The following is a 57671-nucleotide window of genomic DNA, read 5'->3' as shown; positions in this document are numbered from 1 at the left end:
ATCTCGGTGCGAGTGGGCAAGAAGCGGTTTGGGAGATGGCTGCAAGACGCAAAACACATCCATGGCAAGAGCTATGGCGAGGCTTTGCGGGCACCGCAGGCGACCCAAATCCGCGCTCTTGCCCGCGGTGAAGACATTCTGAACAGGCTCTCAGGCTCCTGTGCGTGCGGGCAATGCGGGGCTGCGGCAAATGGTGGCTTGCGTGGCCACGGCCGGTTTGCGTTGCACCAATGACACTACTGGGGCGCGACGAGGCCTGTGCTGATGGCGCATGGCGCCATTGCAGTGAGAAAAGCGCCGGGCGTGGAGAGCGTAGGCGGCCCGCTCTTCAAAGAAAGCAAGCCGCCACAGCAGGTGCAAGACTGCTGCCCGGGCAGGTCAGGGATCAGGAGCCGCCGCTGTGCGCGCGCTTGCCCGGGTTCTTCTTGCTGCGAGTGTGCACGCCGCGCTCCTTGCTCACGCGCTGGCCGCCGCCATGCTTGGGCATGGCGTAGCCTTTGGGGGCGGGCAGTGGCGGGGTGAATTTGCGATCGGCTTCGGTAACGATTTTGTTGCCCATGACGGCTCCTGCGGAAGGGTAGGGCGGCGCGAATCGGGCAATGCGCGCCGACCTGATGGGTCAAGCGCATTGCCCGTTGGCGCCCCAGCCTGGGGGCCAATGGCCGCGGGAAAACGCGCGATTCTAATGCATGGCGCGCAGGCCCTAGTAACTGCGCCCGGCGCGGTACATGGCGTGCTGGCGGCGTTGCAAGGTGGTGGTTTTCTGCAAGGCGCTGTGGGTGCGCTGGGCATGGGCGTGGGTGATGGCCAGGCCCAGGGCGTCGGCAGCGTCGGTGCCGGGCAGGCCGGGAAGTTGCAGCAGGCGGCGCGCCATCTCCTGGATTTGCGATTTGGCTGCACGGCCGTGGCCGGTGACGGCTTTTTTCATCTGTAGCGCGGTGTACTCGGCCACCGGCAGTCCCTGGGCTACCAGCGCCGTGACGCAGGCGCCGCGCGCTTGGCCCAGCAGCAGTGTGGATTGCGGATTGACGTTGACGAAGACGATTTCCACGCAGGCCTGGTCGGGCTGGTACTGGCGGCTGAGCTGGGCGATGCCGTCGAACAGGATTTTCAGGCGCGCGGGCAGGTCGCCACGCGCCACGGCGTTGGTCTTGATGGTGCCGCTGGCCACGTAGTGCAGCTGCGTGCCGTGTACGTCGATCACGCCAAAGCCGGTGGTTTGCAGGCCGGGGTCGATGCCAAGAATGCGCATGGAAAGATGAGGCTCAAGGGGCTGGCGATGGTAGCGCAATGGCCGGCATGCGCTGCACGATGACCTGGGTGCGGCGGTTCATGTAAGGGCTGTGCGGCGCCAGGCCCAGGCGCCTTGGCTGCGGCAGCATGACAGCCAGGCGGGCGCTTTGCGCGGCATTGAGCTGGCTTGCGCTGGTGCCAAAGTAATGCTTCGCTGCCGCTTCGATGCCGTAGATGCCAGTGCCCCATTCGACTTGGTTGAGGTAGAGGTCGAGGATGCGCTGCTTGGGCAGCGCCGCTTCGAGCATCCAGCTCAGCAGCAGCTCCTGACCTTTGCGCAGCAGGCTGCGCTGGCCCGAGAGGTGTAGGTTTTTGGCCAGTTGCTGGGTAATGGTCGAGCCGCCCAGCAGCCGCGCCTGGCCCTGGGCATTGCGCCGCCAGGCTTGTTCGATGGCGCGCCAGTCAGCGCCGCTGTGCTGGAAGAATAGATTGTCCTCGGCTGCGATGACGGCTTTGCGCGCATGGTCGTTGATGGCCCCGCTGGGCACGGGCTGGTGCAGCCAATGGCGGCCCTGGGTGTTCTGCCTGCCTTGCAGGATGTGCCACAGCGCGCTGCGCTGGAAGGCGGTGGAGCCTGGCTCCAGCCAACGCAATGCCAGGCTGTGCGCCATAAAGTAAAGCTGCAGGCACAGCCCGGCCAACAGCAGCATGCCCAGCCAGCGTTTGCAGACCAGAATCAGACGCCGTACCAAGCCTGGGCGCGCGTTGGCTGCGGGCACTGGTTGGGCCGGGGGCATCAGGGCGCGCTGATCTGCTGGCGCAGCGCCGCCAGCACAGGCGCGCTGGGCGGGCGCAAGCCGCGCCACAGCGCAAAGGATTCGGCGGCCTGCTCCACCAGCATGCCCAGGCCATCGCGCGTACGGACGTTCTGCCCCTGGCTGCTGACCCACTGCAGAAAGGGCTGGGCGGCAGCGCCGTACATCATGTCGTAGGCCAGCGCGCCGGGCGCCAGCAGGCGCGCCAGGTTCTGGATGGGCAGTGCAGCGCCTTGCAGGCTGCTGGCCGTGGCGTTGATGAGCAATTGCATGGCCGGCAGCGGCGTGTGGTCGATCTCGTCCAGCGCCAGGGCCTGCAGCTGCACGCCGTGCTCGGCGGCCAGGGCGGCGTGGCGCTGTGCAAGGGCCTGGGCGCGCTCGGCGCTGCGGTTGGCGATGTGCAGGCTGGCGGGGCCGACCTGCAGCAGCGGCGCCAGCGCGCCTGCGGCCGCGCCGCCTGCGCCCAGCAGCAGGATGTGCGCGCCGGCCAGGCACAGCCTGGCGTTGTCGCACAGGTCGCGCACCAGACCTAGACCATCGGTGTTGAAGGCCTGCACCGGGCCTTGCGGGCCGTTGAGCACCAAGGTGTTGGCGGCCTGGGCCAGCTGCACGCGCGCATCGCACTGGCTGGCCAGTTGCGCGGCCTGGTGCTTGAAGGGGACGGTGATGTTGCAGCCTTTGATGCCGTGCTGGCGCAGGCTGTCCAGAGTCTGGGCAAAGCCCTCCAGGGGGCTTAGGCAGCGGGCGTAGACCAGGCGCTGCCCGGTAAGTTGGGCGAAGTGCTGGTGGATGGCGGGCGAGCGGCTGTGGGCGATGGGGTTGCCGATGACCACGTAGGCGTCTTGCCCTTGGGCAATCAGTTCTACCAGTTCAGCCTGTGTTGCAATGTCTGCAGGCATGGGCTGTGCGGCGGCGGGTGTGGGGGCGTTAGGCATAGGCTGCGCGAGCCTGTGGCGCTTACTCACTGTTGGGCAGGCCTGCTTTGCAGCTGTGTGGCCAGTGTGGCGTCGCGGCGGAATTCGAAGGTGGAGGTAAAGCCGATCTGGTCGGCCGTTCGGCGGATTTCCGGCGAGAAGGGGCCGAACGGCCCGGCGGCGTGCACGATGGATTGGGCGCGCACGTCCAGCGCCAGATTGCCCGAGCTGGTATCGACCTCGGCCGAGAGCACGCTGCCGTCGTGGTCGATCATGACGGTCAGGATCAGCTTGCCGTAGAGCTTGCGGCCGTTTTGCGTCGGGAAGTTGCTGGTGCCGCGCTCCTCAATGCTGCGGCGCACGTGGTCCAGGTAAAGGGCTGTGACCGAGTCTTGCGTGGCCGGGCTGATGTAGCGCTTCTTGGGGCGCTCGTTTTCTTCCTTGACGAGCCGCTCGATCTCGGCGAGCTGCTCGACCAGCAGCAGGCGCTTTTCCTCCTGTGCAACTTCTTCCGGGGTGCGATCGGTGCGGCGCGGGTCGGGCACGGGCAGTTGCGCGACCTGCTCGCGCAGCTCGGCCAACAGGCGGTTTTGGCGCTCGCGCGGGGTCTCCTGGCGCTGCTGGGCGTCCTCGGTGTCGCTGCCAATGCGCGTGAGCGCGGCGTAGGGCGTGGGGCTGGTGGCGCGGCCGCTGTCGGCATCGCCGCCGCCGGCCAGCGCCACCTGGGCCACGGCTTTGCTTTCTTCGGGGCGCTCGTCGTCACTTCGGGCGTTGACGAGGATGACCTCCAGCGGCTGGGCGCTGAGCGTACGCTCAAAGGCCTCTGGGCTGACGAAGCGGATCGTCAGCAGCACGGCATGCACGACCAACGAAGCGATCAGTGCGATCGAGAAGGCCGAGAGGTTTCTGAAGTGGGCGAGCAGCTTGTTCACGGCGGCCGATTATGCGTGCATATGGGTGGGGACTTCAGGCCGCAGGCGCGCCGATGGCTGCGCTGTCGTCCTCTGGCGACACTTCCAGCGCGATGTGCAGGGCCTGGGAGAGATCGGCGTCCTCTTGCTCGGCATCGTCGCCGCCGATGTCCTCGGCGCTGGCGGGGCCGTCCAGGCGGGCGATGACGCTGGCGCCGATGTCCAGCGCCAGCAAATCGGCCTGGCCCAGGCGCAGACGCACGCGCGTGCCGCGCACCAGCTCGCTGCCGCCCGGCACGCGCAGCACCAGCGGAAGGATGTCGGCGCGCGCCAGCGCGGGCTCGCCGTTGATGGCGTCGCGGATGATGGCGGCATCCAGCTCGGTGATCTGGTTTTGCTGCAGGTAGCGCAGCGTCCAGTAGCGCTCCATGTCGGATTGGTAGCGGTTGTAGGCGGTGTAGGCGGCGTCGAAGGCGCTGATGATGGAGAACAACTCCGCGTCCTTGGGCTTGAAGGGTGCGCTCAGCGCGGCCGTTTGCCCGCCTTGCACGGCGGCGATGATTTGCCACTGGTTGACCAGATCCACATAGCGGCGCAGCGGCGAGGTGCTCCAGGCGTAGCTGGGCACGCCGATGCCTGCATGGGGCAGCGCCTTGGTGCCCATGCGCACCTTGACGCCCGGCGCCAGGCTGTGCTGGCTGCGGTAGATGGCCGGCACGCCATAGTGCGCCAGCCAGCCGCCCCAGTGGCTGTTGGCCACGATCATGGCCTCGGCAACGATCAAATCCAGCGGCGCGCCGCGCTGGCGCGTGGTGATCTGCACGGTTTCATCGCCTGTGGGCAGATCGCCCTGCTGCCCCAACAGGCGGAAGTTGTAGTCTGGGCGGCTGAAGTTCTCGGGCTTGCCGCGCACGTCTTCGCGGCGCTGCTTGAGCGTCTGGGCCAGCCGGTAGAGAAAGGCCAGCTGGGGCCGAAGCGCCAGCAGCTCGGCGCTGGCGTGGGCATCGGCTGCTTCGGCGGCCGGCTGCTGGGCATCGGCCAGCCAAGCCTCGGTGACGATGTGGTCGATCTGGTCGTGGCGCAGGTTGTGGCTGGTCTGTACGCGCTCGATGCGGGTTTCGTAGGCCGTGGGCGTGAGGCTGGCCTCATCGATGCGCACGTACAGCGATACGGCCGGGTTGGCGCGCCCAGCATCCAGCGTGTATTGCTGCACCACGGCATCGGGCAGCATGGTCAACTTGGCGCCTGGCATGTAAACGGTGGACAGACGCGCGCGCGCCAGCTGGTCCAGCGCATCGCCGGGGCGGATGGCCAGGCCCGGCGCGGCGATGTGGATGCCCAGCGTGACTTCGCCGCTGCCCAGGCCTTGCACGGACAGAGCGTCGTCGATTTCCGAAGTGCTGGAGTCGTCGATGGAAAAGGCCTCTACAGCCGCCAACGGCAACTGGGCATCGGGCTCGGGCGCAGCGACGGGGGCAAAGGCATAGCCCTTGGGGAATTGTTCGAACAGAAAGCGCTGCCAGTGAAATTCGTAGCACGAGGCAATGGCGCCAGCGTTTTGCAGCAGCGTCAGCGGCGGCAGCTGGGTCTGGCGCGCAGCCTCGACCACGGCCTTGTACTCAGGGGCGTTCTTGTCGGGCTTGAAGAGGATTTTGTAGAGCTGCTGACGCACTGGCTCGGGCGTCTGGCCGCTGGCCAGCTCGGCGGCCCAGGCATCGATTTGCAGCTGCTGCTGGCGCTTTTTCTCGATCGCCGCCAGGGCCTGCTTGAGCACGTCCTCCGGCGCTTTCTTGAAACGCCCCTTGCCGGCGCGGCGAAAGTAGTGCGGCGCCTCGTGCAGGCGCAGCAGCGCGGCTACCTGGTGGGCCAGGCTGGCGTCGGCGCTGAAGTATTCACGTGCGAAATCGACAAAGCCGAATTCGTCTTCAGGGGCAAATTCCCAGGCCAAATCCAGATCGATCTCGGGTGCCAGGGCCTGTGCGCGGGCCAAAAGCTCCTGCGGGCTGGGTTGGGCAAAGCTCAACAGGGCGTTGGCTTTCTTGACCTTGACGCGCTTGCCGCTGTCAAGCTCGACCTGTGCAGAGGCATCGGCCTCGGAAAGGATGCGGCCGGCCTGGAATTTGCCAGCTTCTTCAAACAACAAATACATCGGCGTATTCTCGCACGCCCGGTTTGTCGCTTGGCGGCGGTGGCGGGGTTCTCAAAGCCGTTCGAAATCTATGCACGGTGTGCAATCAAGCGGATTTGGGCGGTCTGCGGTCTGCGGCGCTCGCAAAGCCTTGCAGCCCATCGCAAACCACTTCTTGCCCACTCGCGCCGAGATTTTGAACAGGTTCTCAGGCTTGCAGGTGGCGCAGCACCAGCTCGCGCAACAGTGGTAGCTTGCCGGTGAACAAGTGGCTGGCGCCGGGCACGACCAGCACCGGGTGGCTGCGCGGGCGCGCCCAGTCCAGCACCAGCGGCAGTGGCACGCTGGTGTCGTGCTCGCCGTGGATGACCAGCGGCGCGCCGATGGCATCGGGGGTGGCGTAGTGGCGCTGGGCATTAACTTGACCGCAAGGCATAGCCGCCAGCACCAGCCGCGCGGCGGGCTGGCCCTGTTGCTGCAGGCGCTCAGCCAGCAAGGCTTGCACAAAGGCGCCAAAAGAAATGCCCAACAGGGCAATGGGTAGATCCGGCTGCGCGCTGCGCACGGCCTGGTACAGGGCGTACAAGTCCTGGGCTTCGCCCTGGCCGTGGTCGTACTGTCCGGCGCTGCCGCCCACGCCGCGGAAGTTGGGGCGCAGGGTGCTCCAGCCAGCCTGGCACAGGGCTTGGGCCAGAAACTGCGGCAGCTTGTGCCGAGCGCTGCCGCCCAGCAGTGGTTGAGGGTGGGCGATCAAGGCAATGCCGCGCGGCGGCTGGGCGCCGGCGGCATCGATCAGCACCTCCATGGGGCCGTGGGGCAGGGCGAAGTGCTGCACGCCGCTGTGGCGAAGATCAAGCATGGCAAAGGCCGGCAGGATGGAAGTGGTAATCGGGTAGGCGCTTTGAACAGGCCCTGGTTACGGCGCAGCAACGTGGTCGTGGTCGTTGGCTGCGGTGCTGGCAGCGGTGCTCAAGTCGATGCGCGTCCAGTGCAACCCCTGGTCGCTGCGCAGGCGCAGGGCCTGCAGGCGCGGCGGCTGGGCATCGGCATCCCAGTCGGAGAGCACGATGCGTGCCAGGCCCTGGCCCAGGGTGTGCTCGCCAGGGCAGTGGGTATGGCCGTGGATCAGGGTGGCGCAGCCGCTGTGCTGCAGCCACTGGCAGGTGGCGGCGGGATTCAAGTCCACATAGCTGCTGCTGTCCTGCCCTTGCTTGCGTTGCTCGCTTTCGCTGCGGATGTGGCTGGCCAGTGTGCGCCGCGCCGCCAGTGGCTGCGCGAGAAAGTGCTGTTGCCACTGGGGCTGGCGGCTCATGGCGCGGAACTGCTGGTAGGGCAGGTCGTCGGTGCACAGCACATCGCCGTGCGAGAGCAGCCAGCGCGGCGCATCGGGGCCGCTGCCCAGTTGCAGCACACAGGGGTCTGGCAGCAACTGCACGCCCGTGTCCTGGGCAAAGCCCTGGCCGATCATGAAATCGCGGTTGCCGTGCATGAGGTACAAGGCCTTGCCCGCCTGCGTGCAGGCGCGCAGCAGCTGGGCGGCCTCGGCCTCGAAACTGCCGGGCTCGCGCAGGGCGTCGTCGCCCACCCAGACCTCGAACACATCGCCCAGCAGCAGCACGTGCTGCGCCGGGGTGTGGCGCAGGTAGTGCGCAAACGCTGCCCAGGTGCCGGGCTGGCTGCGCTGCAAGTGCATGTCGGCCACGCAGTCGATCACCAGCGGCGCGGCGCCCTGCGGCGGCAGGGGCAGGCGCAGCTGACCAATCTGCGGGGGCAGCGCTGGCACTGTCGCTGGCGGGCTGGCGGGCGCCATGGGGCTGCTGTTACAGCGCCACAGCCTTGGTGATGACCACGTCGTCCTTGGGCACGTCGTCATGGAAGCCGCGGCGGCCGGTGGCCACGGCCTTGATCTTGTCCACCACTTCCGTGCCGTCAACGACCTTGCCGAACACGGCATAGCCCCAGCCATCCTGGCCAGGGTAGTTCAAAAAGTCGTTGTTGTTCACGTTGATGAAGAACTGCGCCGTGGCCGAGTGCGGCGCGCTGGTGCGGGCCATGGCGATGGTGTATTGGTCGTTCTTCAGGCCGTTCTTGGCCTCGTTCTCGATCTCCGCGCCGGTGGGCTTTTGCTTCATGCCCGGCTCGAAGCCGCCGCCCTGGATCATGAAGTTGCCGATGACGCGGTGAAAGATGGTGTTGTCGTAGTGCCCACTGTTGACGTAGGAAAGGAAGTTGGCGGTGGACTTGGGGGCTTTTTCCGCGTCCAGCTCGACGGTGATGACGCCGTGGGTGGTGTGCAGTTGAACCTTGGGGTTGCTCATGGTGTGCTTTCAGTGAAGGGATGAAAATCAATCGACCTTGGTGGCCGAGAGGATGGTGATGGTCTCGGCCGGCACGTTCTGGTGCGGGCCTTTGCTGGTGGTGGATACGGCCTTGATTTTGTCCACCACGTCCATGCCTTCGACGACCTTGCCGAACACGGCATAGCCGGGGTTGCCGGGGGTGGCGTTGAGTGGCACGTTGTTGTTGACGTTGATGAAGAACTGGCTGGTGGCCGAGTTGGGCACCATGGTGCGCGCCATGGCGATGGTGCCGCGCTCGTTCTTCAGGCCGTTGTCGGCTTCCAGCACGATGGGCGCGCGCGTGGGCTTTTGCACCATGTCGGCGCTGAAGCCGCCGCCCTGGATCATGAAGCCGTCGATGACGCGGTGAAAAATCGTGCCGTCGTAGTGCTTGTCCTGCACGTACTGCAGGAAGTTTTCCACCGTCTTGGGGGCTTTTTGCGGCTCAAGCGCGACAACGATGTCGCCCATCGAGGTGCTGAGCTTGACGCGCGGCTGGCTGGCGGCGGGCTGCTTGTCCTTGCCTTGGGCGGCTGCCGGGCTGGTCAGCAGCATGGCGGCGCAGGCGCTGAGGCTGGCAGCGGCCAGCAGGCGGCGCAGGGTCAGGCGTTTGGCTGGGCGGGTGTGCATGAAACGGGTTCCTTGTGTGTGAGATGGATGGAGGGGGGCGGCAGGGCCGGCAGTGCAGTGCGGGCCGCGTGGCGCTGGCCATAGGGCATAGTGTGAACAGGCCCTATCGGCAAAGTTCCCCGGTGGGGTGCCTCATGGCTTGGCCGGGGCGGCAGCGGGCGGCGGCGCGCTGCTGCCAGTGGTGGCTTGCAAGGCCTGTTGCAAGGCCTGCAGCCGCTGTGCAGTGCTGGCCTGCGGGGCCAGCTGCTGGGCGCTGTGCAGGTGCTGCACAGCCTGCTGCACCAGCACATCGGCCAGGTTGGCGTGGGCCTGGGCGTAGTCGGGGTTGTTGCGCAGGGCCTCTTGCAGCAGGCGCTGGGCCTCGTCGAGCCGACCTTGCCCGGCGCGGATCACGGCCAGGTTGTTCCAGGGCTCGGGCAGCTCTGGGTAGGTTTGGGTCAGCTGCGTGAGGCTGGCATCTGCGGCCTGGGTCTGCCCCAGGGCCAGCTCGGCATTGGCTTTAAGGAATTGCAATTGAGGGTCGCGCGGCGCGGCTTCGATGGCGCGCTGGGCCAAGCTCAGCGCCTGTGCGGCTTGGCCGCCTTGCAGCAGGCGGGCGATCTCCGTGTGCTCGACCGTCTGGGCCAGTGCCTGGCCTGCCAGCAGCGCAGCGGCCAGCAAGGCGGCACTGGCCTGCAGCCAGGGCATGGTGGGCAGCACACGGAGCCGGCGCAGACGCGCGGCGGGCTGGAGGGGCGAGGCAATCGTCCGAAATGAAAACATGGGCGCGTAGTATAGAGACACCAGCCACGCTGGCACGCCGATGCCGCAGCGCCGCCCCAGCCCATGGGGCCTGCGGCAAAACCCCGGATAATCGCGCCTTTTGCCATTGACGAGGGCAGTGCCTGCCGGGCCGGTTGCGGCGCGCCAGGTGCCCTGGTTCGACAGGATGGTTTCTGCCATGGGTCTTCGCATTTACAACACGCTCACGCGCGCCGTGGGCGACTTCACGCCGCTGGAGCCCGGCCATGTGCGCATGTACGTTTGCGGCATGACGGTGTACGACTACAGCCACCTGGGCCATGCGCGCTCCATGGTGGCGTTTGACGTGGTGCAGCGCTGGCTCAAGGCCAGCGGTTATCGCGTCACCTATGTGCGCAACATCACCGACATCGACGACAAAATCATCCGCCGCGCCGCCGAAAACGGCGAAACCATCCGCAGCCTGACCGACCGCATGATCGCCGCGCTCAATGAGGATGCCGATGCCCTGGGCATCGAGCGCCCCACGCACGAGCCGCGCGCCACCGACTACGTGCCACAAATGCTCTCGCTCATCGGCACGCTGGAGGCCAAGGGCCTGGCCTACCGCAGCGGCAGTGGCGATGTGAACTACTCCGTGCGCAAATTCCCCGGCTACGGCAAGCTCTCGGGCAAATCGATTGAGGAGTTGCGCGCGGGCGAGCGCGTGGCCGTGCTCGATGGCAAGCAAGACCCGCTGGACTTCGTGCTCTGGAAAAGCGCCAAGCCCGAGGAACCCGAGCAGGCCAAGTGGGACAGCCCCTTCGGCCCGGGCCGCCCTGGCTGGCACATCGAATGCTCGGCCATGGGCTGCGCGCTGCTGGGCGAGCATTTCGACATTCACGGCGGCGGGGCTGACCTGGCCTTCCCCCACCACGAGAACGAGATCGCGCAAAGCGAAGGCGCACACGGCAAGCCGCTGGCCAACGTCTGGATGCACAACGGCTTCATCAATGTGGACAACGAGAAAATGTCCAAAAGTCTGGGCAACTTCTTCACCATCCGCGACGTGCTCAAGGCCTTCGACGCCGAAACCATCCGCTTCTTCATCCTGCGCAGCCACTACCGCAGCCCGCTGAACTACAGCGACGCACACCTGAAGGACGCGCGCGCCGCGCTCAAGCGCCTGTACACCGCGCTGGATGCCGTGCCGCCAGCAGCGGTGGAAATCGACTGGGCGCAGCCGCTGGCTGCACGTTTCAAGGCGGCGATGGACGAGGACTTTGGCACGCCCGAGGCGGTGGCCGTGTTGTTCGAGCTGGCCGGCGAAGTCAATCGCAGCCAGGATGCGCAGCTGGCCGGTCTGCTGCAGGCCCTGGGCGGCGTGCTGGGCATTTTGCAGCGGCCGCCACAGCAGTTTCTGCAAGGCGGCGTCGATGACGTGGACGCGGCCGCCATCGAGGCCTTGATCGCCGAGCGCGCCGCTGCCAAGGCTGCGCGCGATTTTGCCCGCGCCGACGCGCTGCGCGATCAGCTGCTGGCCCAGGGCATCGTGCTCAAAGACTCGGCCCAAGGCACGACCTGGGAAAAAGCCGCGCCGTGATGCGTGCGCCCTACAATTGAACGCCTTTGCCGGTGCGCGCCACAGCGCTGCGCGCCGGCCTTGCCTGGCCGGGCTGTTGCCCTACGGCTGGCATTGCCCGCACTCGCCTTTTCTCGACCATGGCCAAGAAGAACTACCTCGACTTCGAACAACCCATTGCCGATCTGGAGCAGCGCATCGACGAGCTGCGCCTACTGCACGAAGGCAATGAATCGGTCAACCTCAGCAGCGAAATCGAGCAGCTGACCCGCAAGAGCCAGCAGCTCACGCGCGACATCTTCAAGAACCTCTCGCCCTGGCAGACCACCAAGGTCGCGCGCCACCCCGACCGGCCCTACACGCTGGACTACGTGCGCGAGATCTTCACCGACTTCACCGAGCTGCACGGCGACCGCCACTTTGCAGAGGATGCCTCCATCGTCGGCGGTCTGGCGCGCCTGGATGAGCAGCCCTGCGTGGTGCTGGGCCACCAAAAGGGCCGCGACACCAAGGAGCGCGCGCGCCGCAACTTCGGCATGACCAAGCCCGAGGGCTACCGCAAGGCGTTGCGGCTGATGCAGCTGGCCGAGAAATTCCGCCTGCCCGTCTTCACCTTCGTTGACACCCCTGGCGCCTACCCTGGCATTGACGCCGAGGAGCGCAACCAGTCCGAGGCCATCGGCCGCAACATCTTCGAGATGGCCCAGCTGCAAACGCCCATCATCAGCACCATCATTGGCGAGGGTGGCTCTGGCGGCGCGCTGGCCATCAGCGTGGCCGATCGCGTCATCATGCTGCAGTACTCGGTCTACTCGGTCATCAGCCCCGAGGGTTGCGCCTCCATTCTGTGGAAAACCGGCGAGAAAGCCGAAGAAGCCGCGCAGGCGCTGGGCATCACCGCGTCGCGCCTGCAGGGCCTGGGGCTGATCGACACCGTAGTCGACGAGCCGGCCGGCGGCGCGCACCGCGATCACAAGCACATGGCCTATCAGCTCAAGCGCGAGCTGTTGGCAGCTTTGGGCACGCTGCGTGAGTTGCCGCTCAAGGAACTGCTGGAGCGCCGCTACCAGCGCATCATGCACTACGGCAAGTTCAACGAAACAGCTGCCCCAACCCGGCGCTAACGCCCCGGCACGGGGGCTTCGGTGAGGAGTTGGATGGGGCGCAGTGCCAAGCCATTGCCGGGCGGGGCAGGCCCGGCGCTTGATGCCATGCCCATGCAGCGGGCCGATGGCGGCGGCGCAGCAGCGTTTGTGACTACACAAGCCACACAGGCGGCATTAGAGCAGGCTCTGGCGCGCTTTGCCCCCAGGCTGCCGCTGGCTGTGGCCTTCAGCGGCGGCGCTGATTCCACCGCATTGCTGCTGGCCTGCTGGCGGCGCTGGCCCCAGCAAGTGGCGGCCATCCACGTGCACCACGGCCTGCAACAGGCCGCTGACGACTTTGCCGGCTTCTGCCGCGATTTCTGCGCGCAGCACGGCATCGCCTTGCAGATCGAGCATTGCGACGCACGCCCTGGCAGCGGCCAAAGCCCCGAAGACGCCGCGCGCCAAGCGCGCTATGCCGCATTGGCGCGTGGTGCGGCGGCGCTGCGCCTGCAGCAAGGCTGGCCCCAACAGCCGGACATCGCACTGGCGCACCACGCCGACGACCAGGTCGAAACCCTGCTGCTGGCCCTGAGCCGTGGTGCCGGCCTGCCCGGCCTGGCGGCCATGCCCGCCAGCTGGCAGCGCCAGGGCCTGCACTGGCACCGGCCGCTGCTGGCCGTGCCTGGCGCGCAGCTGCGCCAATGGCTGCAGGCTCAGGGGCAGGGCTGGGTCGAGGATCCCAGCAACACCGATGTGCGCTACACCCGCAACCGCATCCGCCAGCAACTGCTGCCCGTGCTGGAGCTGGCCTTCCCGGGCTTTCGCCAGACCTTTGCGCGCAGCAGCGCCCACGCGGCGCAGGCCCAGCAAATCCTGCAGGAGCTGGCCGAACAAGACCTGTGGCACATGGGCGCGCCGCCGGCCATCGGCGCCCTGCAGCAACTGAGCCCCGGGCGCCAGGCCAATGCGCTGCGCCACTGGCTGTGGCACAGCCACGCCACCGTGGCCAGCGCCGCGCAGCTGCAAGAGCTGCAGCGCCAGATCATGGCCTGCACCACGCGCGGCCATGCCATCGACCTGCGGCTGGGGCGCGGCCGCGTGCTGCGCCAGGGCGAGCACCTGCTGTGGATAGAATAGCCGGCTTTGCGCGGCGCCCGCTGCAGGGTGGCGCGCCATGGTGCAGCAGCGCTGCGGCACCGCATTTCATTCATGTACGAAGATGGCACTGATTGTTCATAAATACGGCGGCACCTCGATGGGGACCACCGAGCGCATCCGCAACGTGGCCAAGCGCATCGTCAAATGGGTGAGGGCCGGCCACCAGGTGGTGGTGGTTCCCAGCGCCATGAGCGGAGAGACCAACCGCCTGCTGGCCCTGGCCGCCGAGCTCGAACCGGCCGAGCGCAGCGCGCAGACCTGCCGCGAGCTCGACGCGCTGGCCGCCACGGGCGAGCAGGCATCCTCCGCGCTGCTGGCCATCGCCCTGCAGGCTGAAGGCCAGCCAGCCATCAGCTTCACCGGCTGGCAAGTGCCGGTGCGCACCAACAGCGCCTACATGAAGGCGCGCATCGAGTCCATCGAAAGCACGCGCATCCGTAAGGAGCTCGATGCCGGCCGTGTGGTCATCGTCACGGGTTTTCAGGGCATGGACGAGCAAGGCCACATCACCACTCTGGGGCGGGGCGGCTCGGACACTTCCGCCGTGGCCATTGCCGCCGCCATCAAGGCCGATGAATGCCTGATCTACACCGACGTCGATGGCGTCTACACCACCGACCCGCGCGTCGTGCCCAACGCCCAGCGCCTGAAGACCATCAGTTTCGAGGAAATGCTCGAACTGGCCAGCCTGGGCTCCAAGGTGCTGCAAATCCGCTCCGTGGAATTCGCCGGCAAATACCGCGTGCCGCTGCGCGTGCTCTCGAGCTTCACCCCCTGGGACATCGACCTGGCAGAGGAAGCCGCCTCGGGCACACTGATCACTTTCGAAGAGGACGAAAAAATGGAAAAAGCAGTCGTTTCAGGCATTGCCTTCACCCGCGACGAAGCCAAGATCTCGGTGCTGGGCGTGCCCGACACGCCCGGCATTGCCTATGCCATCCTCGGGGCCGTGGCTGAGGCCGGCATCGAGGTCGATGTCATCATCCAGAACCTCAGCAAGGACGGCAAGACCGACTTCAGCTTCACCGTCAGCCGCGCCGATTACGACCGCGCAGTCAAGGTGCTCAACGAGAAAGTGCTGCCCAACCTGGATCAGGGCGCCAGCCTCGACGGCAACAAGCAAATCAGCAAGGTCAGCATCGTCGGCATCGGCATGAAAAGCCACGCCGGCGTGGCCAGCACCATGTTCCGCGCCCTCAGCCAGGAAGGCATCAACATCCAGATGATCTCGACATCGGAAATCAAGACCTCGGTGGTCATCGACGAGAAATACGTCGAGCTGGCCGTGCGCAGCCTGCACACCGCCTTCGGCTTGGACGGCGAGGTCAGCATCGAAGTGCCCAAGCGCAATGACGAAAAGTAAGACGAAAACTGCACAACTTGCCAAAGCGGGCGAAAAAATCAGGCATAATCGCATGCTTTGCGGAGACGTGACCGAGAGGCCGAAGGTGCTCCCCTGCTAAGGGAGTATGCGGTGATGAGCTGCATCGAGGGTTCGAATCCCTCCGTCTCCGCCAAATACAAAGCCAAGTGATTGCTCACTTGGCTTTTTTTGTGCGCATCTCTGGCGCTGCAGGATTCGAAATTTGTGCCCAGTTGTGTAGCTCGCGATGAGGGGAAATTGCGCAGGAATACGACCAAGTCGTCGAGCTGCTCGGTGTTTGCCCAATCTCGTACTGCGTGCCAAGCAGCCGGTCGTGATGATTTGCTTGTTCAAAGCTGCTGCTGCAGCCGCTAACTTGCGCAAGTGCAGTTTGGGCAACCTTTCCAAATCCCGACTTCAGATAACGCTACCTGGATTTTGGCGGCACCGATCAGCGCCTTGGCATCAAACAGGCACAGTAGCCACAGAAAGCGGCGGCGCAGCGTGAAATCGATCTGCTCGATGAGTGGCCGATCAGCTTCATGGCGCCGATTACACACAGATCGTCCAGGGTGCGCATGTGGGCGCCATGCAGCGCGGGCAATGATGCGATCAAGCCTCATGCAGCGAGGCCTGCTCACCCTGAAGATGACGGCTTGGCGATTGCGCTGGCTTTTCCGGCGGCGCTTCGATTTTGGCCAGGGTTTTTTCCAAGCCTCTTAATGAGGCATCAAGCCCGAGTTTGCCCATGCTGGTGCCGATGCCGTCCATGATCGGCATGACTTCGGCCAAGCTGACAACGTCCGGCGGACGGCTGCTTTGGTTGATGCGGCAAAAGTATTGGATGATCCTGCCGTTTTCGATGGGCTTGACCCAGCCATAACGCCTTTCATCGGTCCGCAAGGTGTGGATGCCTTCGCCCCCCTCGGGAATGATGAGCACCCAACGGGCGCCAAAATGGCGGCCAAGCCGCGCCAAAGTCAGGCGAAAGTCATCCTGCTTGCCGATATTGCTCACTACAAAATGGGTCTGCGGTGAGGATAAGTGAAGGGTGAGCACTTTCACGCCGTAGCGGCGGCGCTCCAAGAACGCCCGCAGCAGGCGGGCTTGCCGCTGCGGTTCGGCGGTTTGGTCTTCCAGGATGCCGATGATGGCGACATCGTGCTGTTGGGCGCTTGCCAGGATCTTGTCCAGAATACGGCGGGAAAAATCGTTGATTTCTTGAGTCATGACACGCTCCTTGTTGAATGTGACCGGCTGGGCAAAGGGCGATGGCGTCAACGTACAAGATTTTGTCACTGGCATCACGGGTGTGCGGCTTGTTCGCCAATCAATATGCGGGCAATCTCAAACCCGAAGTGCGACATGCCAAAACGGGCCAGTTGCTCAGAAGGCAGCACGATACAAGCAAATGCAGTCAGAGGCGCGCATTACACGGGCAGGGCTTGAGCAACAGGACCGTGGCTGTCTTGATGGGGTATGCAATTCCCTGCGCCATCAGCCGTGAGTGGTGCCACAACTGCCGCGAGCAAATCTCACGCACACTCAGACGCATGCACCCCGATGATCGCGCTTAGCAGTCAGTCAACTCTCGCATGGTGATCAAGCCATCATCTTTTTGATGCGAAATTTCAGATCTTTTATATCTGCATTGACGTTCATTTGGATTCTTGTATGCTAACTGTCAAGCAACCGAGCCAGTACAACTGTGTCCAGTGACCGACTCCCGGAGATGACCCAGGCGCAACGCGACCGGCTCGCGTTCGTCGAGTTGCGCCTGCGGTTCATTGGCGAGATTCGCCGGAGGGACTTAGTGACGCGCTTTGGCATCCAGACTGCTGCGGCCACGCGGGACATCGCCCAGTACAAGGAGATGGCGCCGCGCAACATGGAGTACGACGCCAAGGGCAAGGTGTACGTCCGTTGCTCTTGGTTCCGGCCTCTATTCGATTTTCCTGTCGAGCGTGTCCTGACCTGGCTGTCTCAGGGCTACGGCGACGGCGAGCCGATCCGCTGGAAGAGCGCGGTGGCGCAGGAAGGCAGCAGCCTGCCGGGCAAGATCGACTTGGAGATCCTGTCCGTCCTCACTCGCGCCATCCATCAAGGCGCGGCCGTTGAGGTTGCCTACCGCACGCTGTCCAGTGGGCTGACAACCCGCGAGATCGTGCCGTTCGCGCTGGCCGACAGCGGCCAACGGTGGCATGCCCGCGCCTTCGACCGACGCAGCGGCGAGTTCCGCGACTTCGTACTGGGCCGTCTCGACGACGCCCGCATCGTCGCCGGCGAGGTGCTCGACCACGAAAAGCCCGATCAGGACATCCAATGGAATCGGATCACCGAGCTCGAGCTCGTGCCGCATCCGGCCAACGTGCAGCACCCAGACACCATCGAGGCCGAGTACGGCATGGAAGGCGGCGTGCTCATGGTCCGAGCCCGCGCGGCAATGGCCGGGTACCTGCTGCGCCGCTGGAACGTCGATTGCACCGAAGACCACAGCCTCAAAGGTGGCGAGCATCACCTGTGGCTGCGCAATTGCCAGGCGCTGTACGGCGTCACGAACCTGGTGCTCGCCCCGGGCTATGGCGAACCGAGCAAGGAGTGGTGACCGCCATGCCGATTACCCTCATCTGTGATCTCTCCGACCGTTACGACCGAAAGGATCCCACTATGGCCAAGCCCCCAGCCAACCACGGCAAGCAATGGAAGCCTGCCGACGTTCAGCAGCTCAAACAGCTCGCTCAGGGAAACACGCCGACTGGCCTGATTGCTCACAAGATGGGGCGAACTGAAGAATCGATCCGCTCCAAGGCGAGTGAAACCGGCGTTTCTCTCAAGCCCACCAACCAGTCGCCGTACAACCGGCGCAAGCCCTGAAGGCGGATTAGCGACGAGAAGAACAAGGGGTGGCACTGTGCTCAAACTCGAACAGATCCAGAAGAACGCGGCCATCTCCGGGCTCGAGCCCGGGCAGGTGGTGCGCATCGTCACGACCGAGCCGGTCGGTGACAACGCCCTGACCGTCTACTACAAGACTGCCGACGGCAAGCTACTGGAGCGGATGCTGTTCCGCACCGACGAGGCCCAGCTGTCGCTGGCCGAGGCGGGACGCCCCTGGGCCTTTGATGCGCCGGGCGAGGAGTTCAAGCTCGCCGCCGAGGCCTACCGCATCAACCTGGCCCACCTGTTCGATCCGATGATGGCGGTGCACACGTCGAACGTGGAGCCCCTGCCGCACCAGATCACGGCGGTCTACGAGTCGATGCTGCCGCGCCAGCCACTGCGCTATGTGCTGGCCGACGACCCCGGTGCGGGCAAGACCATCATGGCTGGTCTGTTCATCCGCGAGTTGCTGATGCGCGCCGATGCCAAGCGCGTGCTGATCGTCGCGCCTGGCAGCCTGGTTGAGCAGTGGCAGGACGAAATGTTCGAGAAGTTCGGCCTGTCGTTCTCGCTGTTCTCGCGTGAGCAAGTCGAGCAGTCCCGCAGCGGCAACCCCTTCGACGACATCGACTTGCTGGTCTCCCGCGTCGACCAACTGGCCCGCGCCGAAGACCTGCAGGAGAAGCTGCGCCTGTCGCACTGGGACCTGGTGGTCGTCGACGAAGCGCACAAGCTCTCAGCCAACTACTTCGGCAACAAGGTCAACAAGACCAAGCGCTTCCAGCTCGGTGAGCTGCTGGGCTCGATCACGCGGCACTTCCTGCTGATGACGGCCACGCCACACAACGGCAAGGAAGAGGACTTCCAGCTCTTCATGTCGCTGCTGGATGCCGACCGCTTCTACGGCAAGTTCCGCGATGGCGCGCACAAGGTTGACGTCACCGATCTGATGCGTCGCATGGTCAAGGAGGACCTGCTCAAGTTCGACGGCACCCCGCTGTTCCCCGAGCGCCGGGCCTACACCGTCAACTACAGGCTGTCCGACCTCGAAGCCGCGCTCTACGCCGCTGTAACCGACTACGTGAAGACCGAGTTCGCCAAGGCCGACCAGCTGGCCGACGGCGGACGCAAGGGCACGGTCGGCTTCGCATTGACGTCGCTGCAGCGCCGGCTCGCATCCAGCCCCGAGGCAATCTACCAATCCCTCAAGCGCCGCAGCAACAAGCTCAAGCGCCGGGTCGAGGAAGAGAAGCTGGGCCAGCGCGGCAAGGCGCTGGCCGAGATACTCGCTGGTCCCGGCGCCAACGGCGTGCCCGATGACATTTGGGAATCGGCCGACGCCATGTCGCCGGACGACTACGAGAACTTCGAAGAAGCCGTCGTCGACCAGGCCACGGCCGCCCAAACCATCCAGGAGCTCGAGGCCGAGATCATCATCCTCGAAGCCCTGGAGAAGCAGGCCCGCCAAGTCGTCCACTCCGGCCAGGACCGCAAGTGGGACGAGCTGTCACGCCTGTTGCAAGACACGCCCGAGATGCACGACTCGATGGGCCGCCAGCGCAAGCTGATCCTCTTCACGGAACACCGCGACACGCTCAACTACCTGGCCACCAAGATCCGCGGGCTGATCGGCAGCGAAGAAGCCGTGGTGATGATTCACGGCGGCGTCAAGCGCGAAGAGCGTCGCAAGGTGCAAGAGCTGTTTCGCAACGACCCCTCAGTGCGCGTGCTCGTCGCCACCGACGCGGCCGGCGAGGGCGTGAACCTGCAGAACGCCAACCTGATGGTCAACTACGACCTGCCGTGGAACCCGAACCGGCTGGAGCAGCGCTTCGGCCGCATCCACCGCATCGGCCAGACCGAGGTCTGCCACCTGTGGAACATGGTGGCCGCCGAGACGCGCGAGGGCGACGTCTTCCAACGCCTGTTCGAGAAGCTGGAGATCGAGCGCGAGGCCCTGGGCGGCCGCGTGTTCGACATCCTGGGCGAGGTGTTCGAAGACCGCAGCCTCAAGGATCTGCTGATCGAGGCCATCCGCTACGGCTCCGACCCCGAGGTCCGCGCCCGCCTGCTGCGCAAGGTCGAAGGCGCGCTGGACACTCGCCATCTCGAAGACATCATCAAGCGCAACGCGCTGTGCGAAGAGGTGATGGATGAAAAGCGCCTGTTCGCCGTCAAGGAGGAGATGGAGAAGGCCGAAGCCCGCAAACTGCAGCCCTTTTTCATCCGCTCGTTCTTCAGCCAGGCCTTTCAACAGCTGGGCGGCGAGCTGCGCCCGCGCGAACCCGGGCGCTACGAGATCACCAACGTCCCAGCCATCATCCGCGAGCGCGACCGTCAGATCACTGGCCGCGATCGCCGCAATGCAGACCCTGTGCTGCGCCGCTACGAGCGCGTCTGCTTCGAGAAGCAGTTCGTCCGCCTGACGGATCGCGTCGGCGCGCCAATGGCCAGCCTGCTGCACCCCGGCCACCCGCTGATGCAGTCGGTGACCGACCTGGTGCTCGAGGCCCACCGCAACAAGCTCAAGCAGGGCGCCGTGCTGGTGGACCCTGCCGACATGGGACTGACGCCGAAGGTCATGTTCATCATCGACCACTCCGTGAAGGAAGGCGCTGACCCGGTACATCTCGTCTCGCGCCGCATGCAGTTCGTCGAGATCGACCCCAAAGGCAACGCCATCAACGCTGGCTGGGCGCCGCACCTGGACCTGGAGCCACTGGCACCTGCCGACATGGCGCTGATTGAGGACGTGCTCGCCTCACCCTGGATCGCCAAGGATCTGGAGCAGGTAGCGCTGGCCCACGCATCTACGCACCTGGTGCCCGAGCACTTCGACGAGGTGCGCGCCCGCCGCGAGAAGACCGTCGACAAGACGCTGGCTGCGGTGCATGAGCGTCTGGTCAAGGAGATCAATTTCTGGTCCGACCGCTACATCAAGCTGCAGGACGACATCGCTGCAGGAAAGGACGTGCGCCTGACGCTGGAGAACGTCCGCCGCACCATCGATGACCTGACCGCCCGCCGCGAGACCCGCGAGAAGGAACTGCTGGCCATGCGCCACGTCATCTCCGCCACGCCGGTGATCATTGGCGGCTCACTCGTCATCCCTGTCGGCCTGCTGCTGCAGCGCAAGGGCCAGCCGGGCTGGACGGCTGACGCCGCCGCACGGGCCCGGGTCGAGCAAATCGCCATGCGCGCCGTGATGGATGCCGAACGCGCGCTGGGGCACGATGTCATCGACGTGTCGGCCGACAAGTGCGGCTGGGACGTCACCAGTCTGCCCAAGGCGCTGGACGGCAAGCTGCCGCCCTCGCGCCACATCGAAGTCAAAGGCCGCGCCAAGGGTCAGACGACGATCACCGTCACGCGCAATGAGATCCTGTACGGTCTCAACCAGGCCGACAAGTTCATCCTGGCCATCGTGATGGTAGACGGCGAACAGCACGAGGGGCCGTACTATGTGCGGCAGCCCTTCACCCAAGAGCCCGACTGGGCTGTGACCAGCATCAACCTCGATCTCGATCAACTCCTGGATCGCGCGGTGCCACCGAGAGCAACGGTATGAGCGAGAAGAGCGATAAACCTGAATGCCTTTGGTCGCACTGCAACGAGTGTGGTAGGGAAACCAAGCACGACGTTGTGCATCGGGCCAATCGCTGTCGGACCTATGACGATGACCAGTACTCCGTCGAGGTAGGGTCGGTGTGGAAGGTGCTCCAGTGTCGCGGTTGCGAGGAAGTCAGCCTACAGCTGACCAATTGGTGTTCCGAAGATGACCCGATGGATGGCCCAGGTCCTGCCACCTACTTCCCACCGCGTGTGTCTAGGCGCAAGCCCACATGGGCAAGTCACTACGACTTGCCATCGGAGTACCTATCGCTCCTCGAGGAAACCTATACCGCGCTGCATGCTGACAGCCGCCGTTTGGCGATGATGGGGGCCAGAGCCCTGATTGATACGGTCATTCGGCGAAACGCGGGCGATCAGCAGAACTTCAGCCAAGGACTCCGCGCCTTGGCCGAGAAGTGCCTGATCAGCGAGCAGGAGCGCAAGATCATTGAAGCTGCCATCGAAGCTGGTCATGCGTCGGCGCATCGAGGCCATAAGCCAACGGCGAAAGACGTCAACGTCGTGATCGACACCGTCGAGCGCCTTATCCATACAGAAATTCTGGCCGAGCAGGCCAGGGAGCTTAAGAAATCCACGCCGCCTCGCCCACCTCGTGCAGCGTAAGACAACAGCCAAACATGCAACTAATCAAAACCCCCAAAAAACTCATCGAAGTCGCGCTGCCGCTGGATGCCATCAACGCGGCGGCGGCGTGGGAGAAATCCATCCGTCACGGCCATCCCAGTACCCTGCATTTGTGGTGGGCGCGCCGGCCTTTGGCGGCGGCGCGGGCGGTGATTTTTGCGCAAATGGTCAATGACCCCGGCTATCAACAAGGCGGCGGTTTCAAATACGGCGTCAACAAGGAAAAGGCGCAAGTCGAGCGCGAGCGGTTGTTTGCCATCATCGAAGACTTGGTCAAGTGGGAAAACACCAATAACGAAGAAGTGCTGGCGCGGGCGCGTGCCGAAATTTGGCGCAGTTGGCGCGAAACCTGCGCGCTCAACAAAAACCACCCGCAGGCCGCCGAGCTGTTCAACCCCGACAAACTGCCCGCCTTTCACGACCCCTTTGCCGGGGGCGGCGCGCTGCCGCTGGAGGCGCAGCGCCTGGGGCTGGAAAGCCACGCCAGCGATTTGAACCCGGTGGCCGTGACCATCAACAAGGCGATGATTGAAATCCCGCCGCGCTTTGCCGGTCTTGCCCCGGTCGGCCCGCGGCTCGCCGAGGACAAGCAAGCCAAGCTGAGCGAAGACTGGCGCGGCGCCAAGGGGCTGGCCGAAGACGTGCGCCGCTATGGCGCCTGGATGCGTGCCGAGGCGCAAAAACGCATTGGCCAGTTCTACCCGCAAGTGGAAATCACCGCCGAAATGGCTGCCGAGCGCCCCGATTTGCAGCCGCTGATTGGGCAAAAGCTGACCGTCATCGCCTGGCTGTGGGCGCGCACCGTGCGTAGCCCCAACCCCGCCTTCAGCCATGTCGATGTGCCGCTGGCCTCCACCTTTGTGCTTTCCAGCAAGGCCGGTAAAGAGGCGTATGTTCAGCCGGTGGTGGAAGGCGATGGCTATCGCTTTGAAGTGCGTATCGGGCAGCCGCCGGAGGGTGTGAAAAACGGCACCAAACTGGCACGCGGCGCCAATTTCCGCTGTGTGCTTTCGGATTCGCCGATTGAGCCTGTGCACATTTACAGTGAGGCCAACGCTGGCCGCATGGGTGCACGGCTGATGGCCATCGTGGCCGAAGGTGCACGAGGCCGGGTATATCTCGCGCCCACCGCCGAGCACGAAGCGATTGCCCGGCAAGCGCAACCAGAATGGAAGCCAGAAGTGGCAATGCCGGAAAATCCACGCTGGTTTTCACCGCCTCTTTACGGATTGACCCAATATGGCGACCTGTTCACCTCGCGCCAATTGCTGGCGCTGTCCACCTTTTCCGATTTGGTGGGCGAAGCACAAGCGCAGGTCAAGGCCGATGCGCTGGCCGCCGGCATGGCCGACGATGGCCGTGGACTGGAAGCCGGCGGCAACGGCGCCACCGCCTATGCCGAAGCCGTGGCGGTGTATTTGGCGTTTGCTTTGGACAAGATGGCTGATTTAGGTAACAGCTTATGTCGATGGGAACCCGTTGCGCAATGTCCTCGTCAGCTTTTTGGTCGCCAAGCGATTCCTATGGTCTGGGATTTTGCTGAGGGTAATATTTTGGGAGCAAGCTCTGGAGCATGGAGTATTTTTGTAGACGGTATTTACAAGGCATTTTCAAAATCATTTGATTATGTGTTTGATTGGTTTAAAGGATACGTAAGTCAGGCGGATGCTCAAACTCAAACCATTAGCCAACACAAGCTGATTTCTACTGATCCGCCCTATTACGACAATATCGGTTATGCCGATTTATCGGACTTTTTCTATGTCTGGCTGCGCCGCTCGTTGAAGTCGATTTATCCACGGCTGTTTGCCACTGTCGCCGTGCCCAAGGCCGAGGAATTGGTGGCTACCCCTTACCGTCATGGCGGCAAGGAACAGGCCGAGCAGTTCTTTTTGGAGGGCATGACCGCCGCCATGCACAACTTGGCGCTGCACACCCATCCGGCCTTTCCGGTCACCATTTACTACGCCTTCAAGCAGTCGGAAACCAAGGGTGAGACGGGCACCAGCAGCAGCGGCTGGGAAACCTTTCTGGAAGCAGTATTTCAGGCTGGCTTGGCAGTTGTAGGGACTTGGCCGATGCGCACTGAAAATGCCTCTCGCATGATTGCCAGTGGCACCAATGCGCTGGCTTCCAGCATTGTGCTGGTGTGCCGACCGCGCGCAGCCGATGCGCCCAGCATATCGCGGCGTGAATTTGTGCGCGAGCTCAATGCCGCATTGCCGGAGGCGCTGGCGGAAATGACCCGAGGCGGGGTCAATTCGCCGGTGGCGCCGGTGGATTTGTCGCAGGCCATTATCGGCCCGGGCATGGCGATTTTCAGCCAGTACAGCGCGGTGCTGGAGGCCGACGGCACGCCGATGCGGGTAAAAAAAGCGCTGCAACTGATTAACCGCTTTCTGGCCGAAGGCGATTTCGATGCCGATACCCAGTTTTGTCTGGCCTGGTTCGACGAGCACGGCTGGGCCAGCGGCAAATACGGCGATGCCGATGTGCTGGCGCGCGCCAAGGGCACAGCAGTGGCGGCATTGGTCGAGGCCGGTGTGGTGGCATCGGCCAAGGGCGAGGCGCGCCTGTTGAAATGGGCGGAAATGCCCGCCGACTGGCTACCTGAAAACGACCCGCGCTTGCCCGTCTGGGAAGCGCTGCACCAACTCATTCGCGCCCTGAACCAACAAGGCGAATCCGGCGCCGGCGGCCTACTCGCGCAGATGGCCGCCAAAGCCGGCCCCATCCGCTCCCTGGCCTACCGCCTCTATACCCTGTGCGAACGCAAAGCCTGGGCCGAAGAAGCGCGCGCCTATAACGAACTCATCACCAGCTGGAACGCCATCGAACAAGCCGCCAGCGAAGCAGGCGTGGCGGGCAGCCAGGCAGAATGGGATTTTTAAGGAGTTAAAACATGAGTGCTGGCAATTTGCTCAAAACGTCCGATGTTACTTTTCTGGATTTGATTGGCAACGGCAAGAAATACCGTGTGCCTCCCTACCAGCGTGACTATTCGTGGGAGGAGGAGCAATGGGAAGACCTGTGGAACGATATTGAACAGTTGGCGCTGTCCCCTGACGCTCGGCACTATATGGGGGCGCTGGTGGTAGAAGCCACATCCGACCGTGAATTTCTGGTCATCGACGGGCAACAGCGTATTGCTACTTTGAGCCTACTGGCACTGGCCGTGATTGATTTGCTGCCAACGCTGGGCAGCAGTGAAGAAGAGCGCCGACAAAACCTGGAACGGGCACAAGGCTTGCGCCATCGCTTTATTGGAGAGAAAGACCCGGCTTCATTGCAGGAAAGCAGCAAGCTGTTTCTGAATCAGGAAAACGATGCTTTTTATCAGGACAATTTGGTTCAACTGCGTGCACCCAATAATCCGCGCGCACTCTCGCGCTCCAACCAATTGTTGTGGCAGTGTTTTCAGTGGTTCAGAAAAAAATTGGAAGAAAAGAAATTTACGGGCGAACAACTGGCCTTGCTGCTGTCAGAAACGGTTGCGCGCAAGTTATTATTCATTCTAATTAGCGTTGAAGATGAGATTGGCGCCTATACGGTTTTTGAAACCCTGAACGCGCGCGGACTGGAGTTATCATCCACCGACTTATTAAAAAACTATTTATTCTCCAAAATTCGGGTGGCAAATGACCTGCAGGCACTGCAGCGCCGCTGGCAAAAACTGATGAATATTGTGCGCCAAGAGCGTTTTCCGGATTTTTTGCGTTATCACTTATTGTGCGAACTACCACAAATCCGCAAGCAACGTCTGTTCAAGCATGTGCGTGATCAGGTCCAATCACCACAGGCAGTTTTTGATTTGTTGGATGCACTGGAGCGCCGCGCCGAATTGTTCGCCGCACTGAATGACAGCGAGCATGAATACTGGCAAGAAATACCGGATGCCAAGCCTTATGTACGGGAGCTACTGTTGTTCCGGGTCAAGCAGATGACACCTTTATTGTTTGCAGCTTTTGAAAAATTTGATGCTGCAAACTTTGTTAAAACATTGAAACTGGTAAGTGTCATTTCTTTTAGATATACAACAATTGGCGGCTTAAATACAAATGAGCTTGAGCCAACATATCACTATGCAGCCAAGGCTGTATTGGATGAGCTCGCGCTGCGCCCCGCGGATGTATTTGGAGAACTTCAATCAATTTATGTTTCGGATGAAAAGTTTGAGAAAGATTTCTCATCCAAGCAAATACAAACAAGCGGTCAAAGAAAAAAACTGACAAAATATATTTTGTGCAAACTGGAATCTGATGCATCTGGCATTGCACGTGATTTCGAAGTGGATACCAGCAGCATTGAACACATCCTTCCAGAAAACCCCTCTGCTGCTTGGGATGACTACTTCCTGCCTGCGCGACAGAAAGATTTTATTTATCGCATTGGCAATTTAACCTTGCTGGAACCCAGCCTGAATCGTGAGGTTGGCAATGAGCTACTTCAAGAAAAACTGCCTTGTTACGCCCAAAGCCAGTATCAACTCACCCAGCAAATCCATGCGCAAGGCCAAGATAGTTGGACACCTGCCGCATTGGATGCACGACAAAAGGCATTGGCACGCCGTGCCGTACATATCTGGCGTTCCGATTTTGCCTGAAGGAGCAAGAAATGACTTTGAAGCCCTGGCGTGAAATCGCCGAGCCGCATATTGATGTTCGTGAAGGTCGCTTCCAGCAGGCCGAATTTGCCGCCGATATTTCCCGTGTGCATGCCGGCACGGCGGGAGAGGACTACCAGGATGCGGCGCTGTTTTTCCAGCGCACTTTTATTACCGAGGGCATGCGCCTGCTGCTGGATTCGGTGGTCAAGCGCCTGACAGGCCGGGGCGGCGAGCCAGTCATTCAGCTACAGACGGCATTTGGCGGCGGCAAGACGCACACCATGCTGGCGGTGTATCACTTGGCCAAAGGCGAGGTGCCGGCCAGCGACCTGCAGGGCTTGGGAGACATCCTGAACGCTGCGCAGATCACAGAGCTTCCGCGTGCGCGAATCGCGGTGCTCGACGGCATCAAGTTCTCACCCAACCAGCCGGTAAAGCGCGACGGGCAGGTGGTACGCACCCTGTGGGGCGAGCTGGCTTGGCAACTGGGCGGTGCGGAGGGCTATGCCCTGGTAGCAGATGCCGACGCCTCGGGCACGTCGCCCGGCAAGGCCGTGCTGGAGACGCTGCTGGCGCGTTGTTCACCCTGCGTGATCTTGATTGACGAGTTGGTGGCCTATGTGCGCCAGTTCGAGGAAGGCAAGGCGCTCACTGGCGGGACGTTCGACTCGAACCTGTCGTTCGTGCAGGCGCTCACCGAAGCGCTGAAGGCAGTGCCCACGGCCGTGCTGCTGGCGTCGCTGCCAGAGTCAGACAAAGAAGCTGGCAGCCAGCGCGGCGTGAAGGCGCTGGAGGCGTTGGCGCACTACTTTGGCCGCGTTCAGGCGTTGTGGAAGCCGGTGGCCACGGAAGAGGCTTTCGAGATCGTCCGGCGGCGGTTGTTCGCCTCGATCAACGACAAGATGGCGATGGAGTCGGTGTGCCGTGCCTTCGCCGACTTCTACACCGCCAACCGCGACGACTTCCCGCAGGAGACGCAGGAGAGCCGCTACTTCGAGCGGCTGGTGCATGCCTACCCGATCCACCCCGAGGTGTTCGACCGGCTTTACGAGGACTGGTCGACCCTGGATAACTTCCAACGCACCCGCGGCGTGCTGAAGATGATGGCCAAGGTCATTCACCGCCTGTGGAAGGACGGCAACAACGACCCGCTGATCATGCCAGGCAGCCTGCCGCTGTACGACGCTGACGTGCGCAGCGAGGTCATCTACTACCTACCGCAGGGCTGGGATCCGGTGATTGAGCGCGATGTGGACGGCGAGCGCGCCGAGACCACCGAGATCGAGAACAGGGACACCCGTTTCGGCAGCGTGCAGGCTTGCCGCCGCTCGGCTCGCGCCGTGTTCTTGGGCAGCGCGCCCAGCACGACGAACCAGCTGGTGCGGGGCCTCGAGTTGGAGCGCGTGATCCTCGGCGTCATGCAGCCGGGCCAGCAGATCGGGCTGTTCAAGGATGCGCTGCGCCGCCTTGGCGACCGGCTGCACTATCTCAATCACGCCAACAACCGGTTCTGGCTCGACACGCGGCCCAATCTGCGCCGCGAGATGGAGGAGCGCAAGCGTCGCTTCCAGGACAAAGAGGACGTGTTCCCGACCGTCCGCGAGCGTGTCCAGCGCAGCTTCGCCAGCGGAGTGTTCGGTGGCATCCATGTGTTCACCGACAGCGGCGACGTGCCTGACGACTGGGCGCTGCGCCTGGTGGTGCTGCCGCCCGACGCCGCCTTCAGCAAGAGCGGCCAGAGCCTGGCCATCGACCGCGCGACCGAGATCCTGAAGAAGCGCGGCGACCAGCCCAGGTTCAAGCGGAACCGGCTGATCTTCTTGGCCGCCGACTACGACAGTGTGAGTCGGTTGAAGGACCACGTCCGCTCGTTCCTCGCGTGGCGCAGCATCGTCGCCGACTACAAGGACAATCGCATCGTCCTCGACAACCTGATGGCCAAGCAAGTCCAGACCAGCTTGGACCAGGCCGAGGAAACGGTGCGGCGCATGATCCGCGAGACCTACAAGTGGCTGCTGGCGCCAGTGCAGGAGGTCCGCCCGGGCAAGGGCTTGTCGGACCTGGTGTGGGAGCACTTCCCGCTCAACCCCGGCGCGCAGAACTGGTCGCAGGAGACCGAGCGCGTGCTCAAGGAGAACGAGCTGCTCATCAACGAGTGGGCGCCGATCCACTTGGCCAAGGTGCTGAAGGACTGGTTCTGGAAGGACGAGGCCAAGGAGACCAGCGCGCTGAACGTCTGGCAACAGAGCTGCCAGCAGCTTTATCTGCCGCGCCTTAAGGACGACACCGTCTTCCAGAGGACGATGACTGCGGGCGCAGAGAGTCGCGACTTCTTCGGCTTTGCGCAGGGCAAGGAGGACGGCCGGTATGTCGGGTTTAGCTATGGCAAGCGCACGTCGTTGATCATGGACTCGTCGCTGCTGCTGATCGAACCGATTGCCGCCGCGGCATACATGGAGGCGCTACGTGCAGCGGAGGAAGCCTCGCGTGCGAAGGCTGCCGAGGCCGGTGGCGGTGCAGTAACGACGACTGCCCCCGCAGGTGGCGGTACGCTCCGCGTTGAGGACTCGGCCAAGGGTGGCTATGTTGCGGGCGGTGCACCCGCGGGGCAATTGGTCAAGAAGCAGTTCTACGGCAGCATCGAGCTCGACCCGTTCCTGGCGAAGAAGCAGTTCGCCGATCTGGTCGACGAGGTTGTACAGCAGTTCACTATGCGCCCCGGTGTGAAGGTGAAGATCGCCATCGAGATTCAGGCTGAGTCGGCCGCCGGTTTCGACGATGGGCTGCAGCGCGCGGTGAAGGAGAACTGCAACGTGCTGAAGTTCAAGAACGCCGAGTTCGAGACTGGCGAGTGATGGGACAGAGCGCCGATCCAGCGGCCAACGATCAGGGTGGCCCGAAGAAGAAGGGGCTCAACCTCGACCTGCTGTTCGGGCCGGTGAAGCACGTGCCGCGCCGCGCAATTCCCCTGGGCGCTGGAACAGCAAGGGGGCCAGTTGCAATGCAGCGCGCACCACGGGGCCACCCTTGTAGCCTTTGATGGCCCGCAGCAGTTCACCCAGCTGGGCAGGGTCGGTAATGGCTGCAAAGTGCTTGCCCCGGTAGGGTTGCAGCGCCCCTTTCAGGTCGGCGGTCATGTCACGGTCCACCCTGCCCGTGGCCACGCCATAGCGCCACACCTGCCGCGCCAGCATCAGCCCGCGGTCGGCTGTTTCCAGCGCGCCGCGCTCTTCCACCTTGCGCAGCGCCGCCAGCAGCTCCACCGGCTCGATATCGGCCAGCCTGCGCCCACCCCCAGCCAGGGGAACAGGTCTCGCTCAAGCTGGCGCTTGGCCCGTGTGGCATGGGCTGGGCTCCATTGGGCTTCTTGTTTCTCGAACCATTCCATGGCCACGGCCTGGAAGGTATCGCCTGCTGGGTTGCGTGCCTTGAGCTTTTGCGCCTTGCGGGTCTGAATGGGGTCGATGCCCTCGGCCTTTTGCAGCCTGGCCGCATCACGGGCCTTGCGGGCATCGGCAAGGCTCACAGAGGGATAGCTGCCCAGCGCCAGCCGGGTTTCCTTGCCGCCAGCGTACAGCTTCATGAACCATCGCTTGCTGCCCGCTGGGGATACCTCCAGGTACAGGCCCCCGCCATCGGTCAGACGCGCCCGCTTTTTGTCTGGCGGGCATGCGGCATTTCGGCATTTGGCATCGGTCAGCATGAGCGTTCCCCGGTATCTTGTTCCCCGGTGGTCAGGGTAAAAATGGCTTTTGTTCCCCGATATGTTCCCCGGTCCTGCTCTGGCTGTCAATGTTCTTCCTTGTACTTCCCTGCTGTGTAATGCCTTGATTTCCCAATGAAAAAGGCCGCCAGGTGGTCTTTCCTAGCGGCCTTTGTACAAGGTATTGGTGGAGCTGGCGGGAGTTGAACCCGCGTCCGCAAGCCTTTGCCGGGCAGTTCTACATGCTTAGTGGTCTGTTTTGATCTCGCCGGATCGATCGCGCAGCCACACGCTATCGATCAGGCCAGCATCCTTGGATCTCGCCACATGCCAAGATGCCCGGCATGTGGCCAGCTGATGTGAATTCACTTGCAGCCATTACCTTGCGGCTTTGGCCCAGCCCATCAGCGTGCTGTTGCAAGTCTCGCCGGATTTAGGCGGCGAGTGCGAAACGATCGTCGTTTGCAGTTAGTTTAGTGAATCGAGATTTACGAGCATGACTCAAGCTCGGCATGCGCCACTCCAGATCCGTACCCACGTCGAAACCAGGACAGCCCCGAAGAAAAAGCGATTCTAGTCGATTCCCAGTTTTTGCAGAAGTTCCATCGGTGCCTGGATGCTGTGGTCGGCGGCCCATTGCGCGGGGTCTTCGCCTGGGGCGATGTAGCCGTACAGCGCGGCGATGGTGCCCATGCCGGCGCTGCGGCCGGCTTGCATGTCGCGCGGGTCGTCACCGACGTAGATGCAGTGTGCCGGTGCGATGCCCAGGCGCCGGGCTGCTTCGAGCAGGGGCTCGGGGTGGGGCTTGGTGTGGGCTGTGGTGTCGCCGGCCACGAGCGCGGCGCAATGCGCCAGCGCCGGGGCCTGGGCGACGATGGGGCGCGCAAAGCGCTCGATTTTGTTGGTGACGATGCCCCAGCGGATGCCGCGCGCCTGCAGCCGCTGCAGCATGGGGGCGACGCCTTCGAAAGGCTGGGTGCCTGCACCCAGGCACCCAGCGTAGGTGTCGAAGAATTCATTGCGCAGCGCTTCGAATGCGGTGTGTGCAGGGCCTGTGCCCAGGCCGATGGGCAGCAGCCCGCGCGCACCGCTGCCCACGTGGGGGCGATAGCGCTGCACGGGCAGTGCGGGCAGCCCGCGTCGGGCGCGCATTTGGTTGAGGGCCTGGGCCAGCTCAACGGCGCTGTCGATCAGGGTGCCGTCGAGGTCGAACAAGACGGCGCGAATGTCTGGGTGGCGCAGCGGCGGCATGGTGGGTGTTGGGGCGGGCGCGTTATGGGGTGCTTGCCACTGCCGGCAGGGCGGCGTTGGCGCTGCAGGTTTCGTCCAGCACGAGTTGCACCGTCTTTGTTGGCTGATCCAGCACCTGGGCGGGCAAATAGCCAAAGAATGGGGTCGATGTGGAGGGTGACATCAGTGTTTGGCCGAATGTGGGGCGTGGCAGCAGGGCATATCCAACAATGCGGCCATCTTGCTGGATGTGGATCAGGCGCGGGGTTTGGCTGGTGCGGCGAGCGAGGGGCATGTCCTGAAGCTGGCCATTGATGCGCCAATACGCCGTTTGCGCAACCGCTTGGAGTTCGATGGCGTTGGCGCTGCAGCGAGACTCTGGCGGGGGCAAAGGTGTTTGCCATTGCCGGTGTTTGGCCAGTAGTGCGTAAGGCGGCTGGCCGTGCACGCCAAGGCCGTGGCTGATGTACCTTTGCGATTGCTCAATGCCGTACTCGGCAGAGAAGTGGATGAACGAAATGGCCTGGGCATCGCGGATGCCCAGCGCCATGGCCAATGCGGCGCGTTCGCGTTCTCGGCGCACTGTGGTCAGATCGGGCGAGGTGATGGCGCGAAACTGGTAGGGCAGCAGCACGGCCAATGAGATGGCGTAGATCACCAATGCAGTGCTGCGCATCGGCCATGGGGAGGAGACTCTGGCGGGCAGGCGTGCATACATCCAGAGCAGCAGTGCGATCCAGGCCAGCAGGGTCGATGTGGTATAGCGTGAGGCCATGGCGGCAACCAGGCCATAGCCCAGTCGGCCCAGTGCAGAGGCAAAGGCCGAGCCACCGATGTAGACGATGAACATCAGCAGCGCCCAGTGCAAGGCATTGGAGGCGCCCACGCCGAAATGGCGCATTTCATGCCACAGGGCCCACAGCGTCAGCACGGCAAACAGCAGGCCGATGGCCAGTGCTGCGCTGGATGCCCAGGGGCTGAGGTTGCTGATGTAGCGCACCGGGCTGCCAAAATAAATGAGTATGAATTGCAGCAGCTCCAGCGGGTGCTCAAGCAGATTGGCGCGCATGCCGTTGGGGTGCGGCGGCGTGTTCTCAAAGCCGTAGAAATACAGGCCCGTGGTGACAGCGCCCAGTATGCCCAGCGCCAGCGCTGCCCTGGGGCGGCGGCTGAGCAGCAGCCACAATGCCATGAGCGGCAGGGTCAGAATGCCATTGGCCATGGTCAGCGTGGCTGCTGCCCCCAGCAAGGCGGCCAGCCAAAGCCAGCCAGCGCGCGCCGATTGCAGATAGCGCGCCAGACACAGAAAAGCAGCCAGTGGCACCGCAAAGGCTTGGTAGACGTGGCTGACGAGCTCCCAAGTCAAGTTCTCGGCCTGTACCCAGGAAAACAGCGTGGCGCTGAGCAACAGCAGCCAAGCCTTCTTGGAGAGGATGGGACGCTCGGCAATGAGCGGTGACTTGAACAGCTGCCAAAACAGTGCGATCAGGCAGCCGATCAACAGGAAGTTGCACAGCAGCAGAAACTGGAAGCTGCCGAAGAAATGCATCTCGACCCAGTACAGCAGCCGAGAGAGCACGAAGCGGTGCTCATTGCCATGCTCCCACCAGGCATTGAGATCACCAGCGGCGGCGCGCAGATAGAACCCGTTGATGGCATGCCAGCTGTCCCACCAGGGCAGGCCGGTGTAGCTCTCGGTAACGCCGAAGATTGCCGTGCCCAACATCACGGCGAAATAGCACAGACTCAAGCAGGTCAGGATTCTGCGCATAGTGATCTGCGTAGGAGATGGCATGGCTGCGGTGCTGTATTGACTGGTGTGCGCAAGAGGGCCGCGCCCTTAAAGTCTCTGCGCAGTTGGCAGGAAAGCAGATTGGAGGCGGTGCGGCGCTCGCAAAGCATTGGCAGGGTCGGGCCAGACTGTGTTGTGCGTCTTGCAGCCCATTTCAAATCACTTTTTGTCCACTTGCGCCAAGGCGTTGAGCGGGTTTTCTTGGTCATCAAGGGCAGGCTGCCATCAGCCCGGCTTGCGTGCGGCCAGCATGTAGTTGACGTCGGTGTTATCGCTGAGCCAGTAGCGGTCGGTGAAGGGGTTGTACTGCAGCCCCTTGCTGGCCTTCAGGTCCAAATCGCTGCGGCGCAGCCAGCTGGTTAGCTCGGCAGGGGTGATGAATTTGGCGTGCGAGTGGGTGCCGCGTGGCAGCAGGCGCAGGATGTATTCGGCACCGAGGATGGCAAACAGCCAGGACTTGGCGTTGCGGTTGATGGTGGAGAAGAACAACCAGCCGCCGGGCTTGGCCATGTCGGCGCAGGCTTGCACGATGGCGGCAGGGTCGGGCACATGTTCGAGCATTTCCATGCAGGTGACCACGTCGAACTGTGCGGGCTGCTCGGCCGCGAGGGCTTCGGCGCTGATGGCGCGGTATTCGATGTTTGGGGTCTGCGCCTCCAATGCGTGCAGGCGCGCCACACTGAGTGATTTGTCGGCCAGGTCGATGCCCAGCACCCGCGCGGCGCCAGTGCGTGCCATGGCATCGGCCAGGATGCCGCCGCCACAGCCAACGTCTACGATGGCCCGGCCTTGCAGGCTGCCAGCGGTTTGCACAATCCAGTCCAGGCGCAGCGGATTGATGGCGTGAAGCGGGCGGAATTCGCCGTTGGGATCCCACCATTTGTGGGCCAGGTCGGAGAATTTTTTCAGTTCGCCAGCATCGGCATTGTCTGGGAGTGGTGTGGAATCCATGCGGCGATTATGCCCGTAAGCCAGGGCGGCGAAATGTGATGCGAGAAGTGGCGGGCGTAAAAAAGCCCCTGCAGGCTGGGCATGCAGGGGCTTTTGAATGGCGGCAAAGCCAGGATTAGCGCACGCGCTGTTCCAGTGCGGTGCCGACCACTTCGATTTCCACGCGGCGGTTTTGTGCGCGGCCTTCGCGGGTCTTGTTGGTGGCCACAGGCTGCTTCTCGCCCTTGCCTTCGGCGTAGACACGGTTGGCGTCGATGCCCTTGTTGACCAGGTAGGCCTTGACGGTGGCAGCGCGGCGCTCGGACAGGCCTTGGTTGTACTTGTCGGAGCCGATGGAGTCGGTGTGGCCAGTTGCAACGATGACTTCCAGACGGAAGTTTTCGGATTGCACGCGGCGTGCCAGCTCGTCGAGCTTGGCGCGACCTTCGGGCTTGAGCGTGGACTTGTCGAAGTCGAAGAACGCATCAGCAGCAAAGGTTTCCTTGATCCACTCAATCTTGGGCTCAGGAGGCGGAGGGGGAGGCGTTTGCGGAGCAGGTTCCGGCGCCTTGGCAACCAGAGCGCCATCGCAGCCCAGGGCAGCGGTGGCCGGTGTCCAGAAGGCATTGCGCCAGCACAATTCGTTGGTGCCGTTGACCCAGATCAGCTCGCCGCTGCCGTTTTGCCAGTTGTCGATCACGTTGCCGCCATCAGCAGCTTGCACGCGAACTTGGGAGCCGTTAGCCAGAGTGGTCTGTGCGTGTGCGGCGGCTGTTGCGAGTGCAGCAGAGGCAAACAAAACCGCCACTTTGTTGAGTTTCTTCATGGTTCTCCTCTTGGGGGAAAGGGCCGCAGCCTCGCTGCGAAAAAAGAACGTTTTCGGTGCTTGCACCAAGAACGCTGGGGCCGATTGTGCCATAGCGCATTGCGCGCTTGCCACTGTTAATGCCCTGCGGCGCGGCACAAGGGCGGAAACTCATCTGCTGTGTTGCTAGCTTGCAACATTGGGTGCAGGGCTACAATAAACGGCTGTTTTTTATATCTTGTGTACTTGCTGGGGTGTCATGACCGAATTTGCCAAAGAAACCCTGCCCATCAGTTTGGAAGAGGAGATGCGCCGCAGCTACCTGGATTACGCCATGAGCGTGATCGTGGGGCGGGCGCTGCCCGATGCGCGTGATGGCCTCAAGCCAGTGCATCGCCGGGCGCTGTATGCCATGCGCGAGCTGGGCAATGATTGGAACAAGCCCTACAAGAAGTCGGCCCGTATCGTGGGCGATGTGATCGGTAAGTACCACCCGCACGGCGACAGCGCGGTGTACGACACCATCGTGCGCATGGCCCAGCCGTTTTCGCTGCGCCACATGCTGGTGGATGGGCAGGGCAACTTCGGCTCGGTCGATGGCGACAACGCTGCGGCCATGCGTTATACCGAGGTGCGCCTGACCAAGATCGCCCACGAGCTGCTGGCCGACATCGACAAGGAAACCGTGGATTTCGGCCCGAACTACGACGGTTCGGAGCAGGAGCCGCTGGTGCTGCCGGCGCGCTTTCCCAATCTGCTGGTCAACGGCTCGGGCGGCATTGCCGTGGGCATGGCCACCAACATCCCGCCGCACAACCTGTCGGAAACCATCAACGCTTGCCTGCACCTGCTGCACAAGCCGGAGGCGGACATCGACGAGCTGATGGAATTGATGCCCGCGCCGGACTTCCCCACCGGCGGCATTATTTACGGCATGAATGGCGTGCGCGATGGCTACCGCACCGGGCGTGGCCGGGTGGTCATGCGCGCCAAGGTGCATTTCGAGGACATCGACCGGGGCCAGCGCCAGGCCATCATCGTCGATGAGCTGCCCTACCAGGTGAACAAAAAGACCTTGCAGGAGCGCATGGCCGAGCTGGTGCACGAGAAAAAGCTCGAAGGCATCAGCCACATTCAGGACGAATCGGACAAATCCGGCATGCGCCTGGTGATTGAGCTCAAGCGCGGCGAGGTCGCCGAGGTGGTGCTCAACAACCTCTACAAGCAAACCCAGTTGCAGGATACCTTCGGCGTGAACATGGTCGCGCTGATCGACGGCCAGCCACGCCTGTGCAACCTCAAGGATTTGCTGCAAGTCTTTCTGGAGCACCGCCGAGAAGTCGTCACGCGACGCACGATTTTTGAATTGCGCAAGGCGCGCGAGCGCGGCCACGTGCTCGAAGGCCTGGCCGTGGCGTTGGCCAACATCGATGAGTTCATCCGCATCATCCGCGAATCGCCCACGCCGCCGGTGGCCAAGGCCGAGCTGATGGCGCGCAGTTGGGACAGCCAGATCGTCAAGCAAATGCTCACCCGCGCGCGCGAGGACGGCAGCGTGGTCAACGCCGACGACTACCGCCCCGAATCGCTGGGCCGCCAGTACGGCCTGGGGCGCGATGGGCTGTACCGCCTCTCCGAAGTGCAGGCCGAGCAAATCCTGGCCATGCGCCTGGCGCGGCTGACCGGGCTGGAGCAGGACAAGATCGTTGCCGAGTACAAAGAGGTCATGGCGCAGATCGAAGACCTGCTGGACATCCTTGCCAAGCCCGCGCGCGTGGCCGCCATCATTGGCGAGGAGCTGGCCGCCATCAAAGCCGAGTATGGCGAGACCAAGCTGGGCGCGCGCCGCAGCCAGATCGAATACAGCGCGCAGGATCTCTCCACCGAAGACCTCATCACCCCCACCGACATGGTGGTCACGCTCAGCCACACCGGCTACATCAAGAGCCAGCCGCTGTCCGAATACCGCGCGCAGCGCCGTGGCGGGCGCGGCAAGCTGGCGGCCAGCACCAAAGAGGACGACTGGATCGACCAGCTCTTCATCGCCAATACGCACGACTACATCCTGTGCTTTTCCGACCGTGGGCGGCTGTACTGGCTCAAGGTCTGGGAAGTGCCCGAGGGCTCGCGCGGCTCGCGCGGGCGGCCCATCGTCAACATGTTCCCGCTCGAAGACGGCGAAAAAATCACCGTCGTGCTGCCGCTCACCGGCGATGCGCGCACCTTCCCCGAGCACCTGTACGTCTTCATGGCCACGGCCAAGGGCACGGTGAAGAAAACCGCGCTGGCCGAGTTCAGCCACCCGCGCAAGAAAGGCATCATCGCCGTCTCGCTCGACGAAGGCGACTTCCTCATCGGCGCGGCGCTGACCGATGGCGCGCACGACGTGATGCTGTTCTCCGACGGCGGCAAGGCCGTACGCTTTGACGAAAACGACGTGCGCCCCCTGGGCCGCAATGCCCGTGGCGTGCGCGGCATGAACCTGGAAGAAGGCCAGCGCGTGATCGCCATGCTGGTGGCCCAGGCCGAGGGCGACCCCAGCGCGCAAAGCGTGCTCACCGCCACCGAAAACGGCTATGGCAAACGCACCGCCATTGCCGAATACACCCGCCACGGCCGTGGCACCAAGGGCATGATCGCCATCCAGCAATCCGAGCGCAACGGCAAGGTCGTTGCCGCCACGCTGGTTGGCCCCGAGGACGAAATCATGCTCATCACCGACACCGGCGTGCTGGTGCGCACCCGCGTGGCGGAAATCCGCGAGCTGGGCCGCGCCACCCAGGGCGTGACGCTGATCGCGCTGGATGAAGGCGCCAAGCTCAACGGCCTGCAACGCATCGTCGAAAACGATGCCAACAGCGAGCGTGACGAGCGCGGCGAGGCGGGCGAAAGCGGGGGGCAAAGCGAGGGCCAAAGCGCCGCAGCTCAGCCACCGGCAGAGGGCCATGCTGGCGATGCCGCCCCGGATGCCGCAGGCGACGACCAGGCCAGCGACCCCGAGGGCGGCAGCGCCTGACGCACTTGGCAAGGGATGCGCAGGCCCGGGCTGCTGGCCTTGGCGTCCCTTCCCTCATAGGCTGCCCTTCTCCTACGCACCCCGTTCAGGCCATGTACCAGCCGCGCCACTTCCAGCACAACGACACTGCCGCGCTGCACGCCTTGATGCAGGCGCAGCCGCTGGCCACCTTGGTCACTCTGGCCGAAGGCGGCGCGCTGGAGGCCAACCACATCCCCTTGCACCTGAGCGCCGACGAGGGCGAGCTGGGCGTGCTGCGCGGCCACATCGCCAAGGCCAACCCGCTGTGGCGCGAGCACCCTGAAGGGGCCCAGGCGCTGGTGATTTTTCAAGGCCCGCAGGCTTACGTCAGCCCCGCGTGGTATGCCACCAAGGCCGAGACCGGCAAAGTCGTGCCCACCTGGAACTACCTGGCCGTGCACGCCTGGGGCGCGCTGCGCGTGGTGCGCGATGCCGATTGGCTGATGCAGCAAGTGCAGGCGCTGACGCAGCAGCAAGAAGCCGCTTTAGCCCAGCCCTGGCAAGTGGGCGATGCGCCGGCGGACTACATCGACGCCATGCTGCGTGCCGTGGTCGGCATCGAAATGGTCATCACCCGCCTGCAAGGCAAATGCAAGGCCAGCCAGAACCAGCCCGAAGCCAACCGGCAAGGCGTCATCGCCGGCCTGCAGACCAATGGCACGGCCATGGCCCAGGAGATGGCCCAACTGATGCAAAGGAGCGCTCCCAATGTCCCATGAGGTTTATGACGCCCGCCGCAGTCGCTATGTGGACGTGGGCGATGCCCGTCTGTTCGTGGCCGAGGCCGGCGACCCGAACGGCGAGCCGCTGTTGCTGCTGCACGGCGGCCTGGGCGATGCCTACGACTTCCGCCGCATCGTGCCTGAGCTGCCGCAGCAGCTGCGCCTGATCGCGCTGGAGCTGCGCGGCCAGGGCCGATCCAGCCGGGGCGCGGCGCCGTTGCGCTACGTGCAATACCAGGCCGATGTGCTGGCCGTGCTTGATCAATTGCAGATTGCCAGTGCCCGCGTGCTGGGCTTCAGCGATGGCGGCATCGTCGGCTACCGGCTGGCCGTGCATGCGCCGCAGCGCGTGCGCGCCCTGGTCACGGTGGGCTCGCAATGGCGGCTGCTGCCTGATGACCCCTCGCTGCCGCTGCTGCATGGTCTGAACCAGGCCGATTGGCAGGCGCGCTTCCCGACCGTGGTGGCGCGCTACGAGGCCGGCAACCCCCAGCCCGATCTAGGGGCGCTGATCGACGACATCCGCGCGCTGTGGCTGGACACCGACCCGACCACCGGCTATCCCGGCGAGCAGGTGCGGCAGATCAGTGCGCCGGTGCTGATCGCCTGCGGCGACCGCGATCCCTACATGCCGCTGGACGAGGCCCTGGCGCTGCGCGAGCGCATTGCGGGCGCCGGGCTGCTGTGCTTGCCCTTTGCCGGCCACGGCGCTCACGTCGAAGCCAAGGCGGCCTTTCTGGCTGCCGCCAATGCATTTCTCACCCACCCTGAAGGCCGCCCGCGCCAGCGCTGAGCGCCGCAGGCTGCCACGTTTGTTTTTTTAACCCCGACCATGCCCACCAATAATTCGCGCCCCTACAACTTCTCCGCCGGCCCGGCCGTGCTGCCTGAAGAAGTCCTGCAAACCGCCGCCGCCGAAATGCTCGACTGGCACGGCAGCGGCATGGGCGTGATGGAGATGAGCCACCGCGGTCCCGAGTTCATCGCCATCTATGAAAAAGCCGTGCGCGATCTGCGCACGCTGCTGGCCGTGCCCGAGCATTTCAAGATCCTTTTCATGCAAGGCGGCGGCCTGGGCGAAAACGCCTTCGTGCCGCTGAACCTCTCGCGCGGCGGCGTGGTGGATGTGGTCGTCACCGGCGGCTGGAGCCAGAAATCCCTCAAGGAAGCGGCCAAATACGCCACCGCCCGCTGCGCCGCCAGCGGCGAGGCGGGCGACTTTACCGCCATCCCCGACCCTGCCACCTGGCAGATCAGCCCCGATGCGGCCTATCTGCACATTTGCAGCAACGAAACCATCCACGGCGTGGAGTTCCACGAGCTGCCCGATCTGGCGGCGCTGGGCGCGGACATTCCGCTGGTGATCGACTGCTCCTCGCACATCGCCTCGCGCCCCATCGACTGGAGCCGCGTTGGCCTGGCCTTTGCCGGGGCGCAGAAAAACCTCGGCCCCTCGGGCCTGACCATCGTCATCGTGCGCGAGGATTTGATCGGCCACGCCCTGCCCATTTGCCCCAGCGCCTTCGATTACGCCACCGTGGCAAAGAACGACTCCATGTACAACACCCCGCCCACCTGGGGCATTTACGTTGCCGGGCTGGTGTTCGACTGGGTGCTGCGCCAGCAAGAAGGCGATTTGACGGGCCTGGCCGCCATCGAGGCGCGCAACATCCGCAAGGCCGGCAAGCTGTACGATTTTCTGGACGCCAGCAGCTTTTACCGCTGCCCCGTGCAGCCCGCCGCGCGCTCGCGCATGAACGCGCCGTTCTTTTTGGCCGATGAAAGCCGCAATGCCGATTTCCTCGCCGGGGCCAAGGCGCGCGGGCTGTTGCAGCTCAAGGGCCACCGCTCCGTGGGCGGCATGCGCGCCAGCCTTTACAACGCCATGCCCGAAGCTGGGGTGGATGCGCTGATCGCTTATTTGCGTGAGTTTGAGCAGCGCGCTGCATGATGCGCGCCGCCTTGCGGCCCATGTGGCCTTGAGGGCCTGGCCCGATTGACTCCCCCCTTCCTTTGCATGAACAAGACCATGACCGAACCCGTTGCTACCCCCGAGCTGCTGGCGCTGCGCCAGCGCATCGATGCGCTGGATCGCCAACTGCTTGAGACACTGAACCAGCGCGCACGGGTGGCGCAGGAGGTTGGCGAGCTGAAGAAGAAGGAAGGCAGCACTTTTTTCCGCCCCGACCGCGTGGCCCAGGTGATCGAGAAGATGCAGGCGGCCAACGCCGGGCCGCTCAAGGATGGCCACGTCTCCGCCATCTGGCGCGAGATCATGTCGGCGTGCCTGGCGCTGGAGTCGCCCCAACGCGTGGCTGTGCTCGGGCCCGAAGGTACATTTTGCGAGCAGGCGGCGCTGCAGTACTTTGGCGGCGCGGCCGACATCGTCTACTGCAACAGCTTCGACGAAGTGTTCCATGCCACCCTCTCTGGCAATGCGCAGTACGGCGTGGTCGGTCTGGAGAACTCCAACGAAGGCGTGGTCACGCGCTCGCTGGACTTGTTGCTGCAATCGCCGGTGCACATGGTCGGTGAGGTCAGCCTGCAGGTGCGCCACAACCTGCTGCGCCTGCGCGGCGATGCCGAGGGCATCGAGGCCGTGCTGGCCCACCCGCAGGCGCTGGCGCAATGCCATGCCTGGCTGGCCAAGCACTTGCCGCATGCCGAGCGCAGGCCCGTCTCCAGCAACGCCGAGGGCGCGCGCCTGGCGGCCACCAATCCAGCCTGGGCCGGCCTGGCCAGCGAGCGCGCAGCCACGCAGTACGGTCTGCACATCGTCGCCCCGGCCATTCAGGACGATGCCTACAACCGCACCCGCTTTGGCATCATCTGCCTGCCGCAGACCATGCCCATGCCCGAGCCCAGCGGGCGCGACTCCACCAGCCTGGTCATTGCCGTGCCCAACCGCCCCGGCGCAGTGCACGACCTGCTCACGCCGCTGAAAAAGCACGGCGTGTCGATGACGCGCTTTGAATCGCGCCCGGCGCGCACCGGCCAGTGGGAGTACTACTTCTACATCGACATTGACGGCCACCCCGGCCAGCCCGAGGTCGCTCAAGCGCTGCAGGAGCTGCGCGGCCTGAGCGCTTTCTTCAAGCTGCTGGGGGCTTATCCCGTCAAAGACTGACTGCGCGCAGTCTCTGCGCTGCGCCAATTGATGGCATTCATTTCATGGCAAAAACATACAACCAACTTGGCCTGATCGGTTGCGGGCTGATGGGCGGCTCGCTGGCGCTGGCGCTCAAACGGGCCCAGCTCGTGCGGCATGTGGTCGGCTACAGCAAGTCGCCCTCGACCACGGCGCGCGCGCGGCAAATGGGCGTCATCGACACCGAGGCGCTGTCGGCCATGCAGGCCTGCGCCGGCTCTGACCTGATCGTGCTGGCCGTGCCGGTGGCGGCCACGGCCGAGATGTTCAAGACCATCCGCCAATTCGTGCAGGCCGATGTGCTGACCATGGATTTGGGCTCAACCAAGCAGGACGTGGTGCAGGCCGCCGAAAAGCTGCTGGGCTGGAACGCCCAGTACTTCGTGCCCGCGCACCCGATTGCCGGTAAGGAGCGCTCGGGCGTGGAGCACGCCGATGCCGCGCTCTACCAAGGCGCCAAGGTGGTGCTCACGCCCACGCCGGCCACCGACCTGAACAAGGTGCAGGAGGCCCAGGCGCTGTGGGCGGCGCTGGGCGCGCAGGTGCAGGTGATGTCGGCGCTGGAGCACGACAGCGCCTTGGCCGCCGTCAGTCACCTGCCGCATCTGGTGGCCTTTGCCTACGTCAACAGCCTGCTGTCGCAGCGCGACAGCGAGCAGTTGTTGCGCTTGGCCGGGCCAGGCTTTCGCGATTTCAGCCGCATTGCCGCTGGCGATCCGGTGCTCTGGCGCGATGTATTGCTGGCCAACCGCACCGAAGTCGCCGGCCGGCTGCGGGAGCTGGTGTTGAGCATCCAGGAGTTCCAGCGCGCGCTGCACGCGCAGGATGCCCAGGCGCTGGAAAAGCTCATCGCCAGCGCCAGCAGCGCGCGCGGCCAGTGGCAGCAGCACTGAGCCTTGCCGCTGTCGAGCGGCAACCTCTCTGGCCCTTCATCGCTTTGCTGGCGCAGCCTCTTGCGCCCCCTTGCCCATGTTTTCCATCCCGTTTCTCGATCTCCCGCCGCTGTGCGCGGCACATGGCAGCGTAGCGCTGCCTGGCTCCAAGAGCATCTCCAACCGCGCGCTGCTGCTGGCGGCGCTGTGCGAGGGCCAGAGCACCGAGCTGCACGGCCTGCTGGACTCGGACGACACCGAAGCCATGCTCGGCGCGCTGCAGGCGCTGGGCTGCCGCATCGAGCGCTTAGATGTGCCGCCAGGTGCGCCCGGCGCGCTGCGCATCACGGCGCTGCACCGCGCCGCACTGCCGCAAAGTGCCGAGCTGCACCTGGGCAACGCCGGCACAGCCATGCGGCCGCTGACCGCTGCGCTGGCGTTGCTGGCCGGTGCGGGCCAGCAATTCACCCTCACCGGCGTGGCGCGCATGCAGGAGCGCCCCATTGGCGATCTGGTCGATGCGTTGCGCCAGCTCGGCGCTGACGTGGCCTACACCGGGCGCGAGGGCTATCCGCCGCTGCGCATCGGCGCGGCCCAGGCCGGGGCGCAGGGCGCGGGGCCGCTGTGCGTTCGCATTCGTGGCGATGTCTCCAGCCAGTTCCTCACCGCCATGCTGATGGCCTTGCCGCTGGCGGCGCAGCAGCGCGATTGCTGCATCGAGGTCGTGGGCGAGCTGATCTCCCAGCCCTACATCGCCATCACGCTCAATCTCATGCAGCGCTTTGGCGTGGTCGTGGCCAACGAGGGCTGGCAGCGCTTCACCATTGCGGCGGGCAGCCGCTACCAGTCGCCCGGCCGCTTGGATGTGGAGGCCGACGCTTCTTCGGCCAGCTACTTTATCGCGCTGGGCGGCATCGCCAGCGACCCAGCCCAGAGCCAGAGCCTGACCATCCAGGGCGTGGGGGAGGACTCGATCCAGGGCGACATCCGCTTTGTCGAAGCCGCACGCCAGATGGGCGTGCAGGTGCAGGCTGGCCCCAACTGGCTGAAGGTGCAGCGCGGCCAGTGGCCGCTGCAGGCCATTGACATTGACGCCAACCACATCCCCGACGCGGCCATGACGCTGGCGGTGATGGCCTTGTACGCGCAAGGCACGACGCGCATTCGCAACATCGGCAGCTGGCGCGTCAAAGAGACCGACCGCATCGCCGCCATGGCCGCCGAGCTGACCAAGCTGGGCGCGCGGGTGGACAGCGGCGCGGACTGGATCGCCATCACGCCCCCGGCCGATGCCGGGCAATGGCGCGCCGCCACCATTGCCACCTACGACGACCACCGCATGGCCATGTGCTTCTCGCTGGCGGCCTTCAACCCGGCGCGCCTGCCGGTGCGCATCCAGGATCCGCGCTGCGTGGGCAAGACTTTCCCTGAATATTTCGAGACTTTGTTCAGCGTGGTGCAGGCCCAGCCGGGCGCCGTGCCCGTGATCTGCATCGACGGGCCCAGCGCCTCGGGCAAGGGCACGCTGGCGGCGCAGGTGGCGCAGCGCCTGGGCTATGCCGTGCTGGACTCGGGCGCGCTGTACCGCGCAGCCGGGCTGGCCGCGCGCCACGCCGGGCTGACGATCGAGCCCGCCCATGCTCAGGCCCTGGCAGCGCTGGCGCGCGGCATGGCGCTGGTGTTCGAGGGTGAGCGCATCTGGCTGGACGGCCAGGACGTGAGCGATGCCATCCGCAGCGATGCGGCCAGCCGCGACGCCTCGCTGATCTCGGCCCTGCCCGAAGTGCGCCAGGCCCTGCTGGACTGGCAGCACCAGGCCGCGCGCGCCCCCGGTCTGGTGGCCGACGGGCGCGATATGGGCACGGTGGTGTTCCCGCAGGCGCCGCTGAAAGTGTTTTTGACGGCCAGCGCCGAAAAACGCGCTGAACGCCGCTATAAGCAATTGATTTCCAAAGGCTTTACGGCTACACTTGCCGACCTTCGCGCCGAGCTTGAGGAGCGCGACCGGCGCGATGCCACGCGCTCGGTCGCCCCGCTGGCGGCGGCTGCCGACGCGCTGATGCTGGATAACTCCGAGCTCAGCATCAGCGCCGCCACCGAGCAGGTGCTGCAGTGGTGGGAGCAGCGGCAGCCGTTTGCGGCCAGCGCCTAAAACCCGGTTGCGAAGTTCGCCCAGCCAGCTTTTGGCTGGTTTTTTTCATCATCCCCCAGGGCTTCGGCCCGCACTGCCGGCTGCCACGGTAGAAACGCCCAGCAATGGTGCTGGCGGAAGCGGGCAGCCTGGCCAAGGAAACACATGTCTGAATCTTTTGCCGCCTTATTCGAAGAGTCTCTGCAGCGCACTGAAATGCGCCCCGGTGAGGTCATCACCGCCGAGGTCGTGCGCATCGAGCACAACTTCGTGGTCGTGAACGCTGGCCTGAAGTCCGAATCCTTCATTCCGCTGGAAGAGTTCAAGAACGACCAAGGCGAGGTCGAAGTCCAGGTCGGGGACTTCGTCTCCGTGGCCATCGGCTCCATCGAAAACGGCTACGGCGACACCATCCTCTCGCGCGATACCGCCAAGCGCCTGGCCTCTTGGCTGGCGCTGGAAAAGGCGCTGGAGTCCGGTGAATTCGTCACCGGCACCACCTCTGGTCGCGTCAAGGGCGGCCTGACCGTGCTGGTCAACGGCATCCGCGCCTTCCTGCCCGGTTCGCTGGTCGATACCCGTCCGGTCAAGGACTTGACTCCGTACGAAAACAAGACCATGGAGTTCAAGGTCATCAAGCTCGACCGCAAGCGCAACAACGTGGTGCTGAGCCACCGCGCCGTGGTCGAAGCCTCCATGGGCGAAGAGCGCGAAAAGCTGCTGGCCACCCTCAAGGAAGGCGCCATCGTCGATGGCGTGGTCAAGAACATCACCGAATACGGCGCCTTCGTCGATCTGGGTGGCATTGATGGCCTGCTGCACATCACCGACATGGCATGGCGCCGCGTGCGTCACCCCTCCGAGGTGGTGCAGGCCGGTCAGGAAATCACGGCCAAGGTGCTCAAGTTCGACGCCGAAAAGAGCCGCGTCTCCCTGGGCCTGAAGCAAATGGGCGAAGATCCGTGGATCGGCGTCTCGCGCCGCTATCCGGCCAATACCCGCCTGTTCGGCAAGGTCACCAACATTGCCGAGTACGGTGCTTTCGTCGAGCTCGAACCCGGCATCGAGGGCTTGGTGCACGTCTCCGAAATGGACTGGACCAACAAGAACGTTGCGCCTTCCAAGGTCGTCTCGCTGGGCGAGGAAGTCGAAGTCATGGTGCTGGACATCGACGAGGACAAGCGCCGCATCTCCTTGGGCATGAAGCAGACCAAGGTCAACCCCTGGAAAGACTTCGCCCAGAACACCAACCGTGGCGATCGCGTCAAGGGCCCGATCAAGTCCATCACCGACTTTGGCGTGTTCGTCGGCCTGGCCTCGGGCATCGATGGCCTGGTGCACCTGTCCGACCTCTCCTGGAACGAGCCGGGCGAATCGGCCGTGCGCAACTACAAGAAGGGCCAGGAAGTCGAGGCCATCGTGCTGGCCGTGGACGTGGACCGCGAGCGCATCAGCCTGGGCATCAAGCAGCTTGACGCCGATCCGTTCACGACCTTCGTGTCCGTCAATGACCGTGGCCAGGCCGTCACCGGCAAGGTCAAGAGCGTGGACGCCAAGGGCGCCGAGATCGAGCTGGGCGAGGACGTGACCGGCTACCTGCGCGCCTCGGACATTTCCGCCGACCGCGTCGAGGATGCCCGCAACGTGCTCAAGGAAGGCGACGAAGTCACCGCCGTCATCACCAACATCGATCGCAAGAACCGCAGCATCCAGCTGTCCATCAAGGCCAAGGACGCCGCTGATCAGCAAGAGGCTCTGGACCACCTGGCGCAGCAATCGGTTGGCAATGCCGGCACGACCAGCCTGGGCGCGCTGCTCAAGGCCAAGCTCGGCGGCGCTGTCGAAGAGAAGTGATGCCGTGATGGCCAGCGCACACCCCCATGATTGAGGGCTGTGCGCACGGCCTCCGCTGCTAGTCAGCCGGGCCGGGCCTGTATGGCCCGGCCCGCTCACATTGCAGGCGGATGCCGCCCAGGCTGCATGGAATGTCGTACTGGACGCTGCGAGCCATGACCCGATCCGATCTCGTCGAAGAACTCACTGCCCACTTCAGCCAGCTGAGCCAGACCGATGCCGAATACGCGGTCAAGGTGCTGCTGGATGCCATGGGCGATGCTCTGGAGCAGGGCCATCGCATTGAAATCCGCGGCTTTGGCAGCTTCACCGTCAACCGCCGCGCACCGCGCACTGCGCGCAATCCGCGCAATGGCGCGGCCGTGCAAGTGCCCGAAAAGCGCGTGCTGCACTTCAAGCCCGGCAAGGCTTTGCGCGAGGCAGTGGATCAGGCCGCCAAGCAACAGGCCACCAAGCCACAGTGACACTGGCCCGGCAGCCGTTGTGCAGCAGTGGGTATGATGGCTGGCGTTGCTTGCATCCTGTGCTTGCCGCCGCTGTTCCAGACCCATTGCCCATTCCCATGAAATACCTCGTGTGGCTGCTTCGGGCAGCCTTTTTCTTTTTGCTGTTTGCCTTTTCATTGAACAACCAGCACCGCGTGACCGTGCATGGCTTTTTCGGCCTGCAATGGCAAGGGCCGCTGGTGTTGGCCATGCTGGTGGCGTTTGCACTGGGTCTGGCACTGGGCCTGGCCACGGCGATCGGGCGCTGGCGCCGTTGGCGCCAGCATGCAGCCTCGGCGGCCATGCCCAGCATGTTTCAAAGCAGCGCCTACCAACCCAGCATGTACCCTCCCACCATGCCGCCGGGCGCAGGCGTGCATCAGGCCGGGGCTCGCCGCGCGGCAGGCGCACAGGGCACACAGGAGTGAGCATGGATTTCGAATGGAGCTGGCTGTTGCTGGGCCTGCCGCTGGCCTTCATGCTGGGTTGGCTGGCCTCGCGCCTGGATTGGCGTCAAATGCGCGTGCTGCAGCGCAGTTCGCCGCGTACCTATTTTCAAGGCCTGACCTATTTGCTCAACGAGCAGCAGGACAAGGCGATCGACGTCTTCGTCGAGGCGGTGCAATCCGACCCCGAGACGATTGAGCTGCACTTTGCCCTGGGCAGTTTGTTTCGCCGCCGTGGCGAATACCACCGCGCTGTGCGCGTACACGAGCACCTGCTGGCCCGCGCCGACCTCAGCGCCGCTGATCGTGCGCGCGCCCAATGGGGGCTGGCGCAGGACTACCTCAAGATCGGCCTGTTCGATTTCGCTGAGCAGGCCCTGCAACCATTGATCGGCACCGAGCTGGAGCCCCAGGCCCAGACGGCGCTGCTGTACGTTTATGAACGCCTGCGCGATTGGCCGCAGGCCCTGGCGCTGCTCGAACGCATTGATGCGCAGGCCAATAGCGCGCCTGGCGCCGATGCCGCTGGCCGGCAACCCAGAATGCTCGGCCGCCAGGTGCACTACTGGTGCGAACAGGCCCAGCAGGCAGCCCGTGCGCGCGATTACCCGCAGGCCCAGGCGTTGCTGCAGCAGGCCCAGGCGCAGGCCAGTGCACTGGCCGCAGCCGGTGGCGCGCAGCAGCATGTGCGCCCGGCCATGGAGCACATCCAGCTGCTGCAACAGCAGGGCCAGCATCTGCAGGCCTTGCAAGCTGGGCTGGAGCTGGCCCGGCAGCAGCCCGAGGCCATGCCATTGGTGGCCTCCTGCGTGCGTGAGCTGCTGCCCCGCGTCGATGCGCAGCAGCCCGCGCTGCAGCAGCTGCACACACTGCTGCGCGCGCAGTACCAGCGCGAGCCCAGCCTGGACGTGCTGCTGACGCTGGTGGCCATCGAACAGCGCCTGGGTTGGCCGCAGGCCGCGCAGTGGTATGTGGAGCACGTGCGCCGCCGGCCCTCGCTGGTGGCGGCAGCGCGCTGGATGCAGGCCCAGCTCGATGGCACGCAGGCGGCCGCAGGCCAGCCAGGCATTGCTGCGCAAGAGGGTGGCGACAGCGCCGCCGCCGTGCAGGCCTCGCTGGACAAGGCCTTGCAACCACGCCTGCACTACCGCTGCACGCAATGCGGCTTCGAGACCCAGCATTACTTCTGGCAGTGCCCCGGCTGCCAGAGCTGGGAGAGCTTCCCGCCCCGGCGGGTGGAGGAGTTATAGCAACACCGGCGCAGCGCCAGCCCCAGGCCCCAGTCCTGCCCGCAGGCCTTTGCTCATGGGTTTTCTTTTGTCCCTCCCATCCCTCAAGACATTGCCATGAAGAATTTGCTCCGTCAGGCTGCAGCCCAGCCTGCCAACCTTGCCCACTGCCGGCCCATGCGTCGCAGCCTGCCTGCCCTCTGGGCGATCTGCGCGGCCTTGCTGGCCTTGGCCTTGCTGGCCTGGCCAGCGGCTGGCGTTGCGCAGGGCGTGAAAAATGCGACGGCCAAGCCCGCTGCCCAGCCCAAGCGCATCCAGCCGCGCGATGGCTATTGGCGCTGGGACATGGGTGCGACTCAGTCCAGCGCCACCTGCATGCCCGGCCTGGCAGAAACCCTGCGCCAGTTGCTGCCGCAAGAGCGCGGCGAGCAAGTGCGCTTTGGCAAACCCTTCCACCCCGCGCAGCTGGTGCAGCACCAGGCCGTGCGCTGGCAGCAGCCTGGCCCCAACCACTTTGTGGCCACGGCCCAGGGCGTGCAAGTGCAGGGCCTAGCCTTGCCCATGGACGTGCACTATGAGTTGCATGTGCTCAGCCCTACGCAGATGCGTGGCCAGGGCCGGGTGCAAATGCCGCTGTTGCAGTCTTGCGCCATCTCGGCCCCCTTCAGCTTTGAGCGCCAGGCCAAGACGCCTGGCAGCAGCGCACGCCGTTGAAACGATTGAGCGCCATGCATGGCACGACACAAAAGAAGACGGGCATGCTGAAAAAAACACAGGCGGGCGCTGCGCAGCGTCCAGCAACGCAGCGTCGTATGCGCATCGCCGGCTGGCTGGCCGCGCTGCTGCTGGCCCTGACGCTGGCCAAGATGTGCTGGGTGGTGCTGGGCGCGCCCGTGCTCGGTTATGCGGACAGTTGGGATTTCGTGCGCCAGTCCTCCTGCCACGGCGTCTGGCTCATCAATGAGCAAGGCCAACGTGTGCAGGGTGAGATCGACCACGTGCACACCCGCCTGCATTTCGACGGCGAAAAAGCCAAGTCCAACTGCACGCGCTCCAGCGACAACCTGTTCTCCAAGGTGAGTACCTGGGTGTTCGAGAAAGGCGCGGTGTTCGACATCCGCGTCATCGGGCTGATCAAGATCGTCGCCGTGGCCACCATGGCCGCCGCCCTGCTGGTGGCGCTGGGCAGCGCGCCGCTGCGCCTGGCTGCGGCCTTCCTGCTGGCGCTGGTGCTGGGCGACTGGGTGCACCTGCTGTACTTCAACACCCTCTACCACGAGGTCTCGACCATCGCCGGCCTGTGCCTGGCGCTGCTGCTGCTGGCCGATCTGGCGCAGCAGCAGGGCAGGGCCGGCCAGCGCGGCAGCGGCTACTGGTTGCTGTGGGTGTTGGTGCTGCTGTGGCTGGGCTTGAGCAAGCACCAGTACATGCCGCTGGCAGCGGTGCTGTGCGCGCTGGCCGCGCTGTGCCTGGCGCGCTGGCGCATCTGGCGGCCCGGCGCGCTGATGCTGGCACTGGCGCTGCTGATCCCGCTAGCCTACGGGCAGATGAACAAGCCCAAAGGAATTCACGCCGTGATCCCCTGGGTCAACAGCACCAACACCGTGCTGGAGGCCGTGCTGCCCGCAGCGCCTGACCCGCAGGCCGCGCTGCAGACGCTGCAGCTGCCGCCCAGCTGCATGGCCGGCAAGGGCCTGAACTGGTACGCGCCGGGCATGATCGAAAACCACCCTTGCCCGGCCTTGAAGCAGTTTTCCAGAAAGCGCCTGCTGGCGCTGTTCGCGCAGCAGCCGGCCACCTTTTTCACCCCGATGCGCATAGGTTTGGCCCGGCTCAGCCCCTTCCATGCCCATCCAGGCATCGTTGCTTTCGAGGCGGCTTCGCCAGATGGCAGCAGCGCTGCGCTGCGCCGCCAGGTGGCGCGCGGCAGCTCGCTGTCCACGGCCTTGGCGGCCTGGCTGGGCTTGAATCAGGCCCCTTGGGCCTGGCAGGCGCTGTTCTGGCTGGCGGCGCTGGCCAGCCCGCTGTGTCTGGGCCTGGCCGTGCTGCGCCGCAGCAGCAGTGGTAGTGCGCGGGCCGCGTACATGCTGCTGGGCCTGGGCGGCATGGTGATGTTCTACAGCCTGTTTTCCTCGGTGTTTGGCGATGGCTACGTCGAAGTGCCGCGCCACGCCGTCGGCTTTCTGGTTGGGCTGTACGCCTGGCTGACCGGGTTGCTGTGGCTGGCTGTGCAAGCCTTGGTGCGGCTGGGCCTGGGCCAGGCAGCAGGCCCTGCCGGGGGCCGAAGCGCCGTCTGTTGATTCGTGTGCCTGCCCGCGCAGCGCCTGTCCGGCTGGATTGCCGCATCTTCCCGGGTTTTGGGCGGGTAGGCTCTGAGCGGCCCCGGCGCGCTCTCGCCGCTGTAGTGGCGCGGGCGCCAGCGGCGGCGCTCAGTCCAGCCTAGGCTCTTTGTCCTGGCGTTCCAGGGGCAGGCTTTGTTGTGCGGTGCTGTCCTCGGCCAGGGGCGCACGGGCGGCAGAAGCTGGCTCTGGCGCTGATGCCGGGGCCGTACCGGGCGTGGCGGCGGCATCCGCTGTCTCTTGCGGGGGCGGTGCTGGCGGGGCTTTGCGGTGCAGACGTTCGATGGCCTGGGCGATGTCCTTATGGATGCTGCTGCCTTTGAGCTGCTGGCCGAAACTGCGCAGCCAGGCTTCGGCCTCGGGGATGTCGCCGGAGTGGGCCAATACGTCGGCCATCATGTCCAGCACGGCATCGAGCCGCGGGAAGTTGCGCAGCTCCAGCGTGCGGGCATCGGTCTGCGGCAGTTTTTCGTACAGTGCGCGCAGCACCTGCACGTGCTCGAATGCCTTGGCGTGCTCGCTGCGGTCGCGCAGCGCGCAGGCGTAGTACAGGTGCATGCTGGCGGCGCTCAGGGCGGGGCTTTCGTCGCTGCCGTCATGGGCCTTGAGGGCGCTTTCGAAGGCGCTGGCGCCCTGAGCGATCTCGCCGGCCAGCGTGGCCGAGGTGGCGACATTGAACCAGTCTTTGACGCTGCCGGTGCGCTGGGCCAGTTTTTGGAAGATTGGCCAGGCCTGCAGATACTGCTGCTGATGGAAGTACACCAGCCCAAGTAGGCGCATGCCTTGTTCAGACAGCTCGGCAATGCTGGAGCCTGCCAGCTCATGGGCCTGGCGCTCGGCCTGGGCGTATTGGCCTTGATCGAGGGCCTGCTGTGCCTGCGCGAGCAAGGCGCGCTGCTCTTGCTCTGGCAGCTGAAGGGTTTGCGGCGGACGAGGGGCTTTGCTCCAGAGCTGCTTGATGCGATCCCACATGGGTCAAGGGCCTTTTCTTGGACGGACGATGCATGGCGGACGCCCATGCGCTGCGGCAATACTAATCGAATGTGGCGCACTCCCGCGGGCTGCGCTGCGCTGGACTCGTTACCAAATGCCAATTGGGGCCCATTGAAGATGATGTGGCGCCAGCCAGAAGAGCTGTGCAATGTGTTTTCAACCGGCTCTCAGGCAGGCGGCTGGTTCAGGGCGGCCAGGCGCTGCGGGGTGCCTACATCGGTCCAGTCGCCTTGGTAAAGGCTGGCGCTGACGCGCCCGGCGCGCGCGGCGCGCTGCAGCAGCGGCCCCAGCGCGGCGGCTTGGCCTTGGGGGTTGCCGCGTGGCAGCTCGCACCAGGGCGGCTCAAACAAGGCTTGCTTGAGCAGGGCGATGGTGCTGTAGGTGTACGACGGGCCCTGCTGCGCATCGCTGGCGTGCTCGGGCAATGGGCGCGCCAGCCCATGTTCGAGAAGGAAGTCGCCGCGCGGGTGATGCGGCGGGTTAGGCACCAACCACAGGTGTGCCAGCGCATCGCTGCTAGCAAAGCGCGCGCGAGCCTGCGGATCAAAGCGAAACTGCGGTGCATACACGTCGCCTGCGACCAGCCAAAACACGTGCTGCAACTGTGGCAGCGCACGGGCGATGCCGCCGGCGGTCTCGATGCCGCCGCCAAAGTCCAGATCCTCGCGCGAATAGAGCATCTGTACGGCAGCCGGTGCAGGCGCTGGCGAACCCAGGCACTCGGCGCTGGCGGGAGTGCTGACCTCAATGGGGGCGAAACGCTTGCCCAGGCGCGCCGGGATTTGCTCGCCCAGCCAGCCGGTGTTGATGAGCGCGCAGTCGATGCCTGCACGCGCCATTGCTGCCAGGTGCCAGGCCAGCAAGGGCTGGCCGCGCACCAGCAACAGTGGCTTGGGTGTGTGGTCGGTCAGCGGACGCATGCGCTGGCCGCGGCCAGCGGCCAGGATCATGGCCTGCGCCAGTGCGGGGGCGCTGGCGTTGGCCTGAGGGCAAGTTGCTTGAGGCATGGCGGGGTTGTGCGGCGCAAAGGTCAGACGCTGTTGAGATTGGGGTTGCGAAGCGGTTTTCGGGGCAAAAGTTGCAGCAGCTGCGCAGTTTTGAGCGGCAGCGCCGCCACGACATTCAGTCTCAACAACCCTACAGGCCCAACACGCTCTAGTCCAGGCGATGGTGGTCTTGGCGAATCATCTCCAGATCGTGGGCGATGCGCGCGCCGTCGGTGCGCAGGTTGCGCCGATGCCAGGCCATGATGAGCAGCGTCATGCCCAGCACCACGGCGCCAAATGCCGTCATCGCCGCCGGGGCCGAAAGCCCCAGGTGCGTGGCCAGCACATACAACAGGCCCAGCGCCAGGATGCAGGCCTGCTCGTTGAAGTTCTGCACCGCGATGGAGCGGCCTGCGCCCATCAGCGTGTGGCCACGATGCTGCAACAGCGCATTCATGGGCACCACCATGTATCCGCCCAGCAAGCCCACCAGCACGAAGATGGGCACCACCCAGTACAGGTGGCCGCTCCAATGCGCTGGTGTGTGGAAGTGACCGTACAGACTCCCAACCCAATGCATCAGCATGACCACTGCGCCCATGGCTGCGCCCACCGGCAGCACACTGGTGGCGCGTTCGAGCCGCACCCGTGTTGACGACACCACGGCCCCCACGGCCGTGCCCAGCGCCACGATGCCCAGCAGCGACGAGGCCTCGGTCGTGCCCATGCCCAGGGCCACGGCGCTCCAGGCCAATACGATGTAACGCAAATTGCCCGAGACGCCCCAGAACAAGGTTGTCGTGGCCAGCGCAATCTGGCCCAGGCGGTCGTTCCACAGGCGGTTGTTGGAGGTGACGAAGTCGCGCATCATCGCCTGGAAGCTGCCCAGCACGCCCAGGTTCGAGCCCTTCCACATCGGGCGGCGCGCCACGCTGGTGCGCGGGATGAAGAGATTGATGAAGGCCGCCAGCGCGTAGATGACGATGATGCAGGCCATGGCCGCCTGCACCGGGTTGTGCAGGGCCGGCGCCATGCCTGGCAATTGCAGCGCCAGCAGCCAGGCATGGACCGCATCGCTGACCAGCGCGCCGCCCAGCACCACGCCCAGGATGATGGAGGCAATCGTCAGCCCCTCAATCCAGCCGTTGGCCTTGACCAGCAGCGACGGGGGCAGCAGCTCGGTGAGGATGCCGTACTTGGCTGGCGAATAGGCCGCAGCCCCCAAACCCACGATGGCATAGGCCAGTAGAGGCGGCGCGCCGGAAATCATCATCAGGCAGCCAATGACTTTTATGGCATTGCTGATGAACATCACCCGGCCCTTGGGCTGCGCATCGGCAAAAGCGCCCACGAACGGCGCCAGCAGCACATAAAACAGTGCAAACATCGGCACTAATGCTGCGCTTTGCCACTCAGGTGCGCCGCTGCGGCGCAGCAATTCCACCGCCACCACGAACAGGGCATTGTCCGCCAGGGAGCTGAAGAACTGGGCGGACATGATGGTGGAAAAGCCAGGTTTCATGACAGACAGGCGCAGCGGCCGCAGGTAGTGCAGAGGATGCCTGCGGCGCGCCAGCGCAGCGGGCAGCAAAGCGGTCGGTTATATCACTACTGCCATGGGGCAGAACCAATGGCCTGGTCTGGCGGCTCGGCAAAAAAACAGCGCCCCGCAGGGCGCTGTGTGTGCTGTGGCCTGTAGCCGCACAAAGTGGCTTATGCAATTTATGCCCCCATGTTCAATCGCCAAACCATGCGTGCGCGGCATTGCTTGCCTGCGCTGATCTGGTTGAAGCGCAGTAAGGGGGCGTGAAATCAGTTGCGCTTGCGCTGGCGGCGCAGGCCTGCTGCCCCCAGCAAGGCCGCCAGGGCGCCCAAGCCCCAAACGTTCAGCGCTGGTACGGGTGCTGCGTTGCTGGGTGCTGTGGGTGCAGCCGTCACATTGATGGTGTGCGGCGCGGTCAGCGTGGCGCCGGTGATGGTCACGGGGTAGTTGCCTGCGGCCAGCCCAGGGATATTGGCACTGAATTGGCCGCCATTGACGGTGGCGGGCACGGTGTGCCCACCCACGGTGACTTGGATCACTGTGCCGTCGCTGGCGTTGCTGGCGCCAGTGACGGTGAAGCCGGTGCCTGCGGTTGCAGTGGCTGGGCCGTTGATGGTGGCTGTTGTGGCCGGGGCGGGAGGGTCTACCTGGATGCTGTGCGTGCCGTTTTGCGTCAATGCCCAGCCGCTGGGGCCGGTGACGGTGACGGCATGGGTGCCTACAGGAAAGCCACTGGGGAAGCTGACGCTGAAGTTGCCGCCGGTGACGGTGGCTTGCAAGGCGGTGCCGTTGACGGTGACGGTGACTTGGGCGCCATCGGTCAGGCCGGTGGCGGTGCCGGTGACGGTGGTGGCAGCGTTGGGCTGGGCGGTGGCCGGGCCGGTGATGGTGGCTGTAGGAGCGGCGATGGTGACTTTGCTCTCGATAGGGCCGTTGTTCTGCAATTGGGGGGCCAGTTCGCCGGTGTCGGCGGAGCCGCCAGTCACCTGTGCACGGAAGGTGCTGTCTGTGCCAGAGCCAACGATGGTGATGGGCAGCGTGAGTGTTTTGTGGTTTTGTGCGGTGATGGCGCCCAGTGTGCATTCCACTTCCGAGGGCGCCGGTTTGGTGCAGCCTGCGGGCAATGCGGTGTCATCCACCTGCGCTTGCGCTGGCAGAGTGACCACGACTTTGCCGCCAGCGGCGCTGTCGCTTTGGCCGAGGTTGTCCACCTTGACGGTGAGCGTGCCGCTGCCGCCTACTTGCAGGGGCGAAGAGAGGGTGATGGAGGGCACCAGATCGGCAGTCGCCACGGTTTTCACCTGGCAGGCGCCCGCAGAGTCTTTCGCGGCAGCCATGATGCTATTGGCCAGCTGGCCAGCTTGTGCCGGGGCGGAGGCCAGAGCGAATTGGCTGGTGTCGGTAAAGGCGATCACACAGGCGCTGCCATTGGTGGCTGCGCGGGGGACGACGACGCCATAGGCCTGCACTTTGTCCGCAGCTGCAGGCATGGATGCGGGCGGGGTGTCGGCAGCGGCAGGGGCCAGATAGACGGCGTAGGGGGCGGGGACGTTGACGTATTTGCCATAGACCTCGACAGCCAGTGGGTCCAGGGCAGCGAAGTTGTCTTTGTAGGGCGAGTTGGTGTTGAGATAGACGGAGTTGCCTTGGGGGGCCACGCTGCCGAGTCTGGTGATCTCGTCCGCGCCGCTCAGGCCCAGGCTGTTGTTGAGAAAGCCTGCGACGCTGCCAGTGTCCGAAGGGCGGCAGCAGCCGTCGTTGAGGAAGACAAAGGTCAGATCGCTGCGGGTTTTGGCCCAATCCATGACTTTGGCAAAGCGCGCGGCATCGACGCCGTGCTGCACACCCGTGACGGTTTGATTGGGTTGGACGGTGGCGACCACCACGATGTCCACCCCGGCGGGCACGTCGGCAGGCAAGGCCTCGGTTGCGCTGGCATGCAGCAGGCCGCGACCGTCAACGGTTTCTGCGGGGCCGCCGGCAGCAGTTTCAAATGTGCTGTAGATGGAGTTGATGATGCTGATGCCTGTGTTGTAGCTGGACAGCCCTTCCTTGTCGGAGGATAGAACCCAGGTCTTGGCCTGGGCAGCGCCTGTGGCGCACAGCAGAGCAGCGAGTGCAGTGGCCTGCAGTTGAAAGCGTAGTGAAGTCATGGTGCAAAAAATCCGTAAAGTCAAAAAAGCATGCAGCCCCAGAGAGTGCTGAACTGCGGGGCGCAACAAATTGTAGGCGCGCCCGGCCAGTCGCGAAACATCGTCAAAATCTTTTTGCAGCTTGGGGTGATTCAGCCCTTTGCCGGCCTGCATCGAGACTCCGAACAGGCTCTCAGGGGTGCCACAATACGCGCGCCGTTTTGGCCCTTTTGACTGCTGTTTGTCCATGCCGCGCCCCATCCAAGCCACTGTTCATCTTCCTGCATTGCGGCACAACCTGGCTGTGGTGCGCTCCCATGCAGGTGATGCCAAGCTGTGGGCGGTGGTCAAGGCCAATGCCTATGGGCATGGCATTGAGCGGGTTTATGAGGCGCTGCGCGGCGCCGATGGCTTTGCACTGCTCGATCTGCAGGAGGCGCAGCGCGTGCGGGAGCTGGGCTGGCGCGGGCCCATCCTGTTGCTCGAAGGCGTGTTTGAGCCGCGCGATCTGGAGCTGTGCTCGCGCCTGTCGTTGTGGCACACCGTGCACTGCCAGGAGCAGATCGACATGCTGGCCGCGCACAAAACGCATGCGCCGCACCGGGTGTTTCTCAAACTCAATAGCGGAATGAACCGTTTGGGCTTTGGCCTGACGGGCTTTCGCGCCGCC

46 protein-coding genes, 1 tRNA gene, 1 other RNA gene and 2 pseudogenes (1 of these 50 only partly in view) are annotated in these 57671 nt (G+C 64.4%); 26 read left to right on the top strand and 24 right to left on the bottom strand.

Annotated features, from left to right (window positions below):
• Positions 1–385 precede the first annotated feature (385 nt).
• The 11 genes from CLI93_RS15145 to CLI93_RS07435 all read right to left on the bottom strand — a co-directional run bounded on the left by CLI93_RS15145 (position 386) and on the right by CLI93_RS07435 (position 9732).
• The gene (locus CLI93_RS15145; protein ID WP_172424212.1) at positions 386–559 is read right to left on the bottom strand and encodes a hypothetical protein; all 174 of its coding nucleotides are present in this window, start codon (positions 557–559) and stop codon (positions 386–388) included.
• A gap of 144 nt (positions 560–703) precedes the next feature.
• Positions 704–1252, bottom strand: coding sequence for a crossover junction endodeoxyribonuclease RuvC (gene ruvC / locus CLI93_RS07480; protein ID WP_095541501.1), 549 nt, complete (start codon positions 1250–1252; stop codon positions 704–706).
• Positions 1253–1265: 13 nt separating this feature from the next.
• Positions 1266–2030: a monofunctional biosynthetic peptidoglycan transglycosylase gene (gene mtgA, locus CLI93_RS07475; protein ID WP_095541633.1), complete on the bottom strand. Its 765-nt coding sequence runs from the start codon at positions 2028–2030 to the stop codon at positions 1266–1268.
• Positions 2030–2905 (bottom strand): shikimate dehydrogenase, encoded by an 876-nt coding sequence (gene aroE / locus CLI93_RS07470; RefSeq protein ID WP_420823118.1) that lies wholly within the window; start codon positions 2903–2905, stop codon positions 2030–2032. The genes mtgA and aroE overlap by 1 nt, the downstream gene beginning before the upstream one ends.
• 104 nt (positions 2906–3009) lie before the next feature.
• Positions 3010–3894, bottom strand: coding sequence for an energy transducer TonB family protein (locus CLI93_RS07465; RefSeq protein ID WP_420823116.1), 885 nt, complete (start codon positions 3892–3894; stop codon positions 3010–3012).
• A gap of 34 nt (positions 3895–3928) precedes the next feature.
• Entirely contained in the window at positions 3929–6022 is a 2094-nt protein-coding gene (locus CLI93_RS07460) for a ribonuclease catalytic domain-containing protein (protein ID WP_095541499.1), read from the bottom strand.
• Positions 6023–6209: 187 nt separating this feature from the next.
• The gene (locus tag CLI93_RS07455; protein ID WP_095541498.1) at positions 6210–6860 is read right to left on the bottom strand and encodes an alpha/beta hydrolase; all 651 of its coding nucleotides are present in this window, start codon (positions 6858–6860) and stop codon (positions 6210–6212) included.
• Positions 6861–6917: 57 nt separating this feature from the next.
• Complete coding sequence (locus CLI93_RS07450) at positions 6918–7811, bottom strand: UDP-2,3-diacylglucosamine diphosphatase (protein WP_095541497.1); 894 nt, start codon at positions 7809–7811, stop codon at positions 6918–6920.
• 10 nt (positions 7812–7821) lie between these two features.
• Complete coding sequence (locus CLI93_RS07445; RefSeq protein ID WP_095541496.1) at positions 7822–8319, bottom strand: peptidylprolyl isomerase; 498 nt, start codon at positions 8317–8319, stop codon at positions 7822–7824.
• Positions 8320–8346: 27 nt separating this feature from the next.
• Positions 8347–8895, bottom strand: a complete 549-nt coding sequence (locus CLI93_RS07440; RefSeq protein WP_275249198.1) for a peptidylprolyl isomerase — start codon at positions 8893–8895, stop codon at positions 8347–8349.
• Positions 8896–9102: 207 nt separating this feature from the next.
• Positions 9103–9732, bottom strand: a complete 630-nt coding sequence (locus CLI93_RS07435; protein ID WP_172424211.1) for a tetratricopeptide repeat protein — start codon at positions 9730–9732, stop codon at positions 9103–9105.
• A 178-nt stretch (positions 9733–9910) separates the two neighbouring features.
• Between CLI93_RS07435 and cysS the strand changes: the two genes are divergently transcribed.
• The 5 genes from cysS (at position 9911) to CLI93_RS07410 (ending at position 15035) form a co-directional block, all read left to right on the top strand.
• On the top strand, positions 9911–11293 hold the full coding sequence (gene cysS / locus CLI93_RS07430) for a cysteine--tRNA ligase (protein ID WP_095541493.1): 1383 nt from the start codon (positions 9911–9913) through the stop codon (positions 11291–11293).
• Between the two features lie 119 nt (positions 11294–11412).
• Complete coding sequence (locus CLI93_RS07425; RefSeq protein ID WP_095541492.1) at positions 11413–12396, top strand: acetyl-CoA carboxylase carboxyltransferase subunit alpha; 984 nt, start codon at positions 11413–11415, stop codon at positions 12394–12396.
• Positions 12397–12489: 93 nt separating this feature from the next.
• Positions 12490–13497: a tRNA lysidine(34) synthetase TilS gene (gene tilS / locus CLI93_RS07420; protein ID WP_172424219.1), complete on the top strand. Its 1008-nt coding sequence runs from the start codon at positions 12490–12492 to the stop codon at positions 13495–13497.
• Positions 13498–13579: 82 nt separating this feature from the next.
• Positions 13580–14881, top strand: a complete 1302-nt coding sequence (locus CLI93_RS07415; RefSeq protein WP_095541490.1) for an aspartate kinase — start codon at positions 13580–13582, stop codon at positions 14879–14881.
• Positions 14882–14942: 61 nt separating this feature from the next.
• Positions 14943–15035, top strand: a tRNA-Ser gene (locus CLI93_RS07410).
• Positions 15036–15493: 458 nt separating this feature from the next.
• Here the strand turns inward: CLI93_RS07410 and CLI93_RS07405 are convergent.
• Positions 15494–16111 (bottom strand): hypothetical protein, encoded by a 618-nt coding sequence (locus CLI93_RS07405; RefSeq protein ID WP_095541489.1) that lies wholly within the window; start codon positions 16109–16111, stop codon positions 15494–15496.
• Positions 16112–16589: 478 nt separating this feature from the next.
• Between CLI93_RS07405 and CLI93_RS07400 the strand changes: the two genes are divergently transcribed.
• From CLI93_RS07400 to CLI93_RS07370, 7 genes are read left to right on the top strand one after another with little or no spacing between them, the layout of a single operon-like run.
• Positions 16590–17486, top strand: a complete 897-nt coding sequence (locus tag CLI93_RS07400) for a WYL domain-containing protein (protein ID WP_095541488.1) — start codon at positions 16590–16592, stop codon at positions 17484–17486.
• A 5-nt stretch (positions 17487–17491) separates the two neighbouring features.
• Positions 17492–17755 (top strand): hypothetical protein, encoded by a 264-nt coding sequence (locus CLI93_RS07395; RefSeq protein WP_238945717.1) that lies wholly within the window; start codon positions 17492–17494, stop codon positions 17753–17755.
• A 37-nt stretch (positions 17756–17792) separates the two neighbouring features.
• The gene (locus CLI93_RS07390; protein ID WP_095541487.1) at positions 17793–21329 is read left to right on the top strand and encodes a helicase-related protein; all 3537 of its coding nucleotides are present in this window, start codon (positions 17793–17795) and stop codon (positions 21327–21329) included.
• The gene (locus CLI93_RS07385; RefSeq protein ID WP_238945716.1) at positions 21326–21997 is read left to right on the top strand and encodes a DUF4145 domain-containing protein; all 672 of its coding nucleotides are present in this window, start codon (positions 21326–21328) and stop codon (positions 21995–21997) included. The genes CLI93_RS07390 and CLI93_RS07385 overlap by 4 nt, the downstream gene beginning before the upstream one ends.
• 14 nt (positions 21998–22011) lie before the next feature.
• Complete coding sequence (locus CLI93_RS07380; RefSeq protein WP_095541486.1) at positions 22012–24909, top strand: DUF1156 domain-containing protein; 2898 nt, start codon at positions 22012–22014, stop codon at positions 24907–24909.
• Positions 24910–24920: 11 nt separating this feature from the next.
• The gene (locus tag CLI93_RS07375; RefSeq protein ID WP_095541485.1) at positions 24921–26621 is read left to right on the top strand and encodes a DUF262 domain-containing protein; all 1701 of its coding nucleotides are present in this window, start codon (positions 24921–24923) and stop codon (positions 26619–26621) included.
• Positions 26622–26632: 11 nt separating this feature from the next.
• A complete protein-coding gene (locus CLI93_RS07370) occupies positions 26633–29479 on the top strand; it encodes an ATP-binding protein (protein ID WP_095541484.1) in 2847 nt (948 codons plus the stop codon).
• Positions 29480–29536: 57 nt separating this feature from the next.
• Here the strand turns inward: CLI93_RS07370 and CLI93_RS15365 are convergent, their stop codons facing one another.
• The 8 genes and pseudogenes from CLI93_RS15365 to ompA form a co-directional block, all read right to left on the bottom strand.
• The gene (locus CLI93_RS15365) at positions 29537–29761 is read right to left on the bottom strand and encodes a hypothetical protein (protein ID WP_238945715.1); all 225 of its coding nucleotides are present in this window, start codon (positions 29759–29761) and stop codon (positions 29537–29539) included.
• A gap of 36 nt (positions 29762–29797) precedes the next feature.
• A pseudogene (locus tag CLI93_RS15630) lies at positions 29798–29860 on the bottom strand (hypothetical protein); the annotation flags it as partial.
• A gap of 110 nt (positions 29861–29970) precedes the next feature.
• A pseudogene (locus tag CLI93_RS15360) lies at positions 29971–30327 on the bottom strand (tyrosine-type recombinase/integrase); the annotation flags it as partial.
• A 185-nt stretch (positions 30328–30512) separates the two neighbouring features.
• Positions 30513–30885, bottom strand: a transfer-messenger RNA (tmRNA) gene (ssrA, locus tag CLI93_RS07360).
• 15 nt (positions 30886–30900) lie between these two features.
• On the bottom strand, positions 30901–31578 hold the full coding sequence (locus CLI93_RS07355; protein WP_095541483.1) for an HAD family hydrolase: 678 nt from the start codon (positions 31576–31578) through the stop codon (positions 30901–30903).
• A gap of 22 nt (positions 31579–31600) precedes the next feature.
• Positions 31601–33352, bottom strand: coding sequence for a hypothetical protein (locus CLI93_RS07350; RefSeq protein ID WP_143326994.1), 1752 nt, complete (start codon positions 33350–33352; stop codon positions 31601–31603).
• A gap of 222 nt (positions 33353–33574) precedes the next feature.
• Positions 33575–34300 carry a bifunctional 2-polyprenyl-6-hydroxyphenol methylase/3-demethylubiquinol 3-O-methyltransferase UbiG gene (gene ubiG, locus CLI93_RS07345; RefSeq protein WP_095541481.1) on the bottom strand — a complete coding sequence of 242 codons (726 nt, stop codon included), beginning with the start codon at positions 34298–34300 and terminating at the stop codon, positions 33575–33577.
• Between the two features lie 115 nt (positions 34301–34415).
• Positions 34416–35105, bottom strand: a complete 690-nt coding sequence (ompA, locus tag CLI93_RS07340) for an outer membrane protein OmpA (RefSeq protein ID WP_095541480.1) — start codon at positions 35103–35105, stop codon at positions 34416–34418.
• Positions 35106–35343: 238 nt separating this feature from the next.
• Between ompA and gyrA the strand changes: the two genes are divergently transcribed.
• The 13 genes from gyrA (at position 35344) to wsfD (ending at position 51308) form a co-directional block, all read left to right on the top strand.
• Positions 35344–38100, top strand: coding sequence for a DNA gyrase subunit A (gene gyrA, locus CLI93_RS07335; RefSeq protein ID WP_095541479.1), 2757 nt, complete (start codon positions 35344–35346; stop codon positions 38098–38100).
• A 92-nt stretch (positions 38101–38192) separates the two neighbouring features.
• Complete coding sequence (locus CLI93_RS07330; protein WP_095541478.1) at positions 38193–38840, top strand: FMN-binding negative transcriptional regulator; 648 nt, start codon at positions 38193–38195, stop codon at positions 38838–38840.
• Complete coding sequence (locus CLI93_RS07325) at positions 38830–39636, top strand: alpha/beta fold hydrolase (protein WP_095541477.1); 807 nt, start codon at positions 38830–38832, stop codon at positions 39634–39636. Before CLI93_RS07330 ends, CLI93_RS07325 begins: the two co-directional genes overlap by 11 nt.
• 39 nt (positions 39637–39675) lie before the next feature.
• On the top strand, positions 39676–40794 hold the full coding sequence (serC, locus tag CLI93_RS07320; RefSeq protein ID WP_095541476.1) for a 3-phosphoserine/phosphohydroxythreonine transaminase: 1119 nt from the start codon (positions 39676–39678) through the stop codon (positions 40792–40794).
• 78 nt (positions 40795–40872) lie between these two features.
• Positions 40873–41970 (top strand): prephenate dehydratase, encoded by a 1098-nt coding sequence (pheA, locus tag CLI93_RS07315; RefSeq protein WP_095541629.1) that lies wholly within the window; start codon positions 40873–40875, stop codon positions 41968–41970.
• Positions 41971–42014: 44 nt separating this feature from the next.
• Entirely contained in the window at positions 42015–42884 is an 870-nt protein-coding gene (locus tag CLI93_RS07310; protein WP_095541475.1) for a prephenate dehydrogenase, read from the top strand.
• Between the two features lie 76 nt (positions 42885–42960).
• Positions 42961–45015 (top strand): bifunctional 3-phosphoshikimate 1-carboxyvinyltransferase/cytidylate kinase, encoded by a 2055-nt coding sequence (locus CLI93_RS07305; protein ID WP_095541474.1) that lies wholly within the window; start codon positions 42961–42963, stop codon positions 45013–45015.
• 144 nt (positions 45016–45159) lie between these two features.
• Positions 45160–46848: a 30S ribosomal protein S1 gene (gene rpsA / locus CLI93_RS07300; RefSeq protein ID WP_095541473.1), complete on the top strand. Its 1689-nt coding sequence runs from the start codon at positions 45160–45162 to the stop codon at positions 46846–46848.
• Between the two features lie 155 nt (positions 46849–47003).
• Positions 47004–47312 carry an integration host factor subunit beta gene (locus CLI93_RS07295; RefSeq protein ID WP_095541628.1) on the top strand — a complete coding sequence of 103 codons (309 nt, stop codon included), beginning with the start codon at positions 47004–47006 and terminating at the stop codon, positions 47310–47312.
• Positions 47313–47410: 98 nt separating this feature from the next.
• A complete protein-coding gene (locus tag CLI93_RS07290; protein ID WP_095541472.1) occupies positions 47411–47761 on the top strand; it encodes a lipopolysaccharide assembly protein LapA domain-containing protein in 351 nt (116 codons plus the stop codon).
• Between the two features lie 2 nt (positions 47762–47763).
• A complete protein-coding gene (locus tag CLI93_RS07285) occupies positions 47764–49029 on the top strand; it encodes a tetratricopeptide repeat protein (RefSeq protein WP_095541471.1) in 1266 nt (421 codons plus the stop codon).
• A gap of 96 nt (positions 49030–49125) precedes the next feature.
• A complete protein-coding gene (locus tag CLI93_RS07280) occupies positions 49126–49722 on the top strand; it encodes a hypothetical protein (protein WP_095541470.1) in 597 nt (198 codons plus the stop codon).
• Positions 49723–49766: 44 nt separating this feature from the next.
• Positions 49767–51308, top strand: a complete 1542-nt coding sequence (gene wsfD, locus CLI93_RS07275) for a glycan biosynthesis hexose transferase WsfD (RefSeq protein WP_143326327.1) — start codon at positions 49767–49769, stop codon at positions 51306–51308.
• Between the two features lie 129 nt (positions 51309–51437).
• Here the strand turns inward: wsfD and CLI93_RS07270 are convergent, their stop codons facing one another.
• The 4 genes from CLI93_RS07270 to CLI93_RS07255 all read right to left on the bottom strand — a co-directional run bounded on the left by CLI93_RS07270 (position 51438) and on the right by CLI93_RS07255 (position 57022).
• Positions 51438–52319 (bottom strand): tetratricopeptide repeat protein, encoded by an 882-nt coding sequence (locus CLI93_RS07270; RefSeq protein WP_095541468.1) that lies wholly within the window; start codon positions 52317–52319, stop codon positions 51438–51440.
• Between the two features lie 188 nt (positions 52320–52507).
• Positions 52508–53347, bottom strand: coding sequence for a nucleotidyltransferase family protein (locus tag CLI93_RS07265; protein WP_238944862.1), 840 nt, complete (start codon positions 53345–53347; stop codon positions 52508–52510).
• Positions 53348–53495: 148 nt separating this feature from the next.
• Complete coding sequence (gene lplT, locus CLI93_RS07260; RefSeq protein WP_095541626.1) at positions 53496–54848, bottom strand: lysophospholipid transporter LplT; 1353 nt, start codon at positions 54846–54848, stop codon at positions 53496–53498.
• Between the two features lie 290 nt (positions 54849–55138).
• Positions 55139–57022, bottom strand: a complete 1884-nt coding sequence (locus CLI93_RS07255) for an IPTL-CTERM sorting domain-containing protein (RefSeq protein WP_143326326.1) — start codon at positions 57020–57022, stop codon at positions 55139–55141.
• Between the two features lie 226 nt (positions 57023–57248).
• Here CLI93_RS07255 and alr point away from each other — a divergent pair, with 226 nt between their 5' ends.
• Positions 57249–57671, top strand: partial view of an alanine racemase gene (gene alr, locus CLI93_RS07250; RefSeq protein WP_095541466.1) — the 5' portion only. The gene runs 705 nt beyond the window's last position; only the first 423 of its 1128 coding nucleotides appear in the window; it begins with the start codon at positions 57249–57251; its stop codon lies beyond the right edge, outside the window.

This window comes from Vandammella animalimorsus (assembly GCF_002288875.1).
GTDB lineage: Bacteria > Pseudomonadota > Gammaproteobacteria > Burkholderiales > Burkholderiaceae_C > Lampropedia > Lampropedia animalimorsus.
This window is presented reverse-complemented; position numbering and strand designations above follow the sequence as displayed.

What these genes read in the sequence shown, in the direction of transcription:
- ubiG (WP_095541481.1), bottom strand. Translation starts at nt 34,300, where the DNA reads ATGGATTCCACACCACTCCCAGACAATGCCGATGCTGGCGAACTGAAA.
- CLI93_RS07380 (WP_095541486.1), top strand. Translation starts at nt 22,012, where the DNA reads ATGCAACTAATCAAAACCCCCAAAAAACTCATCGAAGTCGCGCTGCCG.
- CLI93_RS07350 (WP_143326994.1), bottom strand. Translation starts at nt 33,352, where the DNA reads ATGCCATCTCCTACGCAGATCACTATGCGCAGAATCCTGACCTGCTTG.
- mtgA (WP_095541633.1), bottom strand. Translation starts at nt 2,030, where the DNA reads ATGCCCCCGGCCCAACCAGTGCCCGCAGCCAACGCGCGCCCAGGCTTG.
- CLI93_RS07290 (WP_095541472.1), top strand. Translation starts at nt 47,411, where the DNA reads ATGAAATACCTCGTGTGGCTGCTTCGGGCAGCCTTTTTCTTTTTGCTG.
- ruvC (WP_095541501.1), bottom strand. Translation starts at nt 1,252, where the DNA reads ATGCGCATTCTTGGCATCGACCCCGGCCTGCAAACCACCGGCTTTGGC.
- serC (WP_095541476.1), top strand. Translation starts at nt 39,676, where the DNA reads ATGCCCACCAATAATTCGCGCCCCTACAACTTCTCCGCCGGCCCGGCC.
- CLI93_RS07310 (WP_095541475.1), top strand. Translation starts at nt 42,015, where the DNA reads ATGGCAAAAACATACAACCAACTTGGCCTGATCGGTTGCGGGCTGATG.
- ompA (WP_095541480.1), bottom strand. Translation starts at nt 35,105, where the DNA reads ATGAAGAAACTCAACAAAGTGGCGGTTTTGTTTGCCTCTGCTGCACTC.
- CLI93_RS07305 (WP_095541474.1), top strand. Translation starts at nt 42,961, where the DNA reads ATGTTTTCCATCCCGTTTCTCGATCTCCCGCCGCTGTGCGCGGCACAT.
- CLI93_RS07355 (WP_095541483.1), bottom strand. Translation starts at nt 31,578, where the DNA reads ATGCCGCCGCTGCGCCACCCAGACATTCGCGCCGTCTTGTTCGACCTC.
- CLI93_RS07445 (WP_095541496.1), bottom strand. Translation starts at nt 8,319, where the DNA reads ATGAGCAACCCCAAGGTTCAACTGCACACCACCCACGGCGTCATCACC.
- tilS (WP_172424219.1), top strand. Translation starts at nt 12,490, where the DNA reads ATGCAGCGGGCCGATGGCGGCGGCGCAGCAGCGTTTGTGACTACACAA.
- CLI93_RS15145 (WP_172424212.1), bottom strand. Translation starts at nt 559, where the DNA reads ATGGGCAACAAAATCGTTACCGAAGCCGATCGCAAATTCACCCCGCCA.
- CLI93_RS07425 (WP_095541492.1), top strand. Translation starts at nt 11,413, where the DNA reads ATGGCCAAGAAGAACTACCTCGACTTCGAACAACCCATTGCCGATCTG.
- CLI93_RS07295 (WP_095541628.1), top strand. Translation starts at nt 47,004, where the DNA reads ATGACCCGATCCGATCTCGTCGAAGAACTCACTGCCCACTTCAGCCAG.
- lplT (WP_095541626.1), bottom strand. Translation starts at nt 54,848, where the DNA reads ATGAAACCTGGCTTTTCCACCATCATGTCCGCCCAGTTCTTCAGCTCC.
- CLI93_RS07330 (WP_095541478.1), top strand. Translation starts at nt 38,193, where the DNA reads ATGTACCAGCCGCGCCACTTCCAGCACAACGACACTGCCGCGCTGCAC.
- CLI93_RS07455 (WP_095541498.1), bottom strand. Translation starts at nt 6,860, where the DNA reads ATGCTTGATCTTCGCCACAGCGGCGTGCAGCACTTCGCCCTGCCCCAC.
- wsfD (WP_143326327.1), top strand. Translation starts at nt 49,767, where the DNA reads ATGCTGAAAAAAACACAGGCGGGCGCTGCGCAGCGTCCAGCAACGCAG.
- gyrA (WP_095541479.1), top strand. Translation starts at nt 35,344, where the DNA reads ATGACCGAATTTGCCAAAGAAACCCTGCCCATCAGTTTGGAAGAGGAG.
- CLI93_RS15365 (WP_238945715.1), bottom strand. Translation starts at nt 29,761, where the DNA reads ATGACCGCCGACCTGAAAGGGGCGCTGCAACCCTACCGGGGCAAGCAC.
- CLI93_RS07255 (WP_143326326.1), bottom strand. Translation starts at nt 57,022, where the DNA reads ATGACTTCACTACGCTTTCAACTGCAGGCCACTGCACTCGCTGCTCTG.
- CLI93_RS07440 (WP_275249198.1), bottom strand. Translation starts at nt 8,895, where the DNA reads ATGCTGCTGACCAGCCCGGCAGCCGCCCAAGGCAAGGACAAGCAGCCC.
- CLI93_RS07270 (WP_095541468.1), bottom strand. Translation starts at nt 52,319, where the DNA reads ATGTGGGATCGCATCAAGCAGCTCTGGAGCAAAGCCCCTCGTCCGCCG.
- CLI93_RS07435 (WP_172424211.1), bottom strand. Translation starts at nt 9,732, where the DNA reads ATGTTTTCATTTCGGACGATTGCCTCGCCCCTCCAGCCCGCCGCGCGT.
- rpsA (WP_095541473.1), top strand. Translation starts at nt 45,160, where the DNA reads ATGTCTGAATCTTTTGCCGCCTTATTCGAAGAGTCTCTGCAGCGCACT.
- CLI93_RS07450 (WP_095541497.1), bottom strand. Translation starts at nt 7,811, where the DNA reads ATGGCGCCCGCCAGCCCGCCAGCGACAGTGCCAGCGCTGCCCCCGCAG.
- CLI93_RS07370 (WP_095541484.1), top strand. Translation starts at nt 26,633, where the DNA reads ATGACTTTGAAGCCCTGGCGTGAAATCGCCGAGCCGCATATTGATGTT.
- CLI93_RS07395 (WP_238945717.1), top strand. Translation starts at nt 17,492, where the DNA reads ATGCCGATTACCCTCATCTGTGATCTCTCCGACCGTTACGACCGAAAG.
- CLI93_RS07280 (WP_095541470.1), top strand. Translation starts at nt 49,126, where the DNA reads ATGAAGAATTTGCTCCGTCAGGCTGCAGCCCAGCCTGCCAACCTTGCC.
- CLI93_RS07385 (WP_238945716.1), top strand. Translation starts at nt 21,326, where the DNA reads ATGAGCGAGAAGAGCGATAAACCTGAATGCCTTTGGTCGCACTGCAAC.
- pheA (WP_095541629.1), top strand. Translation starts at nt 40,873, where the DNA reads ATGACCGAACCCGTTGCTACCCCCGAGCTGCTGGCGCTGCGCCAGCGC.
- CLI93_RS07460 (WP_095541499.1), bottom strand. Translation starts at nt 6,022, where the DNA reads ATGTATTTGTTGTTTGAAGAAGCTGGCAAATTCCAGGCCGGCCGCATC.
- CLI93_RS07415 (WP_095541490.1), top strand. Translation starts at nt 13,580, where the DNA reads ATGGCACTGATTGTTCATAAATACGGCGGCACCTCGATGGGGACCACC.
- CLI93_RS07265 (WP_238944862.1), bottom strand. Translation starts at nt 53,347, where the DNA reads ATGCCTCAAGCAACTTGCCCTCAGGCCAACGCCAGCGCCCCCGCACTG.
- CLI93_RS07285 (WP_095541471.1), top strand. Translation starts at nt 47,764, where the DNA reads ATGGATTTCGAATGGAGCTGGCTGTTGCTGGGCCTGCCGCTGGCCTTC.
- CLI93_RS07405 (WP_095541489.1), bottom strand. Translation starts at nt 16,111, where the DNA reads ATGACTCAAGAAATCAACGATTTTTCCCGCCGTATTCTGGACAAGATC.
- CLI93_RS07325 (WP_095541477.1), top strand. Translation starts at nt 38,830, where the DNA reads ATGTCCCATGAGGTTTATGACGCCCGCCGCAGTCGCTATGTGGACGTG.
- cysS (WP_095541493.1), top strand. Translation starts at nt 9,911, where the DNA reads ATGGGTCTTCGCATTTACAACACGCTCACGCGCGCCGTGGGCGACTTC.
- CLI93_RS07375 (WP_095541485.1), top strand. Translation starts at nt 24,921, where the DNA reads ATGAGTGCTGGCAATTTGCTCAAAACGTCCGATGTTACTTTTCTGGAT.